Source organism: Rhizobium sp. TBD182, from assembly GCF_001950375.1.
GTDB classification, from domain to species: Bacteria; Pseudomonadota; Alphaproteobacteria; order Rhizobiales; family Rhizobiaceae; genus Agrobacterium; species Agrobacterium tumefaciens.
In genome coordinates this window covers 211,885-269,555 of the sequence record NZ_BDLN01000003.1, presented here as the reverse complement: position 1 = coordinate 269,555, position 57,671 = coordinate 211,885, and the positions used below count along the sequence as shown (strand labels likewise).

General features: G+C 55.0%; 48 protein-coding genes and 2 pseudogenes (2 of these 50 only partly in view). 22 read left to right on the top strand and 28 right to left on the bottom strand.

What is annotated here, in order from left to right; all coding sequences use genetic code 11:
• Nucleotides 1-417: the end of a bile acid:sodium symporter family protein gene (locus tag T18_RS13505; RefSeq protein WP_038495199.1), read on the top strand. Its footprint begins 534 nt before the window's first position; 417 of the gene's 951 nt are visible here — the last part of the coding sequence; its start codon lies off the left edge, out of view; its stop codon occupies nucleotides 415-417.
• Between the two features lie 143 nt (nucleotides 418-560).
• Here T18_RS13505 and T18_RS13500 read toward each other — a convergent pair whose 3' ends face one another.
• The 3 genes and pseudogenes from T18_RS13500 to T18_RS13490 all read right to left on the bottom strand — a co-directional run bounded on the left by T18_RS13500 (nucleotide 561) and on the right by T18_RS13490 (nucleotide 3,596).
• On the bottom strand, nucleotides 561-1,340 hold the full coding sequence (locus tag T18_RS13500; RefSeq protein ID WP_038495917.1) for a 2-keto-4-pentenoate hydratase: 780 nt from the start codon (nucleotides 1,338-1,340) through the stop codon (nucleotides 561-563).
• Between the two features lie 24 nt (nucleotides 1,341-1,364).
• Nucleotides 1,365-1,517: pseudogene (locus T18_RS13495) on the bottom strand (fumarylacetoacetate hydrolase family protein); the annotation flags it as partial.
• 315 nt (nucleotides 1,518-1,832) lie between these two features.
• Nucleotides 1,833-3,596: an ABC transporter ATP-binding protein gene (locus T18_RS13490; RefSeq protein ID WP_038495202.1), complete on the bottom strand. Its 1,764-nt coding sequence runs from the start codon at nucleotides 3,594-3,596 to the stop codon at nucleotides 1,833-1,835.
• Between the two features lie 530 nt (nucleotides 3,597-4,126).
• Between T18_RS13490 and T18_RS13485 the strand changes: the two genes are divergently transcribed.
• The 4 genes from T18_RS13485 to T18_RS13470 all read left to right on the top strand — a co-directional run bounded on the left by T18_RS13485 (nucleotide 4,127) and on the right by T18_RS13470 (nucleotide 11,016).
• Nucleotides 4,127-4,984, top strand: coding sequence for a glycosyltransferase family 2 protein (locus T18_RS13485; RefSeq protein WP_038495205.1), 858 nt, complete (start codon nucleotides 4,127-4,129; stop codon nucleotides 4,982-4,984).
• A 115-nt stretch (nucleotides 4,985-5,099) separates the two neighbouring features.
• Nucleotides 5,100-6,284 carry a rhamnan synthesis F family protein gene (locus T18_RS13480; protein ID WP_038495209.1) on the top strand — a complete coding sequence of 395 codons (1,185 nt, stop codon included), beginning with the start codon at nucleotides 5,100-5,102 and terminating at the stop codon, nucleotides 6,282-6,284.
• Nucleotide 6,285: 1 nt separating this feature from the next.
• Entirely contained in the window at nucleotides 6,286-9,003 is a 2,718-nt protein-coding gene (locus T18_RS13475; RefSeq protein ID WP_051489724.1) for a glycosyltransferase, read from the top strand.
• A 192-nt stretch (nucleotides 9,004-9,195) separates the two neighbouring features.
• Nucleotides 9,196-11,016: a glycosyltransferase family 4 protein gene (locus T18_RS13470; RefSeq protein WP_038495212.1), complete on the top strand. Its 1,821-nt coding sequence runs from the start codon at nucleotides 9,196-9,198 to the stop codon at nucleotides 11,014-11,016.
• A 56-nt stretch (nucleotides 11,017-11,072) separates the two neighbouring features.
• On the opposite strand, the gene T18_RS13465 is transcribed toward T18_RS13470, so the two are convergent.
• The 19 genes and pseudogenes from T18_RS13465 to T18_RS13375 form a co-directional block, all read right to left on the bottom strand.
• Nucleotides 11,073-12,557 (bottom strand): hypothetical protein, encoded by a 1,485-nt coding sequence (locus tag T18_RS13465; protein ID WP_038495215.1) that lies wholly within the window; start codon nucleotides 12,555-12,557, stop codon nucleotides 11,073-11,075.
• Nucleotides 12,554-13,663, bottom strand: coding sequence for a DegT/DnrJ/EryC1/StrS family aminotransferase (locus tag T18_RS13460; RefSeq protein ID WP_038495218.1), 1,110 nt, complete (start codon nucleotides 13,661-13,663; stop codon nucleotides 12,554-12,556). Before T18_RS13460 ends, T18_RS13465 begins: the two co-directional genes overlap by 4 nt.
• Nucleotides 13,660-14,066 (bottom strand): annotated as a pseudogene (locus T18_RS28225) (sugar 3,4-ketoisomerase). The gene T18_RS13460 and the pseudogene T18_RS28225 overlap by 4 nt, the downstream one beginning before the upstream one ends.
• A complete protein-coding gene (locus T18_RS13450; protein WP_038495221.1) occupies nucleotides 14,063-15,022 on the bottom strand; it encodes a GNAT family N-acetyltransferase in 960 nt (319 codons plus the stop codon). The pseudogene T18_RS28225 and the gene T18_RS13450 overlap by 4 nt, the downstream one beginning before the upstream one ends.
• Nucleotides 15,019-15,939, bottom strand: coding sequence for a hypothetical protein (locus T18_RS13445; RefSeq protein WP_038495224.1), 921 nt, complete (start codon nucleotides 15,937-15,939; stop codon nucleotides 15,019-15,021). The genes T18_RS13450 and T18_RS13445 overlap by 4 nt, the downstream gene beginning before the upstream one ends.
• A complete protein-coding gene (locus T18_RS13440) occupies nucleotides 15,936-16,610 on the bottom strand; it encodes an acetyltransferase (protein ID WP_038495227.1) in 675 nt (224 codons plus the stop codon). The genes T18_RS13445 and T18_RS13440 overlap by 4 nt, the downstream gene beginning before the upstream one ends.
• 6 nt (nucleotides 16,611-16,616) lie before the next feature.
• On the bottom strand, nucleotides 16,617-17,360 hold the full coding sequence (locus T18_RS13435) for a class I SAM-dependent methyltransferase (protein ID WP_038495229.1): 744 nt from the start codon (nucleotides 17,358-17,360) through the stop codon (nucleotides 16,617-16,619).
• A gap of 17 nt (nucleotides 17,361-17,377) precedes the next feature.
• The gene (locus T18_RS13430; protein WP_038495232.1) at nucleotides 17,378-18,328 is read right to left on the bottom strand and encodes an NAD-dependent epimerase/dehydratase family protein; all 951 of its coding nucleotides are present in this window, start codon (nucleotides 18,326-18,328) and stop codon (nucleotides 17,378-17,380) included.
• A 107-nt stretch (nucleotides 18,329-18,435) separates the two neighbouring features.
• The gene (locus tag T18_RS13425; RefSeq protein ID WP_038495235.1) at nucleotides 18,436-20,268 is read right to left on the bottom strand and encodes an ArnT family glycosyltransferase; all 1,833 of its coding nucleotides are present in this window, start codon (nucleotides 20,266-20,268) and stop codon (nucleotides 18,436-18,438) included.
• A 50-nt stretch (nucleotides 20,269-20,318) separates the two neighbouring features.
• Nucleotides 20,319-21,431, bottom strand: coding sequence for a glycosyltransferase family 2 protein (locus tag T18_RS13420; protein WP_198848189.1), 1,113 nt, complete (start codon nucleotides 21,429-21,431; stop codon nucleotides 20,319-20,321).
• 404 nt (nucleotides 21,432-21,835) lie between these two features.
• The gene (gene rfbA / locus T18_RS13415) at nucleotides 21,836-22,702 is read right to left on the bottom strand and encodes a glucose-1-phosphate thymidylyltransferase RfbA (protein WP_038495241.1); all 867 of its coding nucleotides are present in this window, start codon (nucleotides 22,700-22,702) and stop codon (nucleotides 21,836-21,838) included.
• A complete protein-coding gene (gene rfbD / locus T18_RS13410) occupies nucleotides 22,699-23,592 on the bottom strand; it encodes a dTDP-4-dehydrorhamnose reductase (protein ID WP_038495244.1) in 894 nt (297 codons plus the stop codon). The genes rfbA and rfbD overlap by 4 nt, the downstream gene beginning before the upstream one ends.
• A 5-nt stretch (nucleotides 23,593-23,597) precedes the next feature.
• Complete coding sequence (gene rfbB, locus T18_RS13405) at nucleotides 23,598-24,653, bottom strand: dTDP-glucose 4,6-dehydratase (RefSeq protein ID WP_035200314.1); 1,056 nt, start codon at nucleotides 24,651-24,653, stop codon at nucleotides 23,598-23,600.
• Between the two features lie 2 nt (nucleotides 24,654-24,655).
• Nucleotides 24,656-25,225 carry a dTDP-4-dehydrorhamnose 3,5-epimerase gene (gene rfbC, locus T18_RS13400; RefSeq protein WP_038495247.1) on the bottom strand — a complete coding sequence of 190 codons (570 nt, stop codon included), beginning with the start codon at nucleotides 25,223-25,225 and terminating at the stop codon, nucleotides 24,656-24,658.
• 152 nt (nucleotides 25,226-25,377) lie between these two features.
• The gene (locus T18_RS13395; RefSeq protein ID WP_038495249.1) at nucleotides 25,378-26,274 is read right to left on the bottom strand and encodes a MurR/RpiR family transcriptional regulator; all 897 of its coding nucleotides are present in this window, start codon (nucleotides 26,272-26,274) and stop codon (nucleotides 25,378-25,380) included.
• A gap of 95 nt (nucleotides 26,275-26,369) precedes the next feature.
• Nucleotides 26,370-27,329, bottom strand: a complete 960-nt coding sequence (locus tag T18_RS13390) for an ABC transporter substrate-binding protein (RefSeq protein WP_038495252.1) — start codon at nucleotides 27,327-27,329, stop codon at nucleotides 26,370-26,372.
• A gap of 7 nt (nucleotides 27,330-27,336) precedes the next feature.
• Nucleotides 27,337-28,377, bottom strand: coding sequence for a FecCD family ABC transporter permease (locus T18_RS13385; protein WP_038495255.1), 1,041 nt, complete (start codon nucleotides 28,375-28,377; stop codon nucleotides 27,337-27,339).
• Nucleotides 28,374-29,417 (bottom strand): FecCD family ABC transporter permease, encoded by a 1,044-nt coding sequence (locus tag T18_RS13380; RefSeq protein ID WP_038495258.1) that lies wholly within the window; start codon nucleotides 29,415-29,417, stop codon nucleotides 28,374-28,376. The genes T18_RS13385 and T18_RS13380 overlap by 4 nt, the downstream gene beginning before the upstream one ends.
• Complete coding sequence (locus T18_RS13375; protein ID WP_038495261.1) at nucleotides 29,414-30,238, bottom strand: ABC transporter ATP-binding protein; 825 nt, start codon at nucleotides 30,236-30,238, stop codon at nucleotides 29,414-29,416. The genes T18_RS13380 and T18_RS13375 overlap by 4 nt, the downstream gene beginning before the upstream one ends.
• A gap of 271 nt (nucleotides 30,239-30,509) precedes the next feature.
• Here T18_RS13375 and T18_RS13370 point away from each other — a divergent pair, with 271 nt between their 5' ends.
• On the top strand, nucleotides 30,510-32,681 hold the full coding sequence (locus T18_RS13370; protein WP_038495265.1) for a TonB-dependent siderophore receptor: 2,172 nt from the start codon (nucleotides 30,510-30,512) through the stop codon (nucleotides 32,679-32,681).
• A 298-nt stretch (nucleotides 32,682-32,979) separates the two neighbouring features.
• On the opposite strand, the gene dinB is transcribed toward T18_RS13370, so the two are convergent.
• Both dinB and T18_RS13360 read right to left on the bottom strand, forming a co-directional pair.
• Nucleotides 32,980-34,059, bottom strand: coding sequence for a DNA polymerase IV (gene dinB, locus T18_RS13365; protein WP_038495268.1), 1,080 nt, complete (start codon nucleotides 34,057-34,059; stop codon nucleotides 32,980-32,982).
• A 23-nt stretch (nucleotides 34,060-34,082) separates the two neighbouring features.
• Nucleotides 34,083-36,149 carry an ATP-dependent helicase gene (locus T18_RS13360; RefSeq protein WP_038495271.1) on the bottom strand — a complete coding sequence of 689 codons (2,067 nt, stop codon included), beginning with the start codon at nucleotides 36,147-36,149 and terminating at the stop codon, nucleotides 34,083-34,085.
• Nucleotides 36,150-36,436: 287 nt separating this feature from the next.
• On the opposite strand from T18_RS13360, the gene T18_RS13355 reads away from it, so the two are divergent.
• The 7 genes from T18_RS13355 (at nucleotide 36,437) to T18_RS13325 (ending at nucleotide 44,230) form a co-directional block, all read left to right on the top strand.
• Nucleotides 36,437-37,174, top strand: coding sequence for a prolyl oligopeptidase family serine peptidase (locus tag T18_RS13355; RefSeq protein ID WP_038495274.1), 738 nt, complete (start codon nucleotides 36,437-36,439; stop codon nucleotides 37,172-37,174).
• 211 nt (nucleotides 37,175-37,385) lie between these two features.
• A complete protein-coding gene (locus tag T18_RS13350) occupies nucleotides 37,386-38,456 on the top strand; it encodes a LacI family DNA-binding transcriptional regulator (protein ID WP_025594973.1) in 1,071 nt (356 codons plus the stop codon).
• A 5-nt stretch (nucleotides 38,457-38,461) separates the two neighbouring features.
• Nucleotides 38,462-40,063 carry an FAD-dependent oxidoreductase gene (locus T18_RS13345; RefSeq protein ID WP_038495277.1) on the top strand — a complete coding sequence of 534 codons (1,602 nt, stop codon included), beginning with the start codon at nucleotides 38,462-38,464 and terminating at the stop codon, nucleotides 40,061-40,063.
• Between the two features lie 49 nt (nucleotides 40,064-40,112).
• Nucleotides 40,113-41,384 (top strand): ABC transporter substrate-binding protein, encoded by a 1,272-nt coding sequence (locus T18_RS13340; RefSeq protein ID WP_038495280.1) that lies wholly within the window; start codon nucleotides 40,113-40,115, stop codon nucleotides 41,382-41,384.
• A gap of 10 nt (nucleotides 41,385-41,394) precedes the next feature.
• Complete coding sequence (locus tag T18_RS13335) at nucleotides 41,395-42,327, top strand: carbohydrate ABC transporter permease (protein WP_004431155.1); 933 nt, start codon at nucleotides 41,395-41,397, stop codon at nucleotides 42,325-42,327.
• Nucleotides 42,317-43,159, top strand: a complete 843-nt coding sequence (locus T18_RS13330) for a carbohydrate ABC transporter permease (RefSeq protein WP_035200343.1) — start codon at nucleotides 42,317-42,319, stop codon at nucleotides 43,157-43,159. The genes T18_RS13335 and T18_RS13330 overlap by 11 nt, the downstream gene beginning before the upstream one ends.
• An 18-nt stretch (nucleotides 43,160-43,177) precedes the next feature.
• Entirely contained in the window at nucleotides 43,178-44,230 is a 1,053-nt protein-coding gene (locus T18_RS13325; protein ID WP_038495286.1) for an ABC transporter ATP-binding protein, read from the top strand.
• A gap of 108 nt (nucleotides 44,231-44,338) precedes the next feature.
• Here the strand turns inward: T18_RS13325 and T18_RS13320 are convergent, their stop codons facing one another.
• From T18_RS13320 to T18_RS13305, 4 genes are read right to left on the bottom strand one after another with little or no spacing between them, the layout of a single operon-like run.
• On the bottom strand, nucleotides 44,339-45,076 hold the full coding sequence (locus tag T18_RS13320; protein ID WP_038495288.1) for an ABC transporter ATP-binding protein: 738 nt from the start codon (nucleotides 45,074-45,076) through the stop codon (nucleotides 44,339-44,341).
• Nucleotides 45,073-45,918, bottom strand: coding sequence for an ABC transporter ATP-binding protein (locus T18_RS13315; RefSeq protein WP_038495291.1), 846 nt, complete (start codon nucleotides 45,916-45,918; stop codon nucleotides 45,073-45,075). The genes T18_RS13320 and T18_RS13315 overlap by 4 nt, the downstream gene beginning before the upstream one ends.
• On the bottom strand, nucleotides 45,905-46,804 hold the full coding sequence (locus tag T18_RS13310) for an ABC transporter permease (protein ID WP_038495294.1): 900 nt from the start codon (nucleotides 46,802-46,804) through the stop codon (nucleotides 45,905-45,907). The genes T18_RS13315 and T18_RS13310 overlap by 14 nt, the downstream gene beginning before the upstream one ends.
• Nucleotides 46,801-47,829: an ABC transporter permease gene (locus tag T18_RS13305; RefSeq protein ID WP_038495297.1), complete on the bottom strand. Its 1,029-nt coding sequence runs from the start codon at nucleotides 47,827-47,829 to the stop codon at nucleotides 46,801-46,803. Before T18_RS13305 ends, T18_RS13310 begins: the two co-directional genes overlap by 4 nt.
• 205 nt (nucleotides 47,830-48,034) lie before the next feature.
• Here T18_RS13305 and T18_RS13300 point away from each other — a divergent pair, with 205 nt between their 5' ends.
• The 9 genes from T18_RS13300 to ligD all read left to right on the top strand — a co-directional run.
• The gene (locus tag T18_RS13300) at nucleotides 48,035-48,748 is read left to right on the top strand and encodes a FadR/GntR family transcriptional regulator (RefSeq protein ID WP_004431172.1); all 714 of its coding nucleotides are present in this window, start codon (nucleotides 48,035-48,037) and stop codon (nucleotides 48,746-48,748) included.
• A gap of 67 nt (nucleotides 48,749-48,815) precedes the next feature.
• The gene (locus tag T18_RS13295) at nucleotides 48,816-49,796 is read left to right on the top strand and encodes a mannonate dehydratase (RefSeq protein WP_013761138.1); all 981 of its coding nucleotides are present in this window, start codon (nucleotides 48,816-48,818) and stop codon (nucleotides 49,794-49,796) included.
• A gap of 116 nt (nucleotides 49,797-49,912) precedes the next feature.
• On the top strand, nucleotides 49,913-51,451 hold the full coding sequence (locus T18_RS13290) for an ABC transporter substrate-binding protein (protein WP_370953851.1): 1,539 nt from the start codon (nucleotides 49,913-49,915) through the stop codon (nucleotides 51,449-51,451).
• 241 nt (nucleotides 51,452-51,692) lie between these two features.
• A complete protein-coding gene (locus T18_RS13285; protein ID WP_038495300.1) occupies nucleotides 51,693-52,796 on the top strand; it encodes a hypothetical protein in 1,104 nt (367 codons plus the stop codon).
• A gap of 185 nt (nucleotides 52,797-52,981) precedes the next feature.
• Nucleotides 52,982-55,321, top strand: a complete 2,340-nt coding sequence (locus T18_RS13280; RefSeq protein ID WP_038495303.1) for an EAL domain-containing protein — start codon at nucleotides 52,982-52,984, stop codon at nucleotides 55,319-55,321.
• 199 nt (nucleotides 55,322-55,520) lie between these two features.
• Nucleotides 55,521-56,414, top strand: a complete 894-nt coding sequence (locus T18_RS13275; protein ID WP_038495923.1) for an SDR family oxidoreductase — start codon at nucleotides 55,521-55,523, stop codon at nucleotides 56,412-56,414.
• 19 nt (nucleotides 56,415-56,433) lie between these two features.
• Complete coding sequence (locus tag T18_RS13270; RefSeq protein WP_038495306.1) at nucleotides 56,434-56,718, top strand: hypothetical protein; 285 nt, start codon at nucleotides 56,434-56,436, stop codon at nucleotides 56,716-56,718.
• A complete protein-coding gene (locus T18_RS13265) occupies nucleotides 56,715-57,545 on the top strand; it encodes a Ku protein (protein ID WP_038495309.1) in 831 nt (276 codons plus the stop codon). Before T18_RS13270 ends, T18_RS13265 begins: the two co-directional genes overlap by 4 nt.
• 3 nt (nucleotides 57,546-57,548) lie before the next feature.
• A protein-coding gene (ligD, locus tag T18_RS13260; RefSeq protein WP_038495311.1) for a DNA ligase D crosses the window boundary here: on the top strand, nucleotides 57,549-57,671 show its beginning. It continues 2,370 nt past the right edge of the window; only the first 123 of its 2,493 coding nucleotides appear in the window; it begins with the start codon at nucleotides 57,549-57,551; its stop codon lies off the right edge, out of view.

Here is a 57,671-nt window from a genome sequence, read left to right as displayed (position 1 = left end):
GCCTTGCAGAAGCTTTTGCCAAGTGTCGTCAAGGCGGCCGTGCCGGCTTTGCCGCTCGTGAGCGTCATCGGTATCGTTTTGATCGTCTCGGCGGTTGTCGGCGCATCGAAGGGCGCGATCGTGCAGTCCGGCCTGATGATCTTTGCGGTCGTGGTTCTTCATAATGGGCTCGGTTATCTGCTCGGCTATTTCGCGGCAAAGGCGACCGGCCTCTCACTCACCAAGCGCAAGGCAATCGCCATCGAGGTGGGCATGCAGAACTCCGGTCTCGGTGCGGCTCTTGCGACAGCGTATTTCTCGCCTCTCGCAGCTGTGCCCAGCGCCATCTTCAGCGTCTGGCACAATATCTCCGGCGCTTTGCTGGCCAACTGGTTTTCGGGCCGCGTGGACACGACGGCGACGACGAAAACCGGATAGGATCGCCGGACGAAGATTGGCCGACGGGATGTGAAGCAGCCCCAAGAGGTTCTTCGGGATATGACGCTGCAGGTCCGCAACGCCTCGACCAAAATCGCCATCGACGCGGAAGCACTGTTCGCGTCGATGGCGGAAGGCGACGATCAAGAGCATGAAAGTGTGAAAGCCCCGACCGGTTTCATATCGATATAGGTGTCGGCTGCAAGGTTGCTTGTTATTGCACCACAAAGACTGCCGGTGGTGACGATCTGTCCGCGCTTCAGCGTTCCATCTCTGTTGAGGGGGGAATTGGCGAAAGCGATAAGCGGCGCGAGCGGATCGATATTTGGGTGTTTCACCACCGCATCAAAACGAAGCTCTGTACCTTCGGTCACCGTCAGATGCGGCAGATCCCCGGTATTTTCGGCAAAGGTATCAACTATTGCCGCGTTGATTTCCGGCCCTAGAACAAATCCGCGATTGGCAAGGCGATCCGCCAGAAAAAGCGGGAAGGGAACCTGGTTCTTTTCCACCAGCCGGTAGCCGAGGAGCTCGACGCCGAGGTGCACCGCATCGATATGCGTTAATATATCGGCTCTGCTGAACGGGGTCGTCGTTGGGGCAGGAATATCGGAGGCGAGGGTGAAGCAGATTTCCACTTCGATGCCTTCAATGTCTCTTCCCGTAAAAGACGCGACGTTATCCTCATCGACGCCATAACAATCGACCATCGGCGCAGCGACCGCGTTCCCGTCCGGCCGGATCGCCAGCTTCCAGCCTCCCACTGTTTTACCGGACGCTTCAACAAAAGCACCCTGAATGGCCATGGCCTCCTCGAGACTACCGGGAACGAGACCATCCGCCTCAATCGTCGCCAGCGGAATTTTAGTGCTGTCCAGGCCTGCTTTTACAAGGCCTTGGGCCAGTTTTTCGATTGCCGTCATTCCCGTCATGATCCTTACTGCTGTCTAATTGCCGAATGCTGTCACGATTTGACGCTGTTTGCCAAGGCCATCAATGCCAAGTTCGACAACATCTTCGGCTTTCAGGAAGACTGGCGGCTTCATTCCAAGGCCGACGCGGGGCGGCGTACCGGTCGTGACTACGTCACCGGGCATGAGCTCGAATCGAGTCATTGCACAAGGTTCTATAGATCGTCGATTTGGGCCGAGCGGGCTCAAGCTTTGGCCGCCGAGGAGGGGGAGGGGCAATCGTGGTTGCCATCCGTCAGGGGAAGGAAGTCGCCGGCACTATGAGCTTTGCCGCGCCGCTAATAGGGTTGAGCGATGAACGCGTGGCAGATTCTGCCGATCCTGGTGAGGGCAGCGAGCGATATGGATATCGCCTTGTAATCGGCATAACCGGCCGAAGGTATCTGACGTAACAGGCAAGCATAATAAGGATCGGGCGGCAATGCCGCCCGATAATTGTTTGACTTAGGCTACGTCCGCATCGAACTGGATGCTGTGCAAGCGCTTGTAGAGACCATCCGTCGCGAGCAGCTCGCGACGGCTTCCCTGCTCGACAACCTGACCATTATCCATGACGACGATCTTGTCGGCGCGGTTGATCGTGGAGAGACGGTGAGCAATGACAATCGATGTCTTGTTGAGCGTCAAACGCTCAAGCGCGTCCCGGACAAGCGCTTCGGATTCGGAATCGAGCGCACTCGTTGCTTCGTCGAGGATCAATATGTCTGCGTCTCTCAGCATCGCGCGGGCGATTGCAACACGCTGTCTTTGGCCACCGGACAGACCGGAGCCGTTTTCGCCGAGCTTGCTATCATAACCATCGGGCATGTTCATGATGAAATCATGCGCATTGGCCGCTTTGGCCGCAGCAATGATTTCCTCATCGGTGGCGTTGTCGCGACCGACGGAAATGTTGTGCTTCACCGTTCCCGAGAAAAGGAAGGTTTCCTGGCCGACGTAAGAAACATGCTCGCGCAGGCTGGCAAAAGACACATCGCGCAAATCCATTCCGTTGATCTCGACGGAACCGCTTTGTGGATCATAAAGACGCATCATGAGGTTGATGATCGTCGACTTGCCACTGCCGGAAGGCCCGACCAGCGCAGTCATCTTCCCACCCTCGAAGAGGACGCTGACGTCCTTTAGAACCGGCTGGTTAGGAACATATTCGAAGCTGACGTTCTTGAGCTCCACATTGCCGCTTGCCTTGGGGAGCGGCAGGGCATCTTTCTTCTCGGCAAGTGTCAACGGAGCGTCCAGAACCTCGAACATCATGCGCACGCCAATCATGCCGCCTTCGATCTGAACTCGCATGCGGGCCAGACGCTTGGCCGGCTCATAGGCGAGAAGCAGGGCAGTAATGAAGGCCATCAAGTCGCCCGGCGAGCCACCTTTTTCAAGAACGGTGTAACCGGATACGGCGATGACGACTGCAATGGCGAGGCCAGACAGTGTCTCCATGATCGGGCTGGTCGCCGCTTCAAGCTTCGCAATGCCATTGGCGCGTTGCTCGACATCAGATACCGCCTTGTTCATGCGCTGGCGCATCAGCTTTTCAAGCGAGAATGCCTTAATGACGCGAACGCCGATGCTGGTTTCCTGCACGACATTGACGATTTCGCCCAACGAAGCAAGTTCCGCTTCCATGATCTTGCGAACGCGACGCAGAACAAGGCGAACGCTGAAAATCGCAATTGGACCAATGATCATGGAAATCGCGCTCAGAAGAAAATTCTGGGCGAACATCACGATAATCAGACCAAGAAGAGAAAATAGGTCGCGAACGAAGGACGTGACGATCGTGTCGATAACGCTACGCGCAGCCTGGGCGTTGTAGGTCACGCGCACAAGAAGTTCGGAAGACGGCAGATTTTGGAAAAAGGAGACACCCTGCTTCAAAAGCCGATCATAGATTCTACGTTGCTGCTCGGCAACAATGCTGTTGCCAGCCTTGCTAAGATAATAGCTCTGAACAAAGGTTGCGAGGCCTTTGACGATGAATATGATCGCCACAGCAAATGCAATCTCAAGGACGACGTCAAATCCCTGTTTGAGATAAACGCTATTGACGATGTCCCGCATGATCCATGCGCTGAGGGATGTCGTTCCAGCAACAATGAGCATTGCTGCTATTGCTGCGGAATACCAACCGACGTGCATTTTGAAGTTTTCTTTAAAAAGCCGCGATAGCAGCTTCTTGTCGTTTGGCGACAAAAACGATCCGATCACCGAGATATCCTTATTTAGTTTCTACGCGGTTAAGTATCGCGCTGGTGTGGCTGTTGATCACGCTCAAAGGAAAGCACTCCACGCCTCTCCTCGATCGAAAACGACACTATTAGTCGTGCGAAATTTTCTATAATGTCCAAGGCTGTGATCAAGGTTCTTGCCGTCTGTCTTCAAGGCTATGCAAATAAGCTCGCCGCGAATGAGTGTCAACCGATCAAGCTCGGCAGCGCTTGCAAGCTTGAGCGTTTATCTTTCCAGTGATGTCTATTGCCAACAGTCTTTAGCCTTAATTAGCGCGAGCGATATCCAAAATTTAAGAGCGGGATGAGGCAAGGTATTTGAGCTATGATCATTGGTTTGGGCTAAACGGCACGCTTGGCCATTCCAGCGAATTCGCGTAGAAGTGCGGGGAACGTGAAACAATGATCAGAACGGTTGCGTGGTCGGATTGATTGTGGTGACGTTCTTTCCTTCATTCCTCGCCTGTCGGCTTATTTGTCCGTCATGGCCGCAACCTAGTGTGATTTGACGTGACCCGTTATTCTTTGTCGGATGTTACGATAATATCTGTTTGTTACAAGAGCGACGATGTAATCGGCGGCATGGTCGCCTCGGTGCCTGATGAGGTGGCCATCGTGCTCGTCGACAATGGGCTTACAAACTCATTTAAAAGTTTGCCCAGCGAGCGTGCGATAAGAATTGTTGCGTTGACGAAAAACGAAGGTTTTGGCAAGGGGTGCAATTCGGGTGCACAAGCGGCGCAGACACCGTTTCTACTGTTTCTGAATCCTGATGCACGATTGAAGGAAGGTGCCGTCGAGGCTTTGCTCAATGCTGCCGTTGAGTACCCCAACGGCGCAGCATTCAACCCTCGAATTATCAATGACGCAGGCGTGCCTTATTTCAAGCGCCGTTCATATTTACTGCCCCGCAGTGCCTTTTTGAAACGGGGGTGGCCTGATGCAGACTGTAGGGTGCCGGTTCTAAGCGGCGCGGCCCTATTCGTATCAAAAGCCAAATTCGACGCTGTCAAAGGATTTGATCCGAACATATTTCTCTATCACGAAGACGACGACCTTTCGTTGCGGCTGCAAAAATTGGGGGCGTTGTATTTCGTTCGAAATTCCTTGGTTGAACACGCTAGCGGTCATTCAACCGAGCGTTCACCGGAGATCGCTTATTTTAAAGCTTTTCATATGGCACGTTCCCGGATTTATACGGGTCTAAAATACGGAAGACCTGTTCCAGTCCTGACAGCGCTGCTGAATGGAATTCTTCTTTTATTGTCACCTTCGAGTTTATTTTCCCGCAGGCGCCGTGCTAAGGCATTGGGGTTTATAAAAGGTACTAGACAAATGTCACAAGAACTGAAGGGGGGCCGCCTATGATTTCAGCCGCCTCGACGACTATACAGGCGAAATCCGGTTCGCGATCCGGTTTTTTATGGGTTCACTCGTGGATGCATCACCGGGTAAATTTCCACTCGGCATTTGAATAGAAACGATGGATAGTTTTTTTTCGTGGAAAATTCGTCGGGAATTCGTTCGTCTCGGCAGACAACTGTTAAACCTACCTGGCGAAGTCTTGCGCCTGCTTTATTTCCGACGTTGGTACGATTTTCGTACCTGCCGGAAAATAAGGCGAACTACCGGGCAAATCTCGATCGAGGACGAAGTTGGGGTATACCTTATTTTTCCAAAAGAAGGGCTTCTGCAGTCCCACGTTACGATGATTGAAGAAATGAGGCGTGCCCAGATCGCACCGGTCATCGTATCGAATTTACCCTTGTCTGATGATGATAGAGCAAAATTGATCCCTATTGTCGCACGAATTATCGAGAGACCGAATGTCGGATACGATTTTGGCGGTTACCGTGACGGATTTCTCGATCTAGCGGCTGAGTTGAGTAATGTGCAGAGAGCATGGATGCTGAACGATTCTGTTTGGCTCGTTCCTCAACCAACAAGTTGGTTCGAAGATGCGCGTATACTGGGTACAGATTTGGTTGCGGCTACCTCGAATTTTGCCATGCCTAGGGTGGCCCCTCATCGCTATAAGGAAATTATCTGGCGTCACCGAACCGACCACAAGAACTTCCACTACGCATCTTATGCTATGGGATTTGGTCCTCGTATCATCCGTGATCCGGCGTTTCTGCGGTACTGGCGTAAACTTCATATTACGGATGATAAAACACGAACCGTACGTCGTGGCGAGATCGGGTTGACGCAATGGGCGTTGCGTCATGGTTTTACTCACTCAGCGACACATGAAGTCGATCAGTTGGATAAAGAACTTGCGTCTTTCGACAACTCTGAAGTGGATCGTATCGCGCGTGAACTTGTAATTCCTGACGATGCAGCACTTGAAGGCATATTGGAAGGCGTACTTAGCATCGACCACAACACCCAGGAAGGTCGGGCGAACCGAATAGCTCTGATATTGGCGACCGTTTCAAGGCGCGCAAGCGCTTATGCGTTGCCTGGTTACGCTCTGCGGCGCGGTTTTCAGTTTCTGAAAAAATCTCCACTTTGGCTCTCCCGCGGCGGAGCTGCGACAATGGCCATGTTGATATCCAGGATTGATGGGCCTGTCGGAAATGAAATCCGAAACGAGGCGCGAATGTTGTTGCATCCTGAAGTAAAAAACCTCGCGGATGTAATGCGTGATGCCAATAAGGAGCCTTGAGATGGATTTTTTAAATGTTCCCTTTGGCGAACCGGTTTTCGTTGATCCAGATAAGGACTGGCTCCGATATGGTCCGTTTGCAATGTGGCTTGTCCATGCTCAACGCCCGCGTAACATTTTAGAGGTCGGGACAAACACCGGCTTTTTCTATTTTTCATTCTGTCAGGCTATTGCAGAGCGTGAGATTGAAGCGGAGTGTTTTGCTGTTTCGAACTGGCGGGATAATACCCGTGAGGGCTCCATTCCCAGCGACGCTTTCGAACAAGCTCTGTTGCTGAATCAGCGCTACACAAGCTTCAGTCGTGTTGTTAATGAGAATGTTTCACATGCATTGGACCAGATATCGGATAAATCTGTGGACATTCTGAGTGTCGACGCGCGTAATTGCGGTAGAGCAGTTGCCGAGGACTTTGAGAAGTGGACGGTTAAACTATCCTCGCGAGCCGTTGTGCTGATTTATGGCATGGGTACGGATGAGTGCAGTGACGCTAGTCAGCGCCAATGGCAGATGATAGTGGGAAGTCGCCCTTCGCTGACGCTGCCGCATCGAAGTGGTTTGACGATGCTGTTTTGGGGGGATAACATTAGTGACAGTCTAAAGCCGTTATTCCGCCTACTGAGTAATGAGGTGGGACGCGCGGCCGTGACTGACGCTTTTTTGTTGGCGGGCGAAGCATACGTTCGTTCTGTGATGATGAAAGATGCTGTCGAAGAATTCGAACATGATTTAAAAAATGCGGCTGTGCTTCACAAGAACAGTGGTGGTAAAAGGAATGTAGCCGTCTCCGAAAATCTTGAGAAACTCTTACAAGATGCGAGAAACCGACCGCTTAAACAGCTTCGCAAAAAGCTGGTCTTTAAATTCCTCAATATTCTGGCAAGCGGTAGCGGGCTGTTTTCCCCGCGGATGGTTGAACGTTTTAAGCGCTCAGCTGCGAAGCGCGACCCTATGCGGACTGAAATCCAGCAGTGGCGTGCTGCTGAAATGTCTTACGAAAAGGTACTCTCGCAATGGGCGCGTTTGCGCCAAAATTTATCTGCAGACCTGCGCAAACTAGCACTCGATTTGCAAGATGCGCCGCTAATATCGTTGGTCGTGCCGGTTTACAATCCTCAACCACGGCTGCTTTCCGAGTTGATCGACTCTGTTCGCGCGCAAAGTTACCCAAATTGGGAGCTCTGTCTCGCAGACGACTGCTCAACTGATCCGGTGGTCAGGCGGGTCCTTGAGGATTATGAAAGGCGCGACGATCGGATCCGCATTATTTTCCGAGAGGAAAATGGGCATATTTCAAAAGCGACAAATAGCGCAATCGAGATTGCGAAAGGCAAATACATCGCATTGGTTGATCACGATGACCTGCTTGACCATGATGCACTGCTGCTCGTGGCGCAGATGATCAACGTGCAACCCGATGTTAAAATTATCTATACTGATGAGGACAAAATACGGGAGGATGGAACCAGATATGATCCTCATTTCAAGCCGGATTGGAATCGAGAACTACTGTACGGCATGAATTATATTTCGCACCTCGGTGTTTATGACGCGGAGTTAGTGAGAAAGGTCGGAGCATTTCGTGCGGGATTTGAGGGGGCACAGGATTACGACTTGCTTTTGCGTTGTATAGAACTCGTCGAAGACCGGCAAATTCGTCATATCCCGAAGGTTCTTTATTCCTGGCGGGCTTCACCGGGCAGCACGGCAGCATCAAATGAGTCTAAGCCTTACGCGACGGAAGCTGGGCGCTTGGCACTGCAAGAGCATCTTTATCGTACCGTCGGTAAAGACGTTCCGGTTGTCGCGGGGCCGTTTCCGTTTAGTTATCGTGTTTTGTGGCCAGTCGAGGGCAAGCCGCTTGTCTCGATAATCATGCCCACACGCGACCATTTGAACGTCCTTAAAGTGGCTGTCGAGTCTATACTTGAGAAGACAAACTATCATCATTTTGAATTGATCATTGTTGACAATCAGTCTGTTAATCTCGACACGTTGGCGTGGCTCGATCAAGTTCAAAAACATGACAGGCGCGTACGGGTGATACGTGATGAGCGACCGTTCAACTATTCCGCTTTGAATAACAATGCGGTTGCTCAAAGCAACGGCGAAATCATCGCTCTCGTAAACAATGATATTGAGGTCATTTCCCCGGATTGGCTGTCGGAAATGGTTGGATTGACCCAGCGGCCAGGCGTCGGTTGCGTGGGTGCAAAATTACTCTATCCTGACGGTCGTCTGCAACATGCTGGCGTCGTAATAGGTATGGGCGGTGTTGCCGGGCACGGGCATCATCTTTTCCCGCGCGACCACGGTGGCTATTTTGGTCGGTTGAAGCTTAGGCAGAGCTATAGCGCCGTGACTGCAGCCTGCTTGACGGTGCGGCGTGAGGTTTATGATCGCGTTGGTGGATTAAATGAAGAAGATCTCGCCGTTGCTTTTAACGATGTTGATTTCTGTCTGAGGATACGTGCGGCCGGCTATGAAAACGTCTGGACTCCCTGGGCTGAGCTTTATCACCACGAATCCTTAAGTAGAGGATACGAGGACACGCCAGAAAAAAAAGAGCGATTCAAGAAAGAAGTAGAGTTTATGAGGAGCAGATGGAAGACAAACCAGTTCCCAGATCCGGCGTATAATTCCAATCTGTCGCGAAACAGTACCAGTTTTGTTATGGACCATTCCGTTTGGCTGCTGGATGATGTTGATTTTCGTAACTAGTCGAAACGCTTTCTTTTTTCGTCAAATTTATATTAGTAATAGCTTGAAATTTCCTCTTGGGGTGCCTTTGGATATAAGTAGGGACAAGACACTGCACCGCCAGGTGGTGAAACTATTTGACAGGCGCATATCGATCCCGTTCGGTTTTTCCAGCGATTTGTAACATGCCTGTAGACGAGACTAGGAGAGGTTATGAAGAGGGTTTTAAAACCGGTCACTAGCTGTTCACGTGGCTTCGCTGCACGTGTAAGGGGAACAATCCCGAGGGATTTCAGTTCTAAATACTATTTGAAGGCCAACCCTGATGTCGCCGCGGCAGGTTATTCTGCTGTCGAGCACTACCTAGAATATGGCAAGGCAGAAGGCAGGACATATAAATTGGCTAAGCCGAAAATGACAATGGCGCTAAATTCGTTAGTGGGTTACATAAGGGAGAGCATTGAGCGTTCCTTGGGAAATATTCCTCGCGATTTTAAATCGCAAGACTACCTCGAAGCCAATCCCGACGTTGCTGCAGCAGGTCATTCCGCAGTTTCGCACTTTTTGGAACACGGGAAGTCAGAGGGCAGAACATATAAATTGGAGTCGCCGGTGGAGAAAACCGTCAAGGCTCCGGACTCTTCAAAAAAAAATATACTCTTTGTCAGCCATGAAGCTTCGCGTACGGGAGCTCCAATTGTATGCCTCAAGCTGATTGAAGCTTTGAACGAAAAGTATAACATCATTTGCCTCTTGCTAGGTCCTGGTGCCCTAGAAGACAACTTCGAGAGAAGTGTCAATAAAATCTACAAGATCACCAAAAATCATCCGATTTTATGTCTACGCGCCGTAAACGAAATTCTAAAGGCTGACAATATTCATTGCGCGATCGTCAATAGCGTTGTTTCGATCTACGCTCTTGAAGCTTTGAGCAACAATCAAATTCCGACGATCTCGCTGATTCATGAGTTTACAACATATATAAACCCTCATCATTTCATGGAAGCTATTATCCGCAGTTCGTCGGTAACGGTTTACTCGGCGGAAATTATCAAGGCTGACGCGGTAAACCATGTTCCGGAATGGCAGCCAAATCACCGTTCTTACGTCGTTCCACAGGGTAGGTGTGTCCTGGAAGGAAATCCGGAGAAAGACAAGGTGGACGCGGCATTCCAACCCGCGGGTTTGAATGCCGCTGCTAAAGTAATTATGGGTGCAGGCTCATTCAGTTTTCGCAAGGGTGTCGAGTTTTTCCTCCAAACCTGTTCCTACATCCTAAAGAATTCGACCGATAAGAATCTACGATTTGTCTGGTTCGGCGGTGGTTATGACCCAGAGAAAGATTTTGAATTTTCTCTCTACTTTAAAGAGCAAATTATTCGGTCCGGTTTGGAAAATCATATCGAGATTGTTGGAAACATCGGTAGTCTTGAATACGCATACAGCCGTGCGACCGCTTTCTTGCTAACGTCTCGATTGGACCCGCTTCCAAATGTTGGTCTGGATTCCATCTGCCACGGCCTTCCGATTTTCTGTTTCGCCGGAGCTTCCGGCGTAGCAGATGTATTGCAAGAGGAAGGGCTCGGTGACCTGCTTATCTCTCCGCATCTGGATAGCTATGACATGGCAAAAAAAGTTGTCGACGCACTTGAAAAATCAGACGAATTGCGTCGCATTTCGGAACAGCTGAGCGAGATTGGTCGCAGAAGATTCAGCATGGAGCGCTATGTCAACGATATTGACGCTCTAATCGACATTGCGGTCCAAACAAACCATGAAGGTAAAAAATTAGCTGCGAGGATTGCTGACAACGACCTCATAGATGTAGATTTTTGGGGGCAGCAAAAAGAAATTAGAGGTTTTCCGAAGCCGGAAACCCGTGAAGCTGCCGCATGGCAGTATGTTCGCGAAACTCAATCAGGGATCAAACGGCGCCGCCCTAGGGCTAATTTTGAAATATTTGATATTGTCGAGCGGGAGACAATCAGTATCGATGTCGCTCTCAGAAAATTCTCACAAGGAGACTTTGGATAATATAGAAACGAAATTGCCCCGCTCATCGCGGTACTTGGTTGGAGCGAACTACAATTTTACTGATTTACCAGTGCGTTGTACGCTTCTAAAATACGCAGATATTCAGTATGAACCTTCGCGTACTCTTTATGCATCCTACTGAGCTCATTTCTAAGATCGAGGGTTTCCTGCTTGTCATCGATGAGACGCTCTTCGTCTAAAAACGCCTGCAACCCATCACTAAAGTAGCTTCGTAAGTCGGGTTGATGGTCTGCCCACCCGGACGTTTTTTTGATGGCCGCGCTTAAAATCGCGGGAGTGTAATTTTGCTCGTAAAAAACGCGAGACATCACCGAATGCCGAGATAGATCATCCTCTGTTATTTCCTTGAGCAACTTGAATAGCTCGGCCGTATTCGCCCAAGAGTAACATTCGGGGTAGGCGACGAAATAGCTGCTGGTTAAGAGTGAACGATAATTTTTGTGCGCAAGAACAGGAATTCCTGCCGCCATTGCTTCTATAACTGATTTAGCTCCACCATAAGGAAACGATACGAGATACATGTCTACAGAGTATTCAGTGAGCGCGGTCGCTACAGATGCTACCCACGGAACATGGTAAAAACGCGATGCATCAATGCCGAGTTGAGCAAGGCGTGCGTGGATTTCCTCGAGCCGTTCTTGCTGTAGAGGGCCAACATGAATATGAGTTCCGCCGGTTGAATGAAGTATTTCAGGGATTATCTTAAAATAATCGTAGGTGTATCCCCCAGCTTCGAATTTTTCTTCTCTGCCTACAGCACATGTCGTCAAGCCCGCAGAAAGTTCGAATACTGGCGATCGTGCCGAACAGTGCCCCTGGAATACAATAGGCCAATACCGGTTGTCGTGATTCTTTAGACTGTTTCGGCAGTTGCAGTACGCGAATTGAGCAACATCGACATGAATGAACTCTTCACAAGTTACGCCAAGACAAAGATGATGATCTGCATGGTGGATAAAAAACATCTCCGGTGCAGTATGGATAAGAGCAGCCACAATCGCAGCTGAGTCTTGATTATGGGTAATCAGAAGCATTTTTTGTGGGCAAAGTTCCTTAAGGCGTCTTGTTAGCAAATCCACTCGCTGTTTACTGTCCTTTGCCTTAACAGTGACGACGCTGATGCCGAATGTTTGAGAAAATTCGTTAGACAAAACATCGTCTATTCTATCGAAGCAATCCGTTAAAACGAGCGTGATTGGCGCAGGGAATTCCCCGGATCGGATGTAGTCCTTAATAAGTTCAACATGGCCGCCAGCTTTAGCTAGTTCGGTAGCTAAGATAACGGTTCCCACGGTAGATTCCGAAGAGGAGCCCAAATCCTCATTTTTGCGGTGATACGCTGCGATGTTTCGACACATCTCGTCGAGATCTTTGCTAGCGAGAGTTCTCGCTACCGATCTCTGATTGTTGATCACAACGTCTACAGCGTTCCTGACAATATCAAGCGCTCTAGCCGTGTCCGAGGCTTCCAGAGCTTCTTCAGTACATCTCTTCACATTGCCGAGATTGTAGATGCTCATGAGGACGCTGCCCCCTTATGAAGGAGATCTGCCACATACTCGACTGCCGCGTCAGACATCTGTGGGCCGATAGGTAGACTAATCACCTCTCCCGCTAGTCGCCGGGCCACAGGGAAACTTTCTGGTTTCCAATTCTCATCTGAGTAGGCCGTCTGCATATGTGGCGGGATGGGGTAGTGAATAATTGTGCCGACCGACTTTTCGTTGAGCATTTTAGCAAAACTCTCTCGCCGAAGATGGCGGATCACAAAAAGATGCCATGCGTGTTTGTATCCGACTGGTTCGTTAGGTCCGACTATCCCCGGAACCGTTGATATTGCGCCAATATATCGTGATGCGATTGACGCACGGCGTTCATTCCAACGGTCCAGATATTTCAGTTTGACGCGCAGGACGGCCGCCTGCAACGGATCCATTCGGCTATTGTATCCGCGCACCTCGTTTACGTACCGGGTCCGAGTTCCATAGTTGCGCAATATACGTATTTTATCAGCAATCACGTCATCGTTGGTTGTTATCGCACCGGCATCGCCAAGTGCTCCGAGATTCTTGCTGGGATAAAAGCTCCATGCCACGACGTGACCGTGCCCACCGATACGATTTTGATCGTAGACGGCCCCATGTGCTTGAGCCGCGTCCTCCAGGACTTTCAATCCATGTCTGGAAGCGATGTCTAGGATAGTGCCCATATCAGCCGGCAAGCCGTAGAGATGAACAGGCAAAATCACCTTTGTTCTATCGGTAATGGCAGCCTCGATGCGTCCGGCATCAATATTGTGGGTGAAAGGGTCTGGTTCGACAGGGACGATTTTTGCTCCACATTGGCTAACAGCCAACCAGGTCGCAACATAGGTGTTGGATGGAACGATTACTTCGTCTCCGGTTTCAACACCTAACGCTCGCAAACCAAGATGAAGCGCCTCGAGTCCGTTACCAAGAGCAACGGTGTGTTTCACTTGGCAATAGTCTGAAAATTCAGCCTCGAAAGCCTCGATCTCTTCACCAAGAATGTACCATCCGGAATCGAGTACCCTGTGAACGGCCTCATCTATCTCCGCGCTTATCTCTTGGTAAGCGGCTTTTAGATCAAGAAAGGGTACCTTCATATTACAGTACCTTTTTTCTCTTTCAGGAACTCATCATAGTCGCGGATGTAGTCGCTTTCATCATAAAGCATAGAGGCCAAAACTAAACAAACCGAACCTGGATCAAAATTAATCTCCGAGGCCCAGATCATTGGCTGTACATGCAAGCCATGCCACGGCCTATTGAGGTGAACGACTGTATTATCTGTCCCGTCGTCCAAACAAACATCGAAACTTCCCGAAAGGCAAACTAGAAATTGGTGAAGTTCCCGGTGCGCATGAGCGCCCCTACCTTCTGCCGTGGGAACGTCATACAGGTCTTAATATCGAAAGGAATGTGGTGGCCGCCTTCGACGAACGTCAGGCTTCCGCGCACGTCCAGACGTCTCGGCAACTCCAAGACCTTGCAATCCGAAATCTTCACCGCTCCTCCAGTCCAAGTTGATATTGTTCATAGGTGACGCCTGCACCACCAAATTCGGCTTTAAAACGATAGAGGCCGCCATTCAGCACATGGCCACCGTTTTCATTGCAGGTGCCAAAGTCAAAATATCGAACCCCGGCGTTTTGTGCATCGCGAATAATCTCATCAAATACAGCGTCGAGAGCTGCAAGTTCGTAACCATGTTCACTCGATGCTATGTACTGGGCATGCCAAACACGAGCGGTTTTAAAAAGGAGAACACCCGCTACAAGTATATCGTTGTTAAATGCTCCGTACAGTTCTATCTCAGTCGAAAAGCGGCGCGAGAGAAGCGATATTTCCTCCAGACTGTGTACGGGTACAGCCTCATGTTTCCGCGCGAGATTAGCCGACAGTATCGGCCAAAACTGATCAAATGTGCGGATGTCTCGTTTGATATTTACCGCCGCGCGTGCTTTTTTTAGCGACCGTATCCGTCGGTGGCTGGGTTTAAGACGATGCGCAAGGTCAATGGCGACAGCAAGGTCGCAGCGTATACGAGCCGCGCCAAGCCTCCATAAAGCATAGCTATCGTCTTGAGCGGGGGCTATCGCATAGATATTGGGGATGGCCTTGTAAATTAGCCTCCGGAATTTCTTTTCGCGAAAATATATCGAGAGTTTATCCATGACTTCGAGCATACGATCGCCCGAAATAGTACCATCGTGGACGATGCCGCCGTAGGTTAATCCTGGATGGCTTACAACTGTCTCAGTATCAGCAGCTGAACGCGCGGCCGGAAATACCCCAACAGGTTCCGTCTTGAAGATAACGAAGACAGACATATCTTCGAAGCGCCCGCCGTGGTAGCTAAGAAACTTGCGGGAATGCAGCAACGTACCATTGATGCTGCGCGATACGACAGCATCCCACAGTTCGTTTTCAGTACTTGAGAAAGGCCTTATCTCTAAAGTCACTCTACCAGCTCCGCCAAGGCGAAACCCTCTTTTCCGAAGTCATTACCGTTATAAAAGCAGTATGTTTTGTCGGCTACTGTGATGACGGCGGAATACATAATGGCATCACTGTCGAAGCCGCCCGGTGTGACATCCAGTCCCATTTTTTCGTCTTTGCGAATCCAGTTCAACCCATCTGACGATTCTGCGTAACCCAGTCGATAGGCTTTCAGCGAACGGCGTCTGATTGAATAAAATAATTGATAGCTACCTTCGCCTTGCTTTACGACCCATGGGCGACCAAAACCATGTTCGTCGTCACCAGAGATTGACATAACAACATCGCCGAATTGGGGCCAGGAAATCCCATTTTGGGACCGGACGTGACGTAGATCATAAACGGGCATCGACTTGCCATCAATGTCCGTCCATCGATCGCCTCCGACATACCAAAGCCTAATTTCATCTTTGTCTATCATTGGAAACGGCCCGCAGCGGAAAAGCATTTCCTTGTCACTGCGATCTAGAACCGGCACCTTGGAATGGCGATTAAACGATCGCCCTCCGTCATCGCTAATCGCAAGCCCGGTAAAAATTCGATATCGAATTTGAGTACACAACTCGAAACCGGCGTAATACATGAGATGGCGATCGCCGGTTTTGATAACACCCAACGCCACGACACCATTGTCATCAAATGCGCCGGACTCACCTGGTCCCAGAGACAGGGTATCTGGCGCGTGTCTCACAATGGTTGGGTCATTTGCGTCAACCTCCACAAATGTCGCGTGTCCGCGACCCTCAGCATCCAAGGTTGAGACGTAAACACGAATTATGTTATCGTCAATTTGAATTGGCGTGGGACACATTGCGTGGCTGAGTGCCCAAGGTTTGGTCTGATCAGGCCCCCAAACGAGTCCTCGCTTAAGCCATTTCATTTTGCAACCTTGAAAAACCGCAATGCGGAAACCTTCGTCGGTTGATCTTGATCTACCCGGAAAAGTTGACCATCCTGTGTATTTGACGAAATGGTGACGGATGGCCCAAGCCAATTGTCGGCAGCAACAGTAACGTTGTTCGCGATCGCTGAATTAACGCCGAGAAAACAGTTTTCACCGACGTAGCAAAATCCCGATATGACGACATGAGAAGAGACAAATACGTTGTTCTGTATCTTGGTATGGTGTCCAACATGGTTCCCGCTCCACAGCACCACATTGTCACCGATCGAAACAAATGGCTGGACGGTATTATGCTCCATGATGAAGCAATGCTCTCCAATTTGGGCGTTGTGCCAGACAAAGGCGCGACTGCTGATATAGCTCGCCGGCTGATACCCCATGTCTTTCGCGGCCTTATAGAGGCGGGTACGGAGCCTATTGAGCTGAGAATATACAATAGCAACGTAAAATTTCACGTCATCCTTGCCAAAAATATCGGGCAACTCTTCGAAGACGAAGATCGGCAGGCCAAATAACTCCGTCTTCGTCCGGTACGCTCGCTCAACTGCGAAGCCGATAACCTCGTATTCAGAGTCTTGAGAGAAATATTCGTAAGCTACTTCTGCAAACGCGCTATCGCCCACTATTATCAGTTTTTCTTTGAACATCTTTGATCAGGGCCTAGCAATTAACACATCTTCGCGGCGGTTTTCCATTGGTAGACGGGGATCTTGCGGCACGACAAATGCATCGAAACCTTGCGCCCTCGCTCTCGCGATGATTGAGAGTATCACTGCATCATCTATCTTGTCGAACTCAATGCGATTGAACGCGATGTCGGGCTCCGTAGCGCTCCCTGTAAATTTGCGATGATACTCTCGGCCAGCTTCACTTGCGAAGAAACGCCGCCGCTTCGAAATGTTTGGAATATCTCCAATCAGCATCTTCCCGCCGGGTGCAAGCAAAGAAAGGGCAGTATCGAGAAATTTATATAAAGGCATTTCAACAAAAATATACTGAAACACGCTGTAACAGAGGATAGCGTCGAATGAGCCCGTATGTTCCTGAACGAACTCGGACATGTTAGGAAAAGCTCCTGGTAGCTTATGGACATGAGATGCTTCCGGCAAAAGGCCCAACATTTCTGCGCTATCAATCATGTATGTTGTTTGGGATAGCTCACGGCCTCTTTCTATTATCATCAGTGGTAGATCGCTACATCCGGCGCCAATATCCAGTATTTTAGCGCCGCTCCGCTCAAGCCCGGAGAGTTTCGTTGCGATATCATCAAAAATCGCAGTCTCGAACCCCGCGCGATATGAATCGGGAAATCCTATTTTTTCGTATTTCGATAAGGATGAGTCTTTGGCCATTTGGCGAAAGTCTTCAAAGCCGCCGTCGCGATTATTATTAGCCAAGACCTACCTCGTACAACTTATGAAAGGCGGGAGCCGCCGTCCTTAATCCAGTTCGAAAAACGAAGAAGCCCTTCCTCGAGCGAAATTTTTGGCGTCCACCCCAGCAACCTTGCTGCGGCAGAGATGTCTAGCACGTTTGCCGGCACATCATATGTGCGCCCTTCGACATATTTTTTATTTGTCCGCCGGCCCGTCACTTTTTCAATTGCAGACAAAATCTCGTTGATGCTGTAACCGACGCCTGCGCCGATGTTAACGACACATCCGCCCTGGATGTTGACATCAGCTGATCGAACCATAGCATCTATCGCGTCATCGACATAGATATAGTCTCGGATAACGCTGCCGTCTCCCCAAATGCTTATCTCCTCGCCACGCAGCGCACGCGCTAAGAAAACAGCTATTGCTCCCTGCTGGGCGTCGAGCCTTTGCCCAACGCCATATGGGTTTGCTAGCCTAAGCGTGACATATTCAAGTCCATGAAGTGACCGATAAAGATCCAGGTACTTCTCGATAGCAAGCTTGGTGATGCCGTATGAGGATGTGGGATACGTGCTGTGCTCCTCTGAAATGGGAATGGTCTTAGGAACACCATAAACAGTCCCACCGGAAGATATAAAGACGATGCGTTTTACACCCGACTTCACAGCGCATTTAAGCAGCTGAAGAGTCCCCAACAAATTGGTCTCGACATCGAAGGTCGGGTTTGCATTCGAAGTGCTGGCTATCGTTGTCGAAATTAGATGAAAACAAACATCAATTCCATTCAGGGCAGTTTCAATATCCGATCGTGCCAAAAAATTCCCTGAAAAATGCTCAACGTTAGAAGCACTCTTTTCCTCACTTGCCCCACCACGTTTTTCATTCAGTGCCCGATCAAAACTACGAACAAAGTAACCTTTTCTCTCGAGCGAATCCACGAGATTCTTTCCTAGAAATCCCCCGCCTCCAAGCACCAAACACCGCATTGTTCCACATACTTCCCGTTTAATGATTTCCTGAACCGAGTCACCTTTTTAGATGCAGGCGAGACCGATGAAGATTGCCTCGTGAACAAACTCTCGCTTAGTCTACACTACTCCCTGCTTGCAAACTCGCCCCCGACCAAAAAACCAGACCGATTGCGCTCGTCATCAAATAGTGCTGCCTTTTTTTCAAGGCTTAATGATCCGGTAGCGTTTTCCTGGAGTCCTTTTCCACACTCGGCAGCGGGCTTGCGGAATATATCGAAAAATTGGCCGTGGGTCGGTGTGTCGATGGTGGCGACCACAGAATAATGATTCTGCGAAAGTGCAGCGCGTAAGTTTTCAGGATTTGCTGGAAAAGGAAACTCACCCTCTATGCTGTTTAGCATGACTACGTAGCAAGCACTCGAAACAGGCGCGCTTGTAAGCCATATTCCGTAGTGGGCAACGTCGTCGGTGACAGCAGTGGGATCGATTTGCTGTAATGGTAGGAATGAACCAACTGTCTGTATTCTTGCTAAGTTGACGGAATTGACATTCGCCAAAATATGTCGCGATGCGAATACCACACCAAACTCTGATCCAGGCAATTCGGTCAAGGCGCGCGATAGCTCCGAGCTCGTATTCATCCAAGCGGCGCCTATAGACCTGATTTGGTCGCCGTTATTACCGCGGCCATACCTATCGCCGATATAGTTTTCCATAATTCCACCACAAAACGCCACAGGACCTATGTCAACACCTGACGCTGAAAATCCCGTCTCATAAGCCTCGCATAACCGTTGATCAGCATGTAAGAAGTACACTGGGGTAACGCAAAGCAAAGCAATGGAAGCAGCAAGATATCTTATCCGAGTTGTCCTAATAATGTTCGCTAGAGAACCCGCCATCGCAACTACTAGCGGTGGCAACAAAGGCAAGTCAAAGGCCGTCCCGATGTTTCGTGATGACATCAAAGTCAGAAGGCATAGCGATGTCAGTAGTAAAACGTGGGCAGAGAACGAAAGGCCTTTTTTTCGTTCGTTCTTTGAAATAACTAGACTGATAGCAATCGCACATAAGCCAATTAGAAAAAATATTATATGTGTAAGTTTAGTGTATTTAGTGAACAAATAGAGCCTAAACTTAATGTCATCATAGCTAAAAATACCTTCTCCTGCTCCATACTCAGCCGCTTTCCGCCCGTAACCGAATGAGAAAAGGTATTCAAATACTATATGGAAATTTACCGCGAACCAAGGCCCGCATACCATCGCGAATGTAGCAGTCCCGACAAGTATCGATAGCACTAGCGTTTTAATATGAGTGCGCCAAAAAAGGCCTTCTACCAGAAAAACCAATGCGAAAGCTGGCAAAAACGCCAATGCCATTGTGCGTGATAAGACCATCAATGCTGCGCAACACCCAACTGCTGCGACCCAGCCGAGTTTGGCCATACCTTCGCTGCGGCGGTAGCAATAAATAGTTGCGATGAAAAACAGAGCTGTTGGTATACCAAAATTAAACAGGCGAGAAAAATCAATAACGTATGGAGTTGTTGCAACTATTATCAGTGAAAAAAAGCCTACACTGCGGCCGTATTCTCTTGCAGCTAGCAGGTAAACCATAAAAAGCAGGAAGAATAAGATAAAACTATTGGTCGTTAGTGCGATCCATTCCGAGTAGGTACCAGCTTCAGTGGTGATAAAAGAAGCAACTACCATCGTGAGGGGTGCTTGGCCCGTCGGCGTAAAGAATGCATGGAGCCAGCCCACTATGCCGCCGCCGATAAGCGCACGTTCGAGCGCGATCGAGTATCCAATATAACCCGCTTCGTCGATATCGAGTCCGCCACCGGTCCTGTAAAACATCACCCAACGAACGCTGACTGCAGCAAACAAAGCACAGAGTATGATTGCACCAAAAATCGCGTAATCGCGGCTGTTATTTTCTTTGGTAAGCAATCCGGAACCTCATTTTTATAATTCGTCTGCAAAGTCTAAATGCTCGCCGGTCAGTTTTTCCAAGTGAGCATCGATGCCGCCGCGTAGTTATACACTGCTCCGAGGAGCGCCCCGGCTAGTCCAGATAGCAAAGCATCCGAGTGCCATGCCTCGTTAATCCAGCTCGCGACCCCCACATTGGCAATGGTACCCACACTGCACGCGGCATAAAACGTCAACAATCCCGTGAAGAAACGCACGCCGCGGAGTTTTTTATCCCGATAAGTCAACTCGTTGTTCAGGATAAAATTACCTGTCATCGCAACCATGGTCGCCACAAACTGAGCCATCGAAAATGACAGCTGAACTGCATCCAGCATTATCCGAAGAGTCAGCAGATGAACCAAGACGCCGAATGCACCGACGGAAGCGAACATCAAAAAGCGCACCGGCAAAACGCCACCGGATATTTTTGATAACAGAAGTCCCAAGTAATCAACCGTTACAAGTGATCCGAGTTTGGAGGTTCCTTCGAAGCGTTCTCGAAACTTGAACGGAATTTCTACTGTTCGAAGATTTGACGGTGAAGATGATATGAAATCAAGCAGTATCTTAAAACCTTCCTTGGAGAGTGCTGGTGCAACCTCTTCAAACGTCTCGCGCCTCAACATAAAAAAGCCGCTCATCGGATCTGAAATACTAATTTTCAGCGCCCGTCTAGCGAGCTTTGTCGCCGTATCCGAACCCCATTTGCGCAGGCGAGAGAAGCCTTCATTAGACGAACCTCCGGCGACATAGCGGCTGCCGACTGCCAAATCCTGTCCGCCCTCCAGCGATCGCAGCATTTCCGGAACAATAGATTCATCATGCTGAAGATCGCCGTCCATAACCAAAACATACGGTGCAGAGCTTGAGAGGATACCCTCTATGCAAGCACCTGCAAGACCTCGGCGTCCTACACGCCTGATACATCTGATACGCGAATCCGCAGCAGAAAGTGATTTCACCAGTTTCGACGTGCCATCTGGACTATCATCGTCAACGACGATCAACTCCCATGCTGTTTCCCCAAGGGCCAAATCCAATCTTTTTACCAGTTCGCGGATATTCTGACTCTCATTGAACGTCGGCACGACGACGGAAAGCTCGAGCGGTCTGGATAAAGCTGCTTGGATCATATTCATTTCGAGTCGTTTCCGAGGTGCGTTCATATCTTTGAGGCCTACTACCGCAAAGGGCTGCAGTTGAAAAGTGGAGTTGCCCCTAAAAGGCCAACATCCTCCGGAGAGTTAGCGAAAGTTATCGCGACACCCTTCTCACCATGAGGATAACGGCTTCTACAGAGAAAAGGCATACCTTCCCCAAGAACAGTGGCACAGTTTCGACGCCCTGGGAGTTCAGTTTGTTCCAACTGGTATACTGGTGAGCGACCGCCCTTTCTGGATAGAGTTGGCGACATTCCGTACGTCAAAATCGACGATGACCAGGCCTCGCGCTTCGCAAACTTCCATGTTGCGTATCTTCGCCAGGAAGGTCTCTGGTAAATTCCGGGCTGTTCGGAGCCCTATCTAGCGGCTTTTCGACTATGTTACGAGCTTGCTAAACGTCGTAGGTAAACGCCATAATCGCCCTTGCCCGCGGATTCAGCGATCTGTTCAAATTTTGATGCGGTGATGAATCCTTTATTCAAAGCAATCTCTTCAGGGCAAGCTATCTTGAAACCCTGACGCTTTTCCAAGGTGCGCACAAATTCCCCGGCTTCGAGCAGGCTATCCGGCGTTCCCGTGTCGAGCCAGGCGTAACCGCGGCCCATGATGGAGACTTTCAGCTTGCCGCGTTCGAGATAAATGCGGTTCACGTCCGTTATCTCATACTCGCCGCGCGCGGAAGGCTTGAGATTGGCTGCGATGTCCACGACATCGGCGTCATAAAAATACAGACCGGTAACGGCCCAGTTGGATTTGGGCTTTAACGGCTTTTCTTCAATGGACAGCGCGCGCATCTCGCTATCGAATTCAACGACGCCATAACGTTCAGGATCGTTGACGTGGTAGGCGAAAACGGTGGCTCCGTCATTGACGTCAGTACCGCTTTGCAAGAGCTCCGGCAGTCCGTGCCCGTAATAGATATTGTCGCCGAGGATCAGGCAAGACGGGGAGCCACCAATGAAGTCGGCACCGATCATGTAGGCTTGGGCAAGCCCGTCCGGGCTTGGCTGAACGGCGTATTCGATCGAGAGACCCCATTGGGAACCGTCTTTCAGAAGGTTCTGGAAAAGCGGCATGTCATGTGGTGTCGAGATGATGAGGATCTCGCGAATGCCGGCCAGCATCAACGTCGTCAGCGGATAATAGATCATCGGCTTGTCGTAGACGGGCAGGATCTGCTTTGACACCGCCAATGTCATAGGATGCAGACGGGTTCCGCTGCCTCCGGCAAGAATGATGCCCTTCATGGCATTTCCTTTTTGTTCTGCGCTAGGGCGGCCATGACCGCGCGCGTTGATGTCTGCCATTCCGGCAATCTTATTCCATAAACTTCTTCCAGCTTACAGCAATCAAGCCGGGAGTTTGCCGGGCGTCGGGCCGGCGTCGGATATTGTGCGGTCGTGATGTCGTTGACAACAATCGACTTTCCGCCATTTTCCGCAGAAAATGCGAATATCTGCTTGGCAAAACCTGCCCAGTTCGTTTCACCTGTGCCTGACATGTGAAAAACGCCGCGAAGATGCGCAGAAGGATCCGTCGCAAGTCTTTTTGCGATCGACACAATTGCGATGGCGATGTCATTTGCCGAGGTGGGGCAGCCAAACTGGTCCGCAACCACATTGATCTCGTCGCGGCTTTCGCTTAGCCGCAGCATGGTTTTTACGAAATTGCTGCCATATTCCGAATAGACCCATGCGGTTCGCAGAACAGCATAGTTGTCGGTCATTTCAGAGACAGCCTGTTCGCCTTCGAGCTTTGAGCGGCCGTAAACGGAGGCCGGTCCAGTGGGATCATTCTCGACGTAAGCAGTGGTCTTGGTGCCGTCGAACACATAATCCGTAGAAATATGAATGACGGGAACACCGATGTCATTTGCGGCTCGCGCGACGGCTTTTGCTCCGTCCCGATTGACGGCAAAAGCGATGTCTGGTTCGCTTTCCGCCTTATCCACGGCGGTGTAGGCAGCGGCCGATACCACGACATCGGGTTTCGCGTCCCGCAGCGCTTTGAAAACAGTGTCAGGTCGCGCAAGGTCAAGCTCCGGCCGGCCGAGAGCAACAATCTCCAGACCTGGTCCGGCCAGTGCCTGAAGGGCACTAACGACCTGTCCATTTTTCCCGGTGACTACCAGCCGCATCCGGTTCAGTCCTTCGTCAGAACGCCGAGGCGCTCACCTGAGTAGACGCCTTGACGTAGCGGCTCCCACCACCATTCATTGTCGAGGTACCATTCAACGGTCTTGCGAATTCCAGTCGCAAAATTTTCCTGTGCTTTCCAACCCAGTTCCGTTTCGAGCTTTGTTGCGTCGATAGCGTAGCGGGCATCGTGACCAGGGCGATCCGTGACGTATTTGATAAGCTCGGCATGAGGCTTTGACTGCGGGCGCAGTTCGTCCAGGATGGAGCAGATGCAATTCACCACATCGATGTTCTTCTGCTCGTTTCTGCCGCCGACATTGTACTTTTCGCCGGCGAGCCCCGTCTGGACAATGAGCCACAGAGCGCGGGCGTGGTCTTCCACATAAAGCCAGTCGCGGATGTTGGCGCCGTTTCCGTAGACCGGAAGCGGCTTGCCTTCCAAGGCGTTTAGGATGATCAGCGGAATGAGTTTTTCCGGGAAGTGGAATGGCCCGTAATTGTTGGAGCAGTTGGAAATCACGACCGGAAGGCCATAGGTCCGCTGCCATGCCGTGGCGAGATGGTCGCTTGCGGCTTTTGAAGCGGAATAGGGCGACGAGGGATCGTAGGGCGTTGTTTCTTCGAAGAGGCCATGCTCTCCGAGCGAACCGTAGACCTCGTCGGTCGAGACGTGAAGCATGCGGAAGGCTGATTTTGCGTCTTCGGCAAGACCGTTCCAATATTGCCGCGCTGCTTCCAGCATCGTGAAAGTGCCATTGATATTGGTCTGAATAAAATCAGCCGCGCCGGTGATGGAGCGATCGACATGGCTTTCGGCCGCCAGATGCATCACGTAGTCCGGCTGAAATGTCGCGAAAGCGTCATTCATTGCAGCCCGGTCGCATATATCAGCCTGAAGAAAGCGGTGGTTTGGCGCGTTTTCGATTGGCTTGAGCGAAGCCAGATTACCGGCATAAGTCAGCTTGTCGATTGTAAGGACATCCGCACCGACCTCGCTTACGAGATAACGCACAAGGGCAGACCCGATAAATCCGGCGCCGCCGGTGACTAGAACGCGCATCATCAGTTTCCAGTTTTTTCGTAGGTGAAATATTCAGGCAATTCAGACAAAGACGGCTGCTTGGCGTCCTTCTCGGAAAGCACGCAACCGTCTATCTTCGGCCAGTTGATGCCGATGGCGGGGTCATCCCATTTGACACCGTGATCATGCGCGGCGCTGTAGGGAGCTGTCACCTTGTAGGAGATAACGGTGTCGTCAACCAGCGTCATGAAACCGTGGGCAAAGCCTGCCGGAACCCACAGCTGCTCGCCGTTTTCCGGTGAAAGCTCAACGGCGGTCCATTGTCCGAACGTGGGTGATCCGGTTCTGATATCAACCGCAACGTCCAATAGTCGTCCACGAAGGCAGCGGACGAGTTTGCCCTGTGCGAAGGGTTGAGTCTGAAAATGAAGGCCACGAACAGTTCCGGCCTGCGCGGACAGAGATTCATTGTCCTGCACGAATTCGACATCCGAGACATTCTCGCGAAACCATTCCCGTTTGAAAACTTCGCTGAAGTAACCCCTGCTGTCTCCAAACCGAGCCGGAGTTATCTTTTTTAAGCCTGATATCGAGAATGCTTCTACCTGCACGTCGCGGATCCTGTCTGGTCTGCCTGCTTACGGTGATATGACTTCATCGCTTCGGACAGTCAATAACGCTTTATCAGTCTACCACACAAGAGTATCTCGTCTCCGACAGGGAGTATAACGGATAGCTTGCCGGTCCGAACCTCGCCTCGACACTATGTCCGCTTGTGCGGCCTGATCGACGTTCTCAGTTCCACCAGCCTTTCCAGTGTCTCAAGGCTTCGGTCGGGGCGGGCAGCGGAGAGGGCGAGCGCCATGGTTTCCATGGCGATGAAGGATGGGGCGTGTAGCGCTACCCCTTCGTTCTTTGCACGGGGCAGCAGGAGATAAGCGTTGGCGTGTTTTTTGAGAACGCTGTCTTCCTGGCCGAGCAGCATGATAATCGGGATGTCGAGGCGGCCAGCCTCAGCGATTGCGGTTTGGGCTTCGCGGTGGGCGCGGCCGTGCAGGAGCATGATGAGGACGTGGCCGTTTTCAAGGTCGAGCAATTGTTCGGCAAGCGTAATGCCGGTGGCGTTCAGCGCATAGGAGCGAACGCCTGAGCGCTGGAACAGCCGGGTGGCATAGGTGGCGATGACGCCGGAGGCTCCGATGCCGAGGACGCCGATGCCGCGTGCTTCCGCCAGAAGACGCACGGCGGCGGCCATGGCGTCGCGGTTTTCCACAGTGGCCAGCATTTCCAGCGCGTTTTTCTGGTTCTCGAGAACGAAGTCGATTGCCGCGTCGCAGTTGCCCGAAATGGATTTCGTGGTAGCGGCCAATTTTTCAACCGGCGAATCCGTCACGCCGAGATAGGCCTCCAGAGTTTCCTTGAGATCGACCAGCCCCTGAAACCCAAGTGCCTGAATGGCGCGAATGACCGTCGCATCGGAGGTATTGGTCTCAAAGCCGATCTCCAGCGCCGATTTACCGAGAACGGCATGGCGGTGGCCGTCAATATATTCGGCAACGGCAAGCAGCCCTGGCGAAAGACGGTCGCGGCGCTTGCGCAGTTGCTCACCGAAACGGTCTGTATGTCTAGGCCTTGATGTACGGGTTTCGCCAGTCGTCATGGGACTTTCCGTGAAGGTGAGTTTCTTACTCTTCTTCACGGATTAGCAGTGCGCCAAGCTCGCAGGCAAGCGCTTTTGTCGCGGCAATCGTTCCCTTACTTTTCAGCCTCGGGCCTTACCGTGAGATGCGACTGGATCGCGGAGACCATCAGGCTGAGAGCGGCATAGGAGTTGGAGATTGCCTCTTCCCGCGGCAGAAGGATGTAGCGACCGTCGCGGCAGGCCTGCAGAAAATTGCAGAAACCCGGCATCACAGCTTCCATCATGTCGATTTCGGCCTGCGGAGAAGCGCCGGTATCGGAACGATAGGGATCGAAAATGAAGTCGGCGTCGAGCTCCGGCAAGCGCTCGGCGCTTACCTCGATGCGCTCGCCGTCTGGAATATTGTCGATGATGGCTGGGAAACGAAAACCGGCATCTCGCAGCACCCGGCCGAGCGCACGATACGTATGGTAGACGCTAATCTTGCCATTCAGTGGCTGGAACACCGAGACAGTGCTCGCGCCGGTATCGACCGAGGCCTTCAGCGCTTCGATCTGCGCCCGGTAGCGTCGGTCCAAAACGGCAAGTCGCGCCTGCGTGCCGGTCAGTTCAGCCAGCACCCTGTAGATATGCGGCGCGCCGTCCTTCGTATTGTCGATGGCGACGGTCGGGGCGATCTGCTCCAGTTTTTCGATTGGTGTCGGTCGGTCCGGTTCCGTCAGGATGAGATCGGGCTTGAGCGCGACTATCGCTTCCAGATCGGCGTTGATGGAGCCGATATAGGCGATGTGGCTATTGTCGAAATCGACACCGGTCAAAATGGCGCTGGAGCGCAGGTATGGTTTGCCGTCTCCACCCATGCGGCCATGGCTACCCACCGGTATCACACCCAATTCTATCAGCGGAATGGTGAGATCGATGTCGTGCAGGGCGACGATACGTTTCGGCTGTAAGGGGACGGACACGGTGCGGCCGAGGTCGTCGGTAAAGGTCCGGCTGCCCTCCGCGTGAGCAACGCATACCCCCAGAAGAAGTCCGGCGGTTGAAACGAAAGCGAGAATGGTATTGCGCATGAAAGACCTATAGGCGGTGTCGGTGAAACCAAAGAAGGGTAAGAAGCGTGGGGGCGCCCACGGCCGAAAGAACGAGCCCGGTCGGCAATTCCAGCGGTGAAAAAGCGGTTCGGGCAATCGTATCGGCAATTGCAACCAGCGTCGCTCCTGCCAGACCCGCGCCCATAACAAGACCAATATGGGAGCTGCCCGGCAGCAAAAGTCGGGCGATATGCGGGCCGATCAGGCCGACAAAACCGATGCTGCCGATAAAGGAGATACAGGATGCGGTGAGAACGACCGCAAGGATGACATGCAGCGCTGATAGCCAGCGGGTGTGAACTCCGAGTGCCGCTGCATTATTGTCGCCGAGCGCCTGAACATCGGCGGCACGGGTGGTTAGGAGAACAAGACAAAGGGTGATGGCCAGGATGGCTGAAAGGATCGAGACGGCGGTCCAGGATGCGCCTTGCAGGTTTCCTACCATCCAGATCATCGCCGTCTGCAAATTGCGAATATCAAGCGATGCCATAAGGATAAGCAGCAAAGCTGATAAAAACCATGAGAAGCCGATGCCCGTCAGAACGAAGCGCATCCGTGAGGTGACACCGGAAAGCGAAAAGACGATTGCAGCACTCGCCATCCCACCGGCGATACCGGCCAGGGGGCGGAATATCACCGGCAGGGATGGCAACAAAAACAGGCAGCCCAGCACCGCGAGCAATGCGCCTTCGCGCACGCCGAGCAGGCCCGGGTCGGCAAGGCTGTTGCGGGTGGTCGCTTGCATGATGGCACCGGCAACGCCCAGCATGGCGCCGGAGACCATGGCAAGCGCTAGGCGCGAGAAGCGAAAGTCGAGAACCATCACGGCGTCATTCGAGGCGGGATCATTATTTCCAGCGGTCAATAAAGACCACAGGGAGGAGGCCGGGATATATTGGCTGCCGGCGGTAAGCGACCATACCGTGACAAGCGTAAGGCAAAGGGTAAGCGTCACCATAATAGCCAGCCGCTGCGGCAAGAGGCGAAATGAAAAATGCGCCAGTCTGATGACCCTGTAACGGTTCATTTAAACACCCTGCGCACCAACCAGAGAAAGACAGGCGCCCCGACAAGGCCGGTCATTGCCCCAGTCGGCAGTTCCTTTGGCGCAAGGATCAGGCGGGCGGCGAGATCGGCGGCGATCAGTAAAACCGCGCCGCCGAGCGCGGCTATGGGAATGGCAAGCAGAAGCCGCCCCGTTCTTAGCCGCGACACGAGTGGCGGCACCACCAGACCGACGAAACCTATAGGCCCGGTGACGGCTATGGCCGCGCCACAGAATAGCGATATTGCGGCAAGCGCCAAGATCCGGGTCGAACGGACAGGCACGCCAAGTGTTGTGGCGGTGGTGTCACCCAAAGCGAGCAGATCGAGCCGCGGCGCGACGGCAAATGCAAGGAGAAGTGCGATAATGGCGGCAGGCAGGGCGGCGGCGACGGCTGCCATCGAAATGCCTGCCGTATCGCCAACCAGCCAGAAGCGCATCTGCTGTAATGTTTCCTCGTTGAGAATGAGGATGGCGGAGGTAAGGGTTCCGGCAAGCGTCGACAGCGCGATGCCGCAAAAGACGAGTTTTGCTGGCGTCAGACCCTGCCGTCCGGCGGACGCGAGCAGAAGGACGAGTGAGAAGCTGATGCCTGCGCCGGTGGCCGCCAGCACAGGGCGCAAGGCCGGCGTTGCGATTAACCCCAGCGGCGTCACGGTCGCCGCGACGACCGCGAGGCTCGCGCCCGCATTTAATCCCAGAATATGCGGCTCGCCCAGCGGGTTTCGAAGCAGGGTCTGCAACAGAAGCCCTGCCACTCCAAGGCAGGCGCCGGCTTGCAGCGCAGCAAGCAGACGCGGAAGCCGCAGACGCAGCAAAACCTGCTGGTCAAAATTGCGGGCGTCGTAGGAAAATATCAGGTCGTTCAGCACATGTGGGGCAACGGCGCGCGGGCCAGTACCAATATGTGCCAGAATCAGAAGCATCATGGCCAGAAGCATAAGCAGTGCTGCCGCAAGCGCGCGGCCATAGGCCTTCTCCTGCATGGCGGGCTTGCTGTAACTCATCCTGGCGAACATCATGCCGTGCCAGTCCGTCCGGGCAGGGGAAGAAATACCGGCCTCGCCGTGACCGGATGCGTGAGCTGGGCGACAGGCATGTCGAAAACGTCCGAGATGATTTGGGCATCGCACAGCGTCGCTGTTTCCAGCCGGTGCCGCAGCCGTCCATCCTTCAGAAAAATCAGGTGATCGGCATATTGCAGGGCGAGATTAATATCATGCAACACGGCAACGATCGTGCGGTTGTGGTGGGTGACGAGGCCAGCCAGCATATCCAGCACCTCTATCTGGTGATGCAGATCCAGAAATGTCGTCGGTTCGTCCAGCAGGATGATATCTGTCTGCTGCGCGAGCGCCATGGCGATCCACGCGCGCTGGCGCTGGCCGCCGGAGAGGCTGTCGATTGCTCTTTCGGCAAGGCCGAACATTCCGGTCACGGAAAGTGCCTCGTCCACTGCGTCCGCGTCTTCCTCGCTCCACTGCTTCAAAAATCCCTGATGCGGGTAACGGCCACGGGAGACGAGATCGAAGACCGAAAGCCCTTCCGGCGTGTGGTTCTGCTGTGCCAGCATGCCCAGCCGCTTCGCCACCTCCCGTGTGGGATGATGAAATATGTCGCGGCCGTCGAGAAGGATATAGCCGCTTGCCGGGCGGTGCAGGCGGGCAAGTGCGGAGAGAAGCGTCGATTTTCCCGACCCGTTCGGACCGAGCAGAACGGTAAATCGGTTCGGCGCAACGTCTATGGACACGTCGGCAAGCACGGGGGTGTCGCCATAGGCAAACTCAATTGCATTGGCCGCAAGACGTATGCCCGCGCGTCTGTTTTTGTCACCGTCGTCCAAGATTTTCCCCGTTTGTGAGCCGCCACCAGAATTATTGATGACTGTAGTAGTCAAGTATATAGCTTTCGAAAAGCCGGTTTTTACGCGGTGATTTGCACAAAAAGCGACGATCTTGACCCCGAATCAGAACTGTGGAGGCATGAACGAGCGCGCATTCGCCAGATGTTTCGCCCGTCACAAGCCGAATTAAAGTTGACTACTACATTCATCAATTGAAAGAGCGGTGCATCATCGTCGCGATGACGATTTAGGGCAGCCGGGGACAAGACAGATGCACGACGGTTCGATGATCATTCAGGTAGGCTCGCGAGCGCTGTTGGCGTTGCTTCTGGCCGGAGTTGCCCTGCCTGCTTTTGCGCAGGAGACCACGGCACCGAAGAAAAATGCCGATGGGACGACCGTGCTTGAGACGATAACCGTTAATGCCGACGTCAAAAAAGGCGCACGCGGCTATCAGCCGATAACCACCGGCACTGCGACGCGCACCGAAACGCCGATCCTCGATATTCCGCAATCGGTCAACGTCGTGACAAACAAAGTGCTGCGTGACCAGCAGGCGCGCTCGCTCGATGATGCGCTCGCCAATGTCAGCGGCGTTACCCAGTCAAACACGCTGGGCGGCACGCAGGATGCCGTTATCCGCCGTGGTTTTGGTGACAATCGCGATGGCTCGATCCTCATCAACGGGCTGAAGACTGCATTGCCGCATTCCTTCAACGATACTGCAGAGCGAGTGGAAGTGCTGAAAGGGCCGGCATCCACGCTCTACGGCATTCTCGATCCGGGCGGCATGGTGAATGTCGTGACGAAGAAGCCTGAAGATACTTTCTCCGCCGAAGCGTATTCGCGCTTCTCAGCCTTTGGGGCGGGCAAGTATGGTACATCCGGAGGTTTCGATGTGACCGGACCTATTGCGGGAACGGATTTTTCCTATCGCCTGATCGGTCAGGGGGAGAACAGCGACTACTGGCGCAATTTTGGTGAGAAGAAGAACTGGCTGATAGCACCCTCGCTGAAATGGAGCGGCGAGGATACCGACATTACGGTTTCCTATATGCATGAGGATTACAGCGTGCCCTTCGATCGCGGCACGATCTTCGATCCAGCGACCGGCAAGGCAATCAATGTCAGCCGACGTCTCAGGCTGGACGAGGCCTATAACATCACCGATGGCAAATCCGATCTGGCGAGTATCTCAGTAGACCGCCAATTGTCCGAAGACTGGAAACTGTCGCTGAACTACGCCTATAGCCAAAACGAATATTCCGACAACCAGGCCCGCGTGATGGGTTACAATTCCCGCACGGGGCAGGTGACGCGACGCGCTGACGCTACGCAATATTCCACCATCTACAACCATGCGGCCCGCGCTGATTTGACCGGTGAGGCCGATATTGGTGGCCTGCGCAACGATCTGCTGTTCGGCATGTCCTACGATTACAGCGACACGCTGCGCACCAACATGTTGCGATGCGCGAATTCGACGAATTTCAACATTAACAATCCCGTTTACGGCAGGTTGCCGGCATGCACGACGGTCAGGGACGTCGACAGCGACCAGACGGAGGAGCTTTCCACTGCTTCGATCTATATGCAGGACGCCGTGCATCTGGGCGATCAATGGATCGCTGTCGGCGGTTTGCGCTACCAGTATTACGACATCTATGCCGGCAAAGGCCGCCCCTTCGTCGTCAACACCCAGAACAATGGCGGCGAACTCATCCCCAATGCCGGTCTCGTCTACAAGATCACGCCGGATGCATCCCTTTATGCCAATGTGGCGAAAACCTTCCGCCCGCAATCCTCGATCGGAGCCTATTATGGCGGGCTCGATCCGGAGGAGGGCATTTCCTATGAGGTGGGCGCCAAGCTCGACCTGTTCACCGGTTTGAATGCCAATATTGCTTTGTTTAATGCCCGCAAGCGCAATGTCGCCTATTCGGAGGATGTAGGCGGTGTGTCGACGGTGAAGGCCGCCGGTCTCGTTCGCTCGCGCGGGGTGGAGGTGGATATTGCCGGCAACCTTACCGATAGTCTCGATCTAATCGCAAGTTATGCCTATACGGACGCTCTCGTTCTCGAAGATTCCACCTATGCCGGCAAGCGCTTGCCGAATGTCGCGCGTCACACCGGCTCGCTGTTTCTTGCCTATGATGTCGGTGAGGTCGGGCCGAACGGCAACACGCTGCGGATCGGCGGCGGAGTGCGGGCCGTCGGCCAGCGTGCCGGCATCAACGACAATTCCTATGACCTGCCGGGTTATGCCGTCTTCGACGCCTTTGCGACCTATACGCTTCAGCTGGAGAAACCGGTGACCCTGCAGCTCAATCTGAAGAACATCTTCGACAAAAGCTATTATACCTCATCCATTGGCTCCACCAGCTACGCCAATGCTGTCGGCGAGCCCTTCAACGTCAGCCTCACGGCCAGCGTGAAATTCTAAGGGTACAGGCGGCGCAATCCATCTGGGTCATGCCGCTGCTGATGAAAGCAGACTCGTGCGTTTCTTGCATGGCTGCGCTGCATTAAAGCCTATTTAATATGCGGTAAAACCGGGTATCTTGTTTTCATCGAAGCGATGCACCTCCTCCCGCAAAGCTTCGGATTGAGATGACCCTATCCTCCTCCCAAGGGTTGTCTTGTGAACAATGGCACTCCTCCTCCCAGCCGTTGTTCGAAATTTCGGAAAGCCTGCCGCACCTCCTCCCGCGGCGGGCTTTTTCGTTTTCGGGACAGCGGCATCACAGGCCAAGTGCGAGCTGCGCTTCCTCTTCACTCTCTTCGGTGCTCAGCGAGGAAAGGGTAATCCCCAACAGCCTTACCGGACGTTTGAATGGAAAGACGGAGGCAAGCAGGGTCTCTGACATCTCCTGGATCGTTGCGAGGTCTGACACGGCTCCCGACACTGTTTTGCTGCGTGTCGCCTGGCTGAAATCCGAATATTTGATTTTCACGGTCACCGTCTTTCCCGTGATGTCGTGGGCCTCGCAATAACGCCAGACTTTCTGAGCCAAAGGGCCAAGCTCCGCCTTCGCTAAGTTGAGATCGTCGATATCCTCGACGAATGTGTCTTCTGCGCCGACAGATTTGCGGATGCGATCGGGCTTGACCTGCCGTTCATCGATACCTCTGGCGATGTTGTAGAAATAATGGCCGGACTTCCCGAAATGCTGTTGCAGAAAACCGAGTGATTTCGACTTGAGATCGCGCCCTGTTTCGATGCCGTGCCGTTTCATCCGCTCGGCCGTGGCGGGTCCGACGCCATGGAATTTCTTGACGGCCAGGGCTTCAACAAAGCCAGGCCCATTCTTCGGCGTGATGACGGCCTGGCCATTCGGTTTGTTCAGGTCGCTTGCCATCTTGGCCAGAAACTTGTTGTAGGAGATGCCGGCAGATGCATTGAGACTGGTGACCGCCTTGATCTTTGCGCGGATCTCCAGCGCAATTTCGGTGGCGATCTCCATGCCTTTCAGGTTTTCGGTGACATCGAGATAGGCTTCGTCGAGCGATAGCGGCTCGATGAGCGGGGTATATTCGGCAAATATCTCCCGTATCTGTTGCGACACCTGCCGGTATACCTCGAAGCGTGGCGGTACGAAGATCAGATCCGGGCATTTCCGTTTGGCAGTGACGGATGGCATGGCGGAATGCACGCCGAAGGTTCTCGCCTCGTAACTTGCCGCAGCCACCACGCCTCGTGCAGCCGATCCGCCGACGGCGACGGGCAGGCCGCGAAGTGCGGGATTGTCGCGTTGCTCCACCGATGCATAAAAGGCATCCATGTCGATATGGATGATCTTTCGAACAGCCGTGTTATCCATCGTTCCAGCCTGTACGATCTTCCCTATTTCCACATCGCCCGCATCCGCGCGCCTACATCGATGCGGATCTGCTGCGCGCTGCGCTCGGAGGCTGCGGCCGAAACCAGCGGCCAGGTGGCCGTTTCAAAGAACTGCAGCAAAGTTGCCGGTATGAAGCGGGTTCTAGCGGCATAGACATGCCGGTCGCCCTGCGCGTTCTGGCCATGGGTGAAGAACCGTTGCGGGGTTATCAGTGACAGACTGTCCTTGGCGCGGGTCATGGCGACATAGAGCAGCCGGCGTTCCTCCTCGACTTCATGGGTGGAGCCGACGCCCAGATCGGAGGGTATGCAGCCATCGACCACGTTCAGGATAAAGACGGAACGCCACTCCTGGCCTTTTGCCGAATGAATGGTTGAAAGCGTCAGGTAATCCTCATCGAGCAGCGGCACGCCTGCCTGATCGCTGGTGGCGTCCGGCGGATCGAGCGTCAGTTCGGTGAGGAAGCGTTCGCGGGAAGGATAGCCGCCGGCAATCTGCTCGAGTTGCAGCAAATCGGCCTTCCGCGTCTCGGCATCCTCATGGATGCGTTCGAGGTGCGGCTCGTACCAGAGCCGCGCCTGCTCGATATCTGATGGCCAGCCGCCGTGCGATTTTCGCAGGTTCGCCAGCAACTGCACGAAGGATACCCAGTCATCACCGGTTTTGGGTGGCGGCGGAATTTCGGCAAGGGCGAGCAAAGGTTCGGGATCTGCCGCAATCGTATCGAGAATATTGCCGGCTTTCTTCGGCCCGATACCCGGCAGCATCTGAAGTAGCCTGAAACCGGCGACGCGGTCGCGCGGGTTTTGCGCGAAACGCAATACCGCCAGCATGTCCTTTACATGGGCACTGTCGAGAAACTTCAGGCCGCCAAATTTGACGAAGGGAATATTGCGGCGTGTAAGTTCAACTTCAAGCGGCCCGCTGTGACTGGAGGTGCGAAACAGCACGGCCTGTTGCTTCAGCGTCATGCCGGTCTCACGATTGGCCAGCACCTGGTCGATAATGAAGTTTGCCTGCTCGGTTTCGCTTTTTACTGTCACGAGCTTCGGCCGCTCGAGCGACTGTCGTTCGGTCCAGAGGTTTTTGGTGAATCGCTCACGGGCAAGGTCGATGACACCATTGGCGGCAGCCAGTATCGGCTGTGTCGAGCGATAGTTGCGATCAAGGGTGATAATATCTGCAGCCGGGCTGAAAGATGCCGGAAAATCGAGGATATTGCGCACCGTTGCTGCCCGGAAGGAATAGATCGACTGCGCGTCGTCACCCACGACGGTCAACCCGCGACCGCCCGGCTTCAGTGCCATCAGCACCGCGGCCTGCAGCCGGTTGGTATCCTGATATTCATCGACCATCACGTGGTCGAAACGATTGCCGATATCGCCTGCAAGGTCGGGATCGCCGACCATCTGGGCCCAGTAGAGCAGAAGATCGTCGTAATCGAGAACGTTCTGGGCCTGCTTGGCCTCGACATAGGCGGCGAATAATTGCTTGAGCTCTTCTTCCCAGCTGGACACCCATGGATAGTGCTGGCGCATGATGTCTTTCAGCGGCGTTTGTGAATTGACGGCGCGCGAATAGATCGCAAGGCAGGTGCCCTTTGTCGGAAAACGGCTCTCGGTCTTGGAGAAACCCAGTTCGTGTCGGGCAAGGTTCATCAGATCAGCGCTGTCTTCGCGGTCGTGGATCGTGAAATCCACGTCCAGTCCAATCTGTTCCGCATAGATTCGCAAGAGGCGCGCGCCGATCCCGTGAAACGTGCCGGACCACGCCATCGCATCCGTGAGGGCTCCGGCGTTAGCGCCAATGACCTGCTTGCAGATGCGCTCGACACGACGCGACATTTCGGAAGCGGCACGCCGTGAAAACGTCATCAGCAGGATACGGCGAGGATCGGCGCCATTGACGATCAGATGCGCCACCCGGTGCGCCAGCGTATTGGTCTTGCCGGAACCGGCACCGGCGATAATCAGCAACGGTCCAGCCGTGTGTCCGCCTGAAGGCCCAACGCCATGTTCCACGGCCTTGCGTTGCTGCTCGTTCAGTTTGTCCAGATAGGCAACCGCCATGCCTGCATCCTTGATATTTGCCTATCCGCACGACGACGGCATTTTTCAAAAGCACTCTTGTTGCAATGATTAGCAAAAACTCAAACAGCAGGCCAGAACAAATAATGAACGCATGTCTCTGTCCTCCACACTGCGGTGGACAAACCTGGCTGATCGATATTCGCAGCCTCAATCGGGTTCCGCATGGCGTGTTGACCGGCATGCTTTTCAAACCACTGAACCAACCCGGCGGCTGATGAGTTCACCAGTCGCGTCTTGGAAGACGTGTTTGTTGGGAGGACAAAAGCATGAAGCATCTGAAACTATGCCTGATCGCTGTTGCGGCACTGGCCACATCGACATTTGCCTTTGCCGAGCAGAAGGCCATGAGGTCTGACGCCACGATCGCGTCGGATATCAATTATCTGCTTTATACGCCCAAAGACTATGCCGGTTCGGACAAAACCTATCCTCTCGTGATCTGGCTGCATGGCGGCGATCAGGGCGGGAGCGACGTCGAAAAGCTGCGCCGCAGCGGTCTGCCAAAATTGATCGAAGGGGGCCGTGATTTTCCTTTCATGGTGTTTTCGCCACAAAATCCGAGCGAGGAACTGCTTTATCCGATCGAACGTGTCGCAAGCGTCTTGGCTTCCGTTGTGGCGGATCATCGGGTGGACCGCAGCCGTATCTATCTGATCGGATATAGCCGGGGAGGGTTCGGCGCCTGGTCAATGGCCGAGCAGTTTCCGCAAACTTTTGCTGCGGTCGTCCCAATTGCCGGTGGCGGCATCCGCCATTACCTCAACCGCACCAATGAAAAGACCGCCTTCTGGGCCTTTCACGGCTCAAGGGACGAGGTGATTCCTTTGTCCGATACTGTTGTCCTCGTCCAGCGTCTCCAGGAACTGAAACGCAACGTGCGGCTGACGGTTTTTGAAGATACGAACCATGAAGAGGTGGAGGCAAAAGTGCTCGGCGATGAGGCGATGTGGACCTGGCTTCTCCAGCAAAAGCTTGCCGACGCAAAGACGCCTTCGGCACCCTGAACCCGCAGCGGGCACCATTTTACCGCTGGTATGAAAGCCCATAACCCAGCGCGGCCGTCATAAGGCCGGGCTGGCCGCATCATAAGCCTTCGTCAAAACATCTCTCCGCAAGCGTGTCTTTCGCCTCTTGACACAGAGCAGGGAAATCGTGCTAATACGCATTAACAGCTAATACGTATTAGCAGTCAACGAGTGTCGGGGAGGGCATTGCGTGACCAGCCATAAACGCCTTACTCAGAACGATATTGCGAAGCTTGCCGGCGTCAGTCAGGCAACAGTATCGCTTGTTCTGAACGGCGCGCCGACCGCGATTGCGCGTATCCCGGCTGAAACACGCGAACGCGTACAGGCGGTCATTCGCAAGACGGGTTATGTCGCGGACCCGATCGCGCGCCGCATGGCCAAGGGGCTTAATCGCATCCTCGGCGTCTTCACCTACGAGCCTGCTTTTCCAAGCGCACAGGCGGACTTCTTCACGCCGTTCCTGTTGGGCATCGAGGAAGAGGCGCAACAGCAGGCGTACGATCTTCTGCTGCTGACCAGTGCCGGCGTCGGCAACAACCGCAAGATTTTTTCCGAGGGCAACAGGCTCCGGATCGCCGATGGCTGCCTTGTCCTGGGCCGTGAATTCGACCGCAAGGAGCTTACCCGGCTGGTCTCGGAAGATTATCCATTCGTGGCGATCGGCCGACGCGACGATGCTGGCGGGCCCGTGCCCTATGTCGGCGGCGACTATGCCGCGGGCACACGGCAGCTTGTTGAGGATGCCATGATGCTCGGGCATTCCAAACTCGCCTATATCGGCCCTGCGGGTCCGGCGGAATCGATTGCCGACCGCTGGCGAGGTTTCAGTGATGCGCTCGGCACGGCGGCGACGCTTGCATTGCACATAAAGGCGGTAAACCGGCCTGCCGAAAAGATCCTCGACGCGATCATCGAAAGCGGCGCGACGGTGGCATTTTTCATAGAACTGGCGGATGCGGTGCGCGTCGAGACTTTGGCACGGGAGCGCGGAATTGGGGTGCCCGACGTGTTTTCGATGGTCGTGCTTGGCAGCCATATTCGTGCCGGCCGCAGCCCGGTGCGTTTCACATCCTATGAAATTCCCCGTGAAGAGATGGGCCGGCAGGCGACTGCAATGCTGGTGAACCGCATCGAGACCGGCAGCCCGGGAAGTCAAATTCTACTCAAGTGCCAACCCGTCAAGGGTGAAACATTGGGACCGGCTCCAGTGGCCTCCCCAGATAAGTCCCCAGTCAACAAAACGGATGAGACGACGTGAAAGAGATGCAAGCAGACATTCTTGTGGTCGGTGGTGGCCTTGGCGGCGTGGCGGCGGCGCTCGGTGCCGCACGCGCCGGAAAGCGCGTGATCATGACCGAGGAATATGACTGGATCGGCGGTCAGTTGACCAGCCAGGCCGTGCCATCGGACGAACATAGCTGGGTCGAGCAGTTCGGTATCACCCGCTCTTATCGCGCACTACGCAACGGCGTGCGCCAATATTACCGCGACCATTATCCGTTGACGGAAGGCGCCCGCTCCTGGAGTGACCTCAATCCGGGTGGCGGCTGGGTCAGCCGCATCTGCGCCGAGCCGCGCGTCAGCCTTGCGGTGATGGAAAGCATGCTTATGCCCTATATCGGCGCCGACCGGCTGACGGTGCTCAAGCCCTATCGGCCGGTTGCTGCCGATGTGGACGGCGATAGGGTCCGCGCGGTCACCGTGCGCCATCGCGACAGCGGAGCGGAGATCGTCATTTCCGCCGACTACATTCTTGATGCCACCGAGCTTGGCGATCTGTTGCCGATGACGGGCACGGAATATGCCAAGGGGTTCGAGGCGCAATCGGACACGGGTGAGCCCAGTGCGCCGGCCAGCGCCCAGCCTGATAATGTGCAGGCCGTGTCGATCTGCTTTGCAATCGATCATGTCGACGGCGATCAGACGATCGACAAGCCTGATAATTACGACTACTGGCGCAAGTACCAGCCGCATTTCTGGGGTGGGCCGATGCTCGGTTTCACCGCGCCGCATCCGCGCACGCTGGAACACACGACCCGCTCCTTCACGCCCAATCCGGACGACGATCCGTTGCTGGTTGATGCCGACCAGCGCAAGGGCGGTGGCGATGAAAACCTCTGGATTTTCCGTCGCATCGCGGCACGCAAGAACTTTGCGCCAGGTTTTTATAAATCCGACATCTGCCTCGTGAACTGGCCGATGATCGACTATATGGACGGCACCATCATCGATGTGTCGGAAGAAGAAAAGGCGCGGCATCTGAAGGCGGCGGCCGAACTTTCCTATTCGGTGTTTTACTGGTTGCAGACCGAAGCGCCGCGCCTTGATGGCGGACAGGGTTTTCGCGGCCTGCGCCTCAGAGGCGATATTACCGGCACCGAACACGGCCTTGCCATGGCGCCCTATATCCGGGAAAGCCGCCGCATCAAGCCGGTCACGCGCATCGTCGAACAGGATCTTTCCTACACGGTTCGCGGTGACAGGGGGGCTGTCCGCTATCGCGACAGCATCGGCATCGGCATGTACCGCATCGATCTGCACCCATCGACCGGTGGCGACAACTATATCGATGTGCCTTCCTGCCCGTTCGAGATTCCGCTTGGCGCACTCATACCCGAGCGCGTGAAGAACCTTATTCCGGCGGGCAAGAACATCGGCACGACGCATATCACCAATGGCTGCTACCGCCTGCATCCAGTCGAATGGAATATCGGCGAAGTGGCTGGAATGCTGGCGGCCTATTGCCTGGAAAAAGGTCTCACACCGCATCAGGTGCAGGAAGACGATGACCATCTTCATGCCTTCCAGACGGCGCTGACCCGCGAAGGCATCGAAATACGCTGGCCGGATATCGCGGCCTATTAGGACGGCGGACTGTCGTTCGATCGAACCCATCTTTGGAGGAGGACTGGGAATGAATAGTCATTGGAGAATGCAAACCACGGCCTGCGCGCTGGCCCTTATCGGCTCGTTTGCGCTGGCAGGGGCAGCGGCGGCGCAGGATGCGGTCAAGCTGCGCATGACGATCTGGAGTGCCAACGAGGCGCATCTAAAGCTGTTCAACGACATCGCAGCCGGCTTCAAAAAGGACCATCCGAATGTCAGCGTGACCTATGAGTCCCTGCCTTTCGACACCTATACCACAGCGTTGACGACCCAGATCGCCGGTGGCAACGCCCCTGACATGGCCTGGATTTTCGAGACCTCGGCCTATGATTTCGTGAAGTCAGGCGCGCTCTATCCGCTTACCGACACGCTGAAGGCCGCACAGGGTTACAATCTCGACGAAGTCAGCGCCGGGGCCACGGAACGCTGGTCGCAGGACGGAAAGCTCTTCGCCTATCCGTTCTCGACCTCGCCCTTTGCGGTCTTCGTCAACAATGATCTCATCAACGCCGCAGGTGCAAAGACCCCGGCGGAGATGATCGCTGCCGGCGAATGGACCTGGGAAAACGCCATCGCCACCGCCTCGGCGGTCGCGAAATCCGGCAAGGGCGGGCTTGTCGTCCGCGACTTCAATTACCAAAACTGGCAATATCTGACCTCCGTGTGGAACGGCTGGGGCGCATCGCCCTGGAGCGCGGATGGCGCAACCTGCACCATGTCGGAAAAGCCGATGGCGGATGCGGTGTCGTTCATCCATGATGCCATCTTCAGCAAGAAGGCCATGCCCGGCCCCGGCGAGACGGTCGATTTCTTTGCCGGTAATGCCGCGATGACCATTACCCAGATCAGCCGGGCCTCGCTTTTGCCGAAGGACAAGCCTTTCGGCTGGGACCTCGTGCCGCTGCCGAAAGGACCTGCCGGTGAATACGCGCTGATCGGGCAGGCCGGCATCGGCGTCATGCAGTCTGGCAAGAATGCGCAGACGGCGGCCGAATTCGTTGCTTACATGACCAATCCGGAAAATTCGGCAAAGCTCAGCCAGTTCTTCCCCTCGGCACGCAAGTCGCTGTTGAATGCGGAGGTTTTGAAAAAAACCAATCCGCTGCTCAGCCAGGAACAGATCGAAAAGGTCGTCATATCAGGCATCGCCACAGGCAAGGTCATGCCCGGCCACACCGGCTTTGCCCAGATCCAGCAGATCGTGCGCTCAAACCTCGACGCGGTCTGGCGGCCGGAGGCCGATGTCGCGGGAGCGCTTCAAAAAATCTGCGGCCAGATCGCGCCGCTCCTGAAGCGCTGAGGAGAAAGCCATGGCTGTCGCGCAGGAGATTACCCGTCCCCGGCATCGCCCTGCATCGGCGTTCTGGACCATCGCGCGGCGCGACAGTCTCGCTGGCTTTCTGTTCATCGCCCCGCAGCTGATCGGGATCATCATCTTCGTGCTGATCCCGCTGGGGCTAGTGTTCTGGTATTCGCTGCATGAGTGGAACGTGCTCGCCAATACCTTCACCTATACCGGTGCGCAGAACTACCGGATGCTCATCGAAGACGGCAATCTTCTGGAGGTGCTGGGCGCGACCGGGATATTCTCCGCCGGCCTCGTCGTGTTCAACCTGTCGCTGGCGCTGCTGCTTGCCGTGCTGCTTAACCAGAAGCTTGCCGGCATAGCGATATTCAGAACGCTGTTCTTCTCGCCCGTCGTCGTGTCTCTCGTTGCCTGGACGATCGTCTGGGGTTTCCTGCTGCAGAAGAACGGCGGCATCAACGGCATGTTGCTGATGGTCGGCATCGAAGGCCCCAACTGGCTGCGCGAGGAGACGACAGCGATGATTTCGGTCATCGTCGTACAGGTCTTCAAGAATGTCGGGCTCAACATGATCCTGTTTCTGGCGGCACTTCAGGGCGTGCCGAAGGAACTCTACGAGGCCGCCCGCATCGACGGCGCGCCAGCCTTCAAACAGTTCCGTCGCATTACCCTGCCGCTGATCAGCCCGACGATCCTGTTGACCTCGATCATCACCATTGTCGGCTCGTTACAGGTTTTTGCTCAGATCGCTGTTTTGACCCAGGGCGGGCCGGGTCTGTCGACCACGGTGCTGGTCTACTACCTCTATCAGCAGGCCTTCCAGTTCCATTTCTTCGGTTACGGCTCGACGCTGTCCATCCTGCTGTTTCTGATCGTTGCCGTGCTGACCTTTGCCCAATGGCAGATGCGCAAGAGGATCGTCTTTTATGAAAGCTGACCTTTCCCCCCGCATGCAGGTGGCGCTCTACGGGTTGCTGTGCGTGCTGCTTGTCCCCTTCGTCTTTCCAACCTGGTGGATGGTTACCTCCTCCATCAAGCCCATAAGCGACATCTTCGCCTTCCCACCGCAGCTCATACCGCAGAGCCACGACTGGACGACCTATGCGAAGGTGTTCGAGTTGCAGCCCTTCGTGCGGCAATATTGGAACTCCGCCTACATTGCCGCTGTGGTGACGATCGGCACGATGATCATCTCCTCAATGGCAGGCTATGCCTTCGCACGGATCCGGTTTCCGGGCGCCAATGTGATCTTCATGATCGTGCTGCTTGGCCTGCTGATCCCGTCCGAAGTGACGATCGTGCCGCTCTTCCAGATGTTCCTGAAGGCAGGCATGGTCAACACCCACTGGCCGCTGATCCTCGTGCCGATTTTCGGGGCGCCAAGCGTGTTTGCCACCTTCGTCATGCGGCAGTTTTTTGTGACGCTGCCGGGCGAGCTGGAAGAGGCGGCGCGTGTCGACGGTCTCGGGCGTTTCAAGATTTTCCGCAAGATCGCGCTGCCGCTCGCCAAACCGGCGCTGGCGTCGGTCGCAATCTTCACCTTCCTGCATTCCTGGAACCTGTTCCTCGAACCCATCGTCTTTCTCTCCAGCGCCGAGATGTTCACGCTGCCGCAGGCGCTGACGCAATATACCGACGCCTATGGCGGGCCGATGTGGAACATCCAGCTTGCCGCAGCGACGCTGACTGCGCTGCCCGTGCTCATCGTCTTCGTGATTGCCCAGAAGCAGTTTGTCGAAGGCCTCGCCCATACCGGCCTCAAGGGCTGAAGAACCGGAAACCGATTGATGGCTCACGTTACTCTCTCCGACATCCGCAAAAGCTATGGCGCGGTGAAAACCATTCACGGCATCGATCTCGCCATTAAGGACGGCGAGTTTGTTGTGCTTGTCGGGCCTTCCGGCTGCGGCAAGTCGACCCTGTTGCGGATGATAGCCGGTCTCGAAACGATTACCGGCGGAGAGCTCAGGATCGGCGAACGGGTCGTCAACGATCTCGATCCCAAGGACCGCGATATTGCCATGGTGTTCCAGTCTTATGCCCTATATCCGCATATGACGGTGGCCAGCAATATGGGCTTTTCGCTGGAGCACCGCGGCTCGAGCAAGCAGGAAATTTCTGAAAAGGTGAACTGGGCAGCGGATATTCTTGGCCTTGCGCAGCTGCTCGACCGTTATCCGCGCCAGCTCTCCGGCGGCCAGCGCCAGCGTGTCGCGATGGGCCGCGCCATTGTTCGCAATCCACAGGTGTTCCTGTTCGATGAGCCCCTGTCAAACCTTGATGCGAAGTTGCGCGTCGTCATGCGCGGCGAGATCAAGGCGCTGCACCAGAAGCTGAAGACCACCACGATCTATGTGACGCACGACCAGGTCGAGGCGATGACGATGGCCGACAGGGTCGTGGTTCTCAATGGCGGCAGGGTCGAGCAGATCGGCACGCCGCTCGAACTTTACGACCGCCCGGCAAATCAGTTCGTTGCGGGCTTCATCGGTTCGCCATCGATGAACTTCCTGACCGGCGCGATAACTGAAAGAGGTTTTGAAACCGCAGGTATCGTGTTGCCCTTGCCAGTTTCCGCGGCCGGCTTTGCCGGCAAACAGGCCGTTTACGGCATCCGCCCGGAACACTTCCTGCTTGATGCCGGCGGCGTGCCTGCCGAGATAATGCTGGTTGAACCATTAGGATCGGAAACGCAGGTCACCATGAAACTCGGCGATACCAAGGTACTCGGCGTCTTTCGGGAACGCGTAGGGCAGGCAGTCGGCGACAGCATCATGGTCTCGCCGACACTTAACTGCGTCCATCTGTTTTCGAGTGAAGACGGAGCACGGCTGATCTGATCACGGGGCCATCTGCCTTTTGCGCGGGCCGACGGCCTGATCAGATACTGGACTGCCAGGGAAAGCCTCGCAGTCCAGCTGTTCCAATGGCTCACCCCATGACGGCTTTCAAAGAAAGCTGCTTTCGAAGAGTTCGCCTGAATAGGCCGCGTGGGTGATGCCCGCTTCAAGATCGGCCTTAGTCAACTCATCGACAAAAACACCATTCTGCATGACCAGAACGCGGTCGCACATATGGGCTATAACCGACAGGTCGTGGCTGACGAGAACGAAGGTGAGGTTCTGCTCGTCGCGCTGATCGGCCAGCAGGTTCAGGATTTCCGCCTGAATGGAGACGTCGAGAGCGGATGTCGGCTCGTCGAGAAGCAGGATCGGCGGCTCGAGGATAAGCGCGCGGGCGATCGCAACACGCTGACGCTGGCCTCCGGACAGTTCGTGCGGGAAGCGCTCGGCAAAATGCGCGGGCAGGCCAACCTGCTGCAGCGCAGCCGGAACCTTCGACCAGCCGTCACCAAGCCCCATGGAGCGGATCGGTTCGGCAAGAGCCCGGCCGATGCGGTGGCGTGGGTGCAGGGAACCATAGGGGTCCTGGAACACCATCTGGGCCAGCTTCAGCTCGTCGCGGCTGCGGACTTTGCCTACAGGGTTGCCTTCGAAAGAGATCGATCCGGTCCAGCCGGATTCCAGGCCGGCAAGCGATCGCAGCAATGTCGACTTGCCGCAACCGCTTTCGCCAACAATGCCGAGTGTCTCGCCTCGGTTGACCCGAAAGCTGACGTCGCGCACGACGTGATTGCGGTTTTCCTTCGTGCCGTAGACGACATCAAGCTTGTCTACCGTGATCATCGCATCACCTCCGCATCGATTGCCTGGCGATCCAGCACCTTGAGGCGCCGGACCGGATTGCGGGGATCGGGCATGGCCGCGATCAGGCCCCGCGTATAGGGGTGTTGCGCATCTTCGAGCTTGGAAAGCGTCTCCACGACGCGTCCGCCATACATGACCAGCACGCGTTCGCAAAAGGCTGCGACCATGCGGATATCGTGACTGATGAGGATGAGGCCTGAATTGTTTTCGCGCACCATCTCGTCCAGAAGCAGAAGGACATCCTTGCGGACGCTGACATCGAGTGCTGAGGTCGGTTCGTCGGCGATGACCAGCTTGGGTTTGGCAAGCAGCATCATGGCGATCATCACGCGCTGTCCCATGCCGCCTGAAATCTGGTGGGGAAAAAGCCCCATCACGCGGTCAGGATCGTTGATGCGCACGCGCAGCAGCATGTCGCGCGCGGCATTTCTGGCTGCCTTGCCCTTGAGGGCCAGATGCAGCTCGGCCGCTTCCGCCACTTGCTTTCCGATCGGCAGGACCGGATTAAGGGAATAACGCGGGTCCTGCATGATGAGCGCCATCTCGCTGCCGCGGATCGCACCCATCTGGCGCTCGGATTTTTCAAGCAGGGGTTCGGAGAGGAAATCCATCCGTTCTGCCGTCACCGTGGCGCTCTTGGGCAGAAGGCGCATGGCGGCACGGCCGGTCGTGGACTTTCCGGACCCGGATTCGCCGACGATACCGACACGCTCGCGTCCGACGTCGAAGTTGACATTGGAGACGGCGGGGATGGCGTTGCGGCCAAAGCGAACGTTAAGGTCGCGGACCGAAAGAATGGGAGAGCTATCAGGAACGGGCATGACGCGGATCCAGTAGGTCGCGCAGCGTATCGCCAGCGATGTTGAAGGCAAGGCTCGTCAAAAGGATCGCGATGCCGGGCATGACGGCGACCCACCAGTAATCGAGCATGAATTTACGGCCGCTGGAAATCATCGCCCCCCATTCGGGAAGCGGCGGCTGCGCGCCAAGACCGAGGAAGCCAAGCGAGGCGGCCGTCAGGATGATACCGGCCATATTCAACGTCAGTCTGACGATAACCGAAGGAATGCACATCGGCGCGATATAAAGAAACAGGATGCGCATCGGCGAGGCCCCATAGAGGCGTGCGGCCGCAACATAGTCGGTGTTGCGCACGACCAGCGCTTCGGCCCGCGCCAGACGCGCGATGGGCGGCCAGGCGGTCAGCGAGATCGCGATGATTGCGGTGCCGAGACCGGCTCCCATTGCAGCAGCAAAGGCAAGTGCCAGAACGAGCGAAGGGAAGGAAAGGACAATATCGGTCGCACGCATCAGAATGGCGTCGGTTCGGCCGCCGAAGAAACCGGCCATAACCCCGATTGCAAGCCCGATAGGGCCGACGATGATCGAGACCGACAAGACGGTCTGGATCGTGATGCGGGTGCCATAGACGAGGCGGCTGAAAATGTCGCGGCCAAATTCGTCGGTCCCCGCCAGATGCGCCCAGCTGGGAGGCTGAAGCGCATTGTCGAGCACCTGGCGCACCGGATCATATGGCGCAATCAGGGGAGCGAAAATGGCAACCACGACCAGAATGGCGAGAATGGCAAAGCCGAACATTCCAAGCGGCTCGTCGCCAAGCTTCCGCAGCGTCCGCGCCGTCGTTGTGGATATCCGAGACAATGCGCTGCGGCTCCGCACGGGAGTGTTCTGAGTTATATCGGTCATCGAGCGACCTCCCGTGTCCGCGGGTCAAGCGTGGTGTAGGCCACGTCTGCGAGGAAGTTGAGCATCATGAAGATGAAGCCGATGACGATCGTGGCTGCGAGGATCGCATTCATGTCACCGATAAGCAGTGCGTTCGTCATGTATTGTCCGATGCCGGGCCAGGAAAAGACGATTTCGGTCACAACGGCGCCTTCCAGCAGGTTGCCATAGGAGATGGCGAGAACAGTGATCAGCTGCACCGCGATATTCGGCAGTACATGGCGGGTTACGGTGCGCGCCGGGCTGACGCCTTTCGCACGCGCCGCAATCACATAATCCTGGCTGAGTTGTTCGAGGGTGAAGGCGCGGGTCATGCGGGTGATGTAGGCCATTGCCATATAGGCAAGGATGATCGCCGGCAGCATGATATGCGCGAGCGCGTTCCAGAAAATCTCTGTCTCACCTGCGAGAAGAGTGTCGACCAGCATCAGCCCTGTTCTCGGCTCCACGAGGCCTTCGTAAAAGACGTCCACGCGACCGGGCCCGGCGACAAGGTTGAGATTCGCATAAAAAATCACGAGCCCGACGATACCGAACCAGAATACGGGTATCGAATGCCCCACCAGCGCAAAGACACGTGCGAACTTGTCGATGAACGTGTCGCGAAACAGGGCCGCGGCGAGACCGAGCGGGACGCCGATGACGGTGGAGATGATGATTGCCAGCGTTGCAAGCTCAAGCGTCGCCGGGAAGGCTTGCGCCAGGTCCCGCGTTACAGGGTTTCCGGTCAGAATAGCTATACCGAAATCGCCGTGCAGCAGGCCGCGGAGATAGATGAAAAACTGCTGGTAGAGAGGGAGATCAAGCCCAAGCCGAGCCCGCATGGCTTCATAGGCCTTGGGATCTGCAAGCTCACCGACGATTGCCCCGACCGGATCGGTCGGCATCACCCGGCCAATGATGAAGGTGATGCAGAGCAGGATGAAGAGACTGACGATAAGTTGCAGGAAGCGATGTCCAAGCCCGCGCAATGAAATTTCAGTCATCGCAAATCGCACTTCCACGGGAAGACGCTGTCAGCGATGCCACTTTTTGAACGGCTCGCCGCAGACGAGCAATTCTACCCTGCAAAAACTTTTGATGGTACTTCATCCCAACTCCTCCCTGAGCTAACATGAAAACATATGACGTAACGCCACGTCATCATATGAGTAACGAAGGGATTCGTTTTCTGCAAGAGGGAAGAGTGGCATGATGGGCGATAGGGAAAAGCCGCGGGAGCGGCGGGCACAACAGATCATCGATAATCTCAGTGCAGAAATTCGCAGTGGAAAACTGAAGAACGGCGATCAGCTTCCCACGGAACCGCAGCTTGAGCGCACCTACGGCGTGAGCCGCACAGTGGTTCGCGAGGCGATCGCGGATCTGCGCTCTTCCGGCTATGTCATTCCCATCCACGGCAAGGGCGTGTTCGTCAGCAATGTCAGCGAGTGGGCGGGTGTGAAGCTGACGCAATCCGAAGTTGGCACAATTGCAGAAACGCTGGAAATGCTTGAATTTCGGCTCGCAACCGAAGGCGAAGCAGCGGCAATTGCCGCCTATCGCCGCACAGCCCAGCAGGAGGCGGCAATTTCCGCAGCCCATCGGAAAATGGGCCGGGCCATCGATGCCGGCGAAAGCACCGTCAGTGCCGATTACGAGTTTCACACGGCCATTGCGATAGCGACCAACAACCGGTTCTATCTCGAGGCACTGCGCCAGTTCGGGTCACGCTCGATACCGCGCGGTCAGTTTCCAACCCTGCCGGAGACGGGCGACGCGGATTATCTGCGCAAAGTGCAGGCCGAGCATGAGGCAATCCTGCGCGCCATCGTAGAGCAGGATCCGGATGCCGCGCGGAAAGCCATGCGCGATCATATGCTTGCGAGCCAGCGTCGATACAGGTTGCTTTCCGAGGCGCAATAGCATCTCGACACTCATCTTATTTCGTGCGATGTCATATGATGACTAGCATGGAGTGAGGAGAGAATCGATGTATGTCGGCACCCAGGTGACAGCGCGCGATGACGAGGATTTCAAGGTTTGGGCGCAGCTTGGCGTCAAGAATATCAACGCCGATCCGCCTGGTGCACCCGCAAGCTGGACCTTTGAGGATTTTGAGCGTCACCGTGACAAGGTCGAGAGCTTTGGCCTCGTGCTCGACATGGTGCAATTGCCGTTGCCATCAAGGCCGATCGAACAGGCGTCGTTTCCCGATATCCTGCTTGCCGGGCCAGAGCGCGACCGGCAGATCGATGCCGTCTGCAGGATGATTGAGGATATCGCCAGGGCCGGCATCCCGGCGGCGAAATACAACCTCAATCTCATCGGCATCCCGCGCACTGAAATGGAGCGTGGGCGCGGTGGTTCGCTCAATGAAGCCTGGCGATGGGACAAGGCGGACCACGACGCGGCTCCGGGCCTTGCCGGTGTTCTATCCGAGGACGAAAACTGGGAACGCATCGACTATTTCCTCGAACGCGTGGTGCCGGTTGCCGAAAGCAACAAGGTCCGGCTCGCCTGCCATCCGCATGACCCCTACACCCCGCCCGGCTACAAGGGTGTCACCCGGGTGCTCGGCACAGTCGAGGGCCTGAAGAAATTCGTGCAGATGCGGGAAAGCCCCTATCACGGCCTGAATTTCTGCCAGGGATCGATCGGCGAGATGCTCGACAATCCGCGCGAGGAGATCGACGAGATCATCCGCTGGTTTGGCAGCCGCGACAAGATATTCAATGTCCATTTCCGCAACATCAGCGGCGGCAAGCTGTCGTTCATGGAAACGTTTCCCGACGAGGGTGACATGGACATGGTCCGTTCGCTGAAGCTCTACCATGAACTCGGCTATCGCTACATGATCATGCCCGATCATGTGCCGACGATTGCGGGCCGCGATCCCGTCGGTGTCGCCTTTGCGTTTTGCTACGGCTACATCGCCGCGCTCATCGAGGCGCTCAACAACAACCATCTTTGACTGTTTCAGGCCGGTTGGCGCACGTGGCGCTGCCGGCTTGCAATTACCGATCTGTAGGAGGAGCAGGTATGAAAAAATCAATGATCCGTCTCGCATTCACCACCGTTCTGGGCGCCATGTTGGTGCAGGCGTCGCCGGTGGCGGCCAAGACCCCCAACGACCAGCTCGTCGTCGGGACATCGCTGGCCCAGGTGCTTTCGCTAGACCCCCATCAGGCTACCGAAGCGAAAGCCAACGAAATCATGGCCAATCTTTACGATCGGCTGATCTCGGTCGATGGCTCGGGGAAGGTTTCGCCGCAGCTGGCAGAGCGCTGGGAGACAGATGACAAGGGCATCACGTTTCATCTTCGGGCCGCCAACTTTGCCTCGGGCAATCCCGTTACCTCTGCAGATGTGGTCTATTCGTTCAGCCGCCTTTTGAAGATGAATCAGGCGGCGGCCGCCAACCTCAAGCGCGTCGGTTACAACGCGGAAAATGTCGACAAGCTGGTGAGCGCCCCGGACGAAAAGACGGTCCGTATTGAACTGTCAGGGCAAACGACATCCGAACTGCTGCTCTATCGTCTGGCGATGGTCATTGCCAGCGTTGTCGACAGCAAGGAGCTCAAGTCCCATGAAGTTGACGGCGACTGGGGCAATGCGTGGCTGAGAACAAATTCCGCCGGTTCAGGACCCTTCACCCTCAATCGCTGGTCGCCGAACGAAATCATCATTCTTGAGGCCAACAAGGACTATGTGGCTGGCAGCCCGAAAATGCGTCGCGTGATCGTGCGGCATGTACCGGAAAGCCAAGTGGAGCGCCTGATGCTGGAGCGAGGCGACATCGACATTGCCAGCGCGCTGACGGCATCCGACCTTGCGACCTTCAACAACAAGGAAGGTTTTCAGATCCAGCGCGTGCCGACGGGTGGTTTCTACGTCCTGTCCATGAATGCGGGCAAGGAGCCTCTTTCCAACCCCAAGGTTCGCGAAGCAATTGCTTACGGCATCGACTACAAGGGAATGGAAAAGACCATCATGGGCCCCTATGGCAGGGCGCGCACGGTGCCGGTTCCGGAGAATTTCGAATATGCCATTCCAAGCCCCGACTGGAAGCTTGATGTCGAGAAAGCGAAATCTCTTCTGAAGGAAGCCGGTTATGAGAATGGCTTCACGCTTAATCTGAAGACAATTGCCCAAACGCCGCGCATCGATCTTGCTACGGCCATCCAGGCATCGCTGAGCCAGGTCGGTATCAAGGTGAACATTCAGCAGGGTAACGGTTCGGATGTGATTGCCGCTCACCGTGCGCGAGACTTCGATCTGCTCATTCCGCAGACGGGCGCCTATATGCCCAACGTCCTCGGCTCGATGGAGCAGTTCTCCAGTAACCCCGACAACTCGCTTGCTGCCAACAATGCCGGCAATTTCGTCTGGCGCTCTGCCTGGGACATTCCGGAACTGACGGCTCTGACCGCAAAGGCTTCCCTTGAGCCCGATGCCAAGAAACGTGGGGAAATCTACACCCAGATGCAGGAAATGTTCGTCGCGCAGAAGCCAGCGGTTCTGCCTCTCTTCGAGAGATACGAGCCGATCGTTTTGACGTCGCGCGTCAAGGATTATGTCGGTCACCCAAGCCAGACGACGCGACTGGAAAACGTGACGAAGCAGTGACTGCGAACCACTAGACGGAAAACATGTGACGGGCGGTGAATTTACCGCCCGTTTTTTTGTGGGTCCCCCGACTGCTTGCCAATTAAGACAGGGCCGCCGTGCGAACTATTACGCCCGCATCCTTGAATTCTTGGGGTTTTCGCGATGGCTCTAGCGGGTTAGACCGTGCAGCGATCGACCCTTTCCCAGAGCGGGATTCCCAAACCCCGCTCGCTCACATTCCACTAAATGCGTTGGCACCATGAGCTTCCCACAAATAAAACTTCCCGCAAGGCCGCTCAGTTTGAAGCGCGGTGTCATTTCGGTACCGGCGGCCTATTATTTCTCCATTCCCGTGCTGCTGGTGATTACAGTCGTCCTGCTCGTGGCCGAAGGCCCGGGTGTGTTGCGCGACTATCAGATCAGCCGCGACCCGCTGGAGATCGAAAGCGGCGATATCAACGGCAGTTGCAAGACCCGCAAGGCGATCTTCACGAATTGCGAAGCGGAGCTTTCCTACGACCATGGCGGTGTGACCTACAAGAAGGATGTCGAGGTCATGTTCGTCGATTTCCATACAGGTGACTATGAAACCGGTCTGGTCATTTCGGCGAAGAATCCCGAACTTGCAACGATTTCACTTGGCCTCGATATGCTCTGGAACCGGATCATAACCCTGGGCGTGTTCGTTGCCCTGCTTGGTTTTGGCTGTTTCGCACTGCTGCTTACGCTTATCCGCACCTTGCGGGCTCGTCTGCGTCTGCGGCACCCGGCGCCATTGACTGTTATTCCGGTGGCGCTGACGGCGGTCGCCGAAAAACGCAGCCGTCTCTTCGTGACCTATGCCGATACGGTCAGGGAAGGGAAGACGAAGAGGCAATCCTTTACCTACCTAGAGAGAGGGCGAATCCCGGTCGTCGTTGGCCACACCGGCAAACACGATGTCGCACTGGCGGTCTGGCACGGTGAAACCCCGCTGCCCGTTCTGCTTGACGATCGGCTGGAGCGAATTGACCTATCGGAACAGGAAAGAGCGGAAGCACTTGCCTCGCTCGAACCGGTGCTTGCGAACCGTGGGCAGGAGGGCGTATCCGCCCCCGGCGCGGCGGTGACAAAGGCCCCAAGCCTTGCGCGACGGCTGGCAACGTTCGTTGCAATTGTCGCCTTTATCGTCGTTGCAACCTTGGGGTACTGGCTGTGGTACGTCACCAGCGCGCCTTCGCAATTCAACTCTCCGGGCATGGACCTCAACAACATGATGCCCGCGGCGCTCAACGAGTGGGGCTGCGCGCGTCTGCAGGAGCGTTTTGCTGATGGTCCGGCACCTTTCGGTTGTGCCGGGGACGATTTTCGAAGCTGGAAATAAAGGCTTTCTCTCTTGGCGTTTATCGGGCCGGTCGCAAGAGCTTTATGGGCTGGCGCGTCGGCCCGGCGTCTCCTGGCTCTTTGTCGATGAGATCGATCAATTATCCAAAGTTGCATTAGAGATTTATAAATAAACCAACTCCATAGTGCGATCGTGGGCGGTTCTCGAGGCTGGGAGAGTGCATCATGTTCACGGTTCTGGAATGCGTTTCGGTACAACACGATCATGCGATCGTACTGCTTGCAGCGGTTATTTGCCTGCTTGGCATGCATGCTTTTTTCCATTTGTTGTTGCGTGCGGAAGAAAGCCCGGCTGGCCGCAAGCCTTATTGGGTGCTGGTTGCCGCCTTTGCAGCGGGGCTCAGCGTCTGGGCTACGCATTTCGTTGCCATGCTTGCTTATAAGGGTTCAGTCCCGATCGGCTTTGATTTCCAGTTCACGGCGCTGTCGGCGGTTCTGGCCGTTCTGGGGTTCTGGCTGGCGCTTAGGGCGCGCTCGCAGGCGAGCTACAGTCCCGTTATCGTCGGAACGCTGGTTACCCTTTCGGTTGCCGTCATGCATTTCGTCGGCATGGCGGGCATGGATGTGGCCGCCACGATCAGCTATCGCTGGGGCCCCGTTTTTGGTGGCTTTGCTGTTGCCTGGGTATTTTTTCTGCTGGCCTTTTTCCTGTTCCTTCGTTCCGCCGCATGGAAACGCATCGTCATTCCGGCCGGATGTTCGATCTTGGCAATCTGCGCTTTGCATTTCACCGCCATGTCGGCCACGATCCTGTCGCCGGATCCGTCCGTCGCTGGCCCGGATCCCGACAATCTCGCCAGAGTGATCATGATTGCTGCCGTTTCGGGCGTGACTTTCCTGGTCCTCGCAGCCACTGCCACCGCCGCTCTCGTTGACCGTTACCTTGTCGATCTCAAGGGGCTTGTGGATGCGACGCTGGATGGTCTTGCCGTGGTCCGTGATGGCCGCATTGTTGAGCTGAATACCCGTTTCGCCGGGCTTGTCGGCAGCGATGAGGCATCGCTGATGGGTAAAAATCCAGATGATCTCTTCAAGGCCATGGACGGACAGCCCACCTATCTGCCGCGCCTCGCGCCGGTTGAGGCAATCCGCGAACGCACCGACCGGCCGCAGGTGTTCGAGCTTGCCGTGCGCACCATCGAGTATCGCGGCCATCCTTGCGAAGTGCTGGCCATTCGCGACCTGACGGAAAAGCGGGAGGCGCAAAGGGAGATCGAATATCTGGCCCGCCACGATGTGCTGACCGGCCTTTCGAACCGCACCATGTTCCAGGCGCGGCTGCACCAGCAGATCGAACATTGCGACGCGGAGGATGAGTTTGCCTTGCTGGCGCTCGATCTCGACCGGTTCAAGGCGGTCAACGACATTTTCGGCCATGCCGAGGGCGACCGGGTGCTGAAAAAAGTTGCGACCATCCTCGATGAATGCGCAAGGCCGGGAGATATCGTCGCCCGTCTCGGGGGCGATGAATTCGTTATCCTGACTGCCCGGCACACCAAATCGGAGGAGGCACGTCTGCTTGCCGAGACAATCCTTGCCATGTTCGGGTTGAAAATGAATGCGGCCAACGACCCGACCGCTGTCGGCGTCAGCATCGGCATCGCCGTCTTTCCGCGGGACGGGAACAGCAACGAAAGCATCTTGCACGCCGCTGATCTGGCGCTTTACCGCGCCAAGATGGGTGGGCGCGGAATATTGTCCTTTTATGATCCCCTGATGGATCAGGAGGCCCGCGAGCGCCGCCAGCTCGAAACTGATCTGCGACTCGCCATCAACCGCAACGAATTGGTGTTGAACTATCAACCTGTCCTTTCCGTCGAATGTGGTCAGGTCGTCGGTTATGAGGCGCTGGTACGCTGGCAGCATCCGACACGGGGTGTCGTACCTCCGGATGTCTTCATTCCGATTGCAGAGGAAAGCGGGATCATTATCTCGCTCGGCGAATGGGTGCTGCGCGAGGCCTGCCGCCAGGCGAGCACCTGGGCGCCGCACCTGAAAATCGCTGTCAATGTTTCACCATTGCAGTTTTCGCTCGCAAATCTCGGCCATGTCGTCTGCACGGTTCTCATGCAGTCCGGCCTTTCGCCGAACCGGCTGGAACTCGAGATCACCGAAGCCGCGTTGCTGAAGGACCGCAAGGCGACGCTGATCATCCTCAACCAGTTGAAGGCGCTGGGTGTGGCCATCGTCATGGATGATTTCGGCACCGGTTATTCCTCGCTTAGCAACTTGCAGAGCTTCCCCTTCGACAAGATCAAGATCGACCGCAGCTTCATCGCCGCCATGAGCGAGGATGATAATGCCCGCGCCATCGTGCGCGCGGTGATCGGCCTCGGTCGCAGCCTCGATCTGCCAGTGACGGCGGAGGGTATCGAAACCGACGCGCAATATCGCATGGTTGTCGATGAAGGTTGCGCGCAGGCGCAGGGTTATCTCTTCGGCAGGCCGGATGTGGCTCCTGCCGCGGCGGCAAGTACGGGCAAGCGGAAGAAACATTCCGTCTGAAAGAGGAGTGCGGCGGGTGATGCCGTCGTAATTCCATTCTCCTACGCCAATGGAACGAGAGCGAACGCAGATCGTTAGGATTGTGTGTGGTGCGTCCGTGTCGCCACCGCCGCAGCCGGCGGCAGCCCTGACCTTCCGATGAGGAATTCGCTGGTCATGAGACGCACCAAGGATGGAATTCTATCTCTGGGAGAAACCAATGACAGACCGCCTTGAGCCGCAGGACCCGCGCAACCAGTATCCGCGCCCGCCCTTTTCAACGCCGACTCAGGAAATGCCGGGGCTGGTCACGAACATGATGCCTTTCCCTGATCATGGTGAAAAGACCTATCGCGGCAGCGGCAAGCTTGCCGGGCGCAAGGCGCTCATAACCGGCGGTGATTCCGGCATCGGTCGCGCCGTGGCAATCGCCTTTGCGCGAGAGGGTGCAGATATCGCGATATCCTATCTGCCGGAGGAAGAATCGGACGCCGAAGAGGTGGTAGCACTTATCGAAGCGGAAGGCCGCGTGGCGGTCGCCTTACCCGGAGATATTACCGATGAGGCATGGTGCCGCGAACTGGTTGAAAAAGCGGTAGGTGATCTCAACGGCCTCGATATTCTGGTGATCAATGCCGCGAGACAACAATATCGCGAGGGTATCGCCGAGCTGTCGACTGAAGATTTCGACCGCACGATGAAGACCAATCTCTACGCGCTGCACTGGATTGCGCAGGCCGCCGTCCCTTATCTGGAGCCCGGATCATCGGTAATCACCACCGCATCTATACAGGCCTATGAGCCGTCTCCCATTCTTCTTGATTATGCCACTACGAAAGCCGGCATCGTTGCCTATACGAAAGCGCTCGCCAAACAGCTTATCGAAAAGGGCGTTCGGGCAAATGTCGTCGCGCCTGGTCCGTTCTGGACGGTTTTGCAGCCAAGCGGCGGGCAGCCGGACGAAAAGGTCAGGAATTTCGGCAAGGACAGTGATTTCGGCCGTCCAGGCCAGCCTGTGGAACTGGCACCGGTCTATGTGCTGCTGGCTTCGCAGGATGGCAGCTTCATCAATGGCGAGGTCTATGGTGTTACCGGAGGCCGGGGCATTGCCTGATCGGCTTTGAGGACTTGACATGAAACGACAGACAGAACGTTCAGACAGAGATGTGAAGCCCTTCGATGTCCGCGACCGGCTGATACTGGCGCTTTATGCGCAGCTGAAGGCCGAGCGGCAAACGCGCGAAGCCATGGAATGGGTCATCCGCAATGGCGGGCTTTCGCCGGAGGTGCTGGAGGCGATGGCATCCGACCCTGTCCCGGTGCTGGCCGATGCGGACGTTCCCGCTATCGAGTGCATCCTTGCTGCGGACCGGGGCAGAGGCCAATCCTCTCAAGACGACCATGGGCGGCCATCATGAACCGGAGGGCGAGCTGGAAGGGTCATCTGACATTCGGCGATTTCACATGTGAAATCGGTCTCTATTCCGCGCTCACTTCATCGGAAAAGATCTCCTTCAACATCGTCAACCGAAAGACCGGCCATCGCGTCGAACGGCAATATGTCGATAGCGATACCGGCGACGCTGTCGACCGCGAGGATCAGGTTAAGGGATATGAACTCGACAATGGCGACCATATCGTCATCGAGGGAGATGAGATCGCAACGCTGATGCCGGAAAACGACAAGGTCATCCGCATCAGGCATTTTCTGAGCCACGACGAGATCGACAAGCTCTATTTCGACAAATCCTATTATCTGGCGCCGACGCAGGAAGGTGGCGAAGAGGCTTTGACGCTGCTGGCAAAAGCCATGGACGACGAGAAGGTCTCGGCACTTGGCGAAGCGGTACTCTTTCGCCGAAACCGCGTGCTGTTGATCCGTCCAAGCGGCAAGGCGCTCGTGGCGACGACCTTGAATTTCGGCTACGAGGTTCGCTCGCAAACCACCGTTTTCAAGTCCATTCCCGATATTCAGTTCGATGAAGAGATGCTTGAACTCGCCGGTCACATCATCGGGAAACGGGCAGGCACATTCGATCCCGCGGAATATACCGATCGTTACAATGATGCGCTGGCGGAACTGGTGAAGGCGAAGATCGAGGGCAGGGAAATCAGCAAACAGCCGCCGCGCAAGCAAGATAACATCATCGACTTGAAGGAGGCTTTGCGCCGCAGCGCCGGTGACTGCGACAGCGGAAAATCTACCGCTGGTGCGGGGCGCAAATCCTCCCGGAAAGCGAGCTGATCCATGGGTTTGCAGAGCTATAACGCCAAGCGCAGTTTCGACAAGACGCCGGAGCCGAAGGGCGACAAGGTCGATGCGCAGGGATCGAGTTTCGTCATACAGAAGCACGATGCCCGCCGACTGCAT

Coding starts and splice junctions, on each gene's coding strand:
- T18_RS13500 (WP_038495917.1), bottom strand. CDS start 1,340: ATGACGGCAATCGAAAAACTGGCCCAAGGCCTTGTAAAAGCAGGCCTG.
- T18_RS13480 (WP_038495209.1), top strand. CDS start 5,100: ATGGATAGTTTTTTTTCGTGGAAAATTCGTCGGGAATTCGTTCGTCTC.
- T18_RS13475 (WP_051489724.1), top strand. CDS start 6,286: ATGGATTTTTTAAATGTTCCCTTTGGCGAACCGGTTTTCGTTGATCCA.
- T18_RS13470 (WP_038495212.1), top strand. CDS start 9,196: ATGAAGAGGGTTTTAAAACCGGTCACTAGCTGTTCACGTGGCTTCGCT.
- T18_RS13465 (WP_038495215.1), bottom strand. CDS start 12,557: ATGAGCATCTACAATCTCGGCAATGTGAAGAGATGTACTGAAGAAGCT.
- T18_RS13460 (WP_038495218.1), bottom strand. CDS start 13,663: ATGAAGGTACCCTTTCTTGATCTAAAAGCCGCTTACCAAGAGATAAGC.
- T18_RS13445 (WP_038495224.1), bottom strand. CDS start 15,939: ATGAAATGGCTTAAGCGAGGACTCGTTTGGGGGCCTGATCAGACCAAA.
- T18_RS13440 (WP_038495227.1), bottom strand. CDS start 16,610: ATGTTCAAAGAAAAACTGATAATAGTGGGCGATAGCGCGTTTGCAGAA.
- T18_RS13430 (WP_038495232.1), bottom strand. CDS start 18,328: ATGCGGTGTTTGGTGCTTGGAGGCGGGGGATTTCTAGGAAAGAATCTC.
- T18_RS13420 (WP_198848189.1), bottom strand. CDS start 21,431: ATGAATATGATCCAAGCAGCTTTATCCAGACCGCTCGAGCTTTCCGTC.
- rfbA (WP_038495241.1), bottom strand. CDS start 22,702: ATGAAGGGCATCATTCTTGCCGGAGGCAGCGGAACCCGTCTGCATCCT.
- rfbD (WP_038495244.1), bottom strand. CDS start 23,592: ATGCGGCTGGTAGTCACCGGGAAAAATGGACAGGTCGTTAGTGCCCTT.
- rfbB (WP_035200314.1), bottom strand. CDS start 24,653: ATGCGCGTTCTAGTCACCGGCGGCGCCGGATTTATCGGGTCTGCCCTT.
- T18_RS13395 (WP_038495249.1), bottom strand. CDS start 26,274: ATGACGACTGGCGAAACCCGTACATCAAGGCCTAGACATACAGACCGT.
- T18_RS13390 (WP_038495252.1), bottom strand. CDS start 27,329: ATGCGCAATACCATTCTCGCTTTCGTTTCAACCGCCGGACTTCTTCTG.
- T18_RS13385 (WP_038495255.1), bottom strand. CDS start 28,377: ATGAACCGTTACAGGGTCATCAGACTGGCGCATTTTTCATTTCGCCTC.
- T18_RS13380 (WP_038495258.1), bottom strand. CDS start 29,417: ATGATGTTCGCCAGGATGAGTTACAGCAAGCCCGCCATGCAGGAGAAG.
- T18_RS13370 (WP_038495265.1), top strand. CDS start 30,510: ATGCACGACGGTTCGATGATCATTCAGGTAGGCTCGCGAGCGCTGTTG.
- dinB (WP_038495268.1), bottom strand. CDS start 34,059: ATGGATAACACGGCTGTTCGAAAGATCATCCATATCGACATGGATGCC.
- T18_RS13360 (WP_038495271.1), bottom strand. CDS start 36,149: ATGGCGGTTGCCTATCTGGACAAACTGAACGAGCAGCAACGCAAGGCC.
- T18_RS13355 (WP_038495274.1), top strand. CDS start 36,437: ATGAAGCATCTGAAACTATGCCTGATCGCTGTTGCGGCACTGGCCACA.
- T18_RS13345 (WP_038495277.1), top strand. CDS start 38,462: ATGCAAGCAGACATTCTTGTGGTCGGTGGTGGCCTTGGCGGCGTGGCG.
- T18_RS13340 (WP_038495280.1), top strand. CDS start 40,113: ATGAATAGTCATTGGAGAATGCAAACCACGGCCTGCGCGCTGGCCCTT.
- T18_RS13335 (WP_004431155.1), top strand. CDS start 41,395: ATGGCTGTCGCGCAGGAGATTACCCGTCCCCGGCATCGCCCTGCATCG.
- T18_RS13330 (WP_035200343.1), top strand. CDS start 42,317: ATGAAAGCTGACCTTTCCCCCCGCATGCAGGTGGCGCTCTACGGGTTG.
- T18_RS13325 (WP_038495286.1), top strand. CDS start 43,178: ATGGCTCACGTTACTCTCTCCGACATCCGCAAAAGCTATGGCGCGGTG.
- T18_RS13320 (WP_038495288.1), bottom strand. CDS start 45,076: ATGATCACGGTAGACAAGCTTGATGTCGTCTACGGCACGAAGGAAAAC.
- T18_RS13315 (WP_038495291.1), bottom strand. CDS start 45,918: ATGCCCGTTCCTGATAGCTCTCCCATTCTTTCGGTCCGCGACCTTAAC.
- T18_RS13310 (WP_038495294.1), bottom strand. CDS start 46,804: ATGACCGATATAACTCAGAACACTCCCGTGCGGAGCCGCAGCGCATTG.
- T18_RS13305 (WP_038495297.1), bottom strand. CDS start 47,829: ATGACTGAAATTTCATTGCGCGGGCTTGGACATCGCTTCCTGCAACTT.
- T18_RS13300 (WP_004431172.1), top strand. CDS start 48,035: ATGATGGGCGATAGGGAAAAGCCGCGGGAGCGGCGGGCACAACAGATC.
- T18_RS13295 (WP_013761138.1), top strand. CDS start 48,816: ATGTATGTCGGCACCCAGGTGACAGCGCGCGATGACGAGGATTTCAAG.
- T18_RS13290 (WP_370953851.1), top strand. CDS start 49,913: ATGTTGGTGCAGGCGTCGCCGGTGGCGGCCAAGACCCCCAACGACCAG.
- T18_RS13285 (WP_038495300.1), top strand. CDS start 51,693: ATGAGCTTCCCACAAATAAAACTTCCCGCAAGGCCGCTCAGTTTGAAG.
- T18_RS13280 (WP_038495303.1), top strand. CDS start 52,982: ATGTTCACGGTTCTGGAATGCGTTTCGGTACAACACGATCATGCGATC.
- T18_RS13275 (WP_038495923.1), top strand. CDS start 55,521: ATGACAGACCGCCTTGAGCCGCAGGACCCGCGCAACCAGTATCCGCGC.
- T18_RS13270 (WP_038495306.1), top strand. CDS start 56,434: ATGAAACGACAGACAGAACGTTCAGACAGAGATGTGAAGCCCTTCGAT.
- T18_RS13265 (WP_038495309.1), top strand. CDS start 56,715: ATGAACCGGAGGGCGAGCTGGAAGGGTCATCTGACATTCGGCGATTTC.